This is a genomic window from Rhodococcus sp. B7740 (assembly GCF_000954115.1).
Classification (GTDB): Bacteria; Actinomycetota; Actinomycetes; order Mycobacteriales; family Mycobacteriaceae; genus Rhodococcoides.
Map to the genome: position 1 here is coordinate 1,611,749 of NZ_CP010797.1, position 57,211 is coordinate 1,668,959.

At 65.1% G+C, this 57,211-nt stretch carries 56 protein-coding genes, 1 tRNA gene, 1 other RNA gene and 1 pseudogene (2 of these 59 cut by a window edge); 16 read left to right on the forward strand and 43 right to left on the reverse strand.

Annotated elements, in window-relative coordinates; translation table 11 throughout:
• Positions 1-783, reverse strand: the 5' portion of a protein-coding gene (locus NY08_RS07395; RefSeq protein ID WP_032397739.1) for an electron transfer flavoprotein subunit alpha/FixB family protein. Its footprint begins 174 nt before the window's first position; only the first 783 of its 957 coding nucleotides appear in the window; its start codon is at positions 781-783; its stop codon lies off the left edge, out of view.
• 42 nt (positions 784-825) lie between these two features.
• Positions 826-1,626: an electron transfer flavoprotein subunit beta/FixA family protein gene (locus NY08_RS07400; protein WP_032397738.1), complete on the reverse strand. Its 801-nt coding sequence runs from the start codon at positions 1,624-1,626 to the stop codon at positions 826-828.
• 155 nt (positions 1,627-1,781) lie between these two features.
• Between NY08_RS07400 and NY08_RS07405 the strand changes: the two genes are divergently transcribed.
• Genes NY08_RS07405 through NY08_RS07415 form a run of 3 tightly spaced genes read left to right on the forward strand, consistent with a single transcriptional unit; the run spans position 1,782 to position 5,421 of the window.
• Positions 1,782-2,621 carry a class I SAM-dependent methyltransferase gene (locus tag NY08_RS07405; RefSeq protein WP_045195664.1) on the forward strand — a complete coding sequence of 280 codons (840 nt, stop codon included), beginning with the start codon at positions 1,782-1,784 and terminating at the stop codon, positions 2,619-2,621.
• A gap of 23 nt (positions 2,622-2,644) precedes the next feature.
• Entirely contained in the window at positions 2,645-4,177 is a 1,533-nt protein-coding gene (locus tag NY08_RS07410) for a 1,4-alpha-glucan branching protein domain-containing protein (RefSeq protein ID WP_045199921.1), read from the forward strand.
• Positions 4,174-5,421, forward strand: coding sequence for a glycosyltransferase family 4 protein (locus tag NY08_RS07415; RefSeq protein WP_045195666.1), 1,248 nt, complete (start codon positions 4,174-4,176; stop codon positions 5,419-5,421). The genes NY08_RS07410 and NY08_RS07415 overlap by 4 nt, the downstream gene beginning before the upstream one ends.
• An 11-nt stretch (positions 5,422-5,432) precedes the next feature.
• Here the strand turns inward: NY08_RS07415 and NY08_RS07420 are convergent, their stop codons facing one another.
• The gene (locus tag NY08_RS07420) at positions 5,433-6,194 is read right to left on the reverse strand and encodes an acyltransferase (protein WP_032397734.1); all 762 of its coding nucleotides are present in this window, start codon (positions 6,192-6,194) and stop codon (positions 5,433-5,435) included.
• 149 nt (positions 6,195-6,343) lie between these two features.
• On the opposite strand from NY08_RS07420, the gene NY08_RS07425 reads away from it, so the two are divergent.
• The gene (locus NY08_RS07425; protein ID WP_045195668.1) at positions 6,344-7,666 is read left to right on the forward strand and encodes an outer membrane protein assembly factor BamB family protein; all 1,323 of its coding nucleotides are present in this window, start codon (positions 6,344-6,346) and stop codon (positions 7,664-7,666) included.
• On the opposite strand, the gene NY08_RS07430 is transcribed toward NY08_RS07425, so the two are convergent.
• The 5 genes from NY08_RS07430 to NY08_RS07450 form a co-directional block, all read right to left on the reverse strand.
• The gene (locus NY08_RS07430) at positions 7,654-8,826 is read right to left on the reverse strand and encodes a THUMP-like domain-containing protein (RefSeq protein WP_045195670.1); all 1,173 of its coding nucleotides are present in this window, start codon (positions 8,824-8,826) and stop codon (positions 7,654-7,656) included. The two genes, NY08_RS07425 and NY08_RS07430, sit on opposite strands and share 13 nt — an antisense overlap.
• A 39-nt stretch (positions 8,827-8,865) precedes the next feature.
• On the reverse strand, positions 8,866-9,924 hold the full coding sequence (locus NY08_RS07435) for a class I SAM-dependent methyltransferase (protein WP_032397731.1): 1,059 nt from the start codon (positions 9,922-9,924) through the stop codon (positions 8,866-8,868).
• Positions 9,925-9,982: 58 nt separating this feature from the next.
• On the reverse strand, positions 9,983-10,762 hold the full coding sequence (locus NY08_RS07440; RefSeq protein ID WP_045195673.1) for an enoyl-CoA hydratase/isomerase family protein: 780 nt from the start codon (positions 10,760-10,762) through the stop codon (positions 9,983-9,985).
• A gap of 11 nt (positions 10,763-10,773) precedes the next feature.
• A complete protein-coding gene (locus NY08_RS07445) occupies positions 10,774-11,604 on the reverse strand; it encodes an NUDIX hydrolase (RefSeq protein ID WP_045195675.1) in 831 nt (276 codons plus the stop codon).
• Positions 11,605-11,668: 64 nt separating this feature from the next.
• Positions 11,669-12,511 carry an ABC transporter ATP-binding protein gene (locus NY08_RS07450; protein ID WP_032398336.1) on the reverse strand — a complete coding sequence of 281 codons (843 nt, stop codon included), beginning with the start codon at positions 12,509-12,511 and terminating at the stop codon, positions 11,669-11,671.
• 31 nt (positions 12,512-12,542) lie between these two features.
• Between NY08_RS07450 and glgX the strand changes: the two genes are divergently transcribed.
• Positions 12,543-14,708, forward strand: coding sequence for a glycogen debranching protein GlgX (gene glgX / locus NY08_RS07455; RefSeq protein ID WP_045195677.1), 2,166 nt, complete (start codon positions 12,543-12,545; stop codon positions 14,706-14,708).
• Between the two features lie 11 nt (positions 14,709-14,719).
• Here the strand turns inward: glgX and yczE are convergent.
• The 4 genes and pseudogenes from yczE to ctaD all read right to left on the reverse strand — a co-directional run.
• Positions 14,720-15,475: pseudogene (gene yczE, locus NY08_RS26405) on the reverse strand (membrane protein YczE); the annotation flags it as partial.
• A complete protein-coding gene (locus tag NY08_RS07465; protein ID WP_045199925.1) occupies positions 15,367-16,161 on the reverse strand; it encodes a peptidyl-tRNA hydrolase in 795 nt (264 codons plus the stop codon). The pseudogene yczE and the gene NY08_RS07465, both read right to left, overlap by 109 nt.
• Positions 16,162-16,187: 26 nt before the next feature.
• A complete protein-coding gene (gene serB / locus NY08_RS07470; protein ID WP_045199927.1) occupies positions 16,188-17,414 on the reverse strand; it encodes a phosphoserine phosphatase SerB in 1,227 nt (408 codons plus the stop codon).
• A gap of 144 nt (positions 17,415-17,558) precedes the next feature.
• Positions 17,559-19,349: an aa3-type cytochrome oxidase subunit I gene (gene ctaD / locus NY08_RS07475; protein ID WP_032397727.1), complete on the reverse strand. Its 1,791-nt coding sequence runs from the start codon at positions 19,347-19,349 to the stop codon at positions 17,559-17,561.
• A 347-nt stretch (positions 19,350-19,696) separates the two neighbouring features.
• On the opposite strand from ctaD, the gene NY08_RS07480 reads away from it, so the two are divergent.
• The 4 genes from NY08_RS07480 to NY08_RS07495 all read left to right on the forward strand — a co-directional run bounded on the left by NY08_RS07480 (position 19,697) and on the right by NY08_RS07495 (position 22,433).
• Positions 19,697-20,737 (forward strand): ABC transporter substrate-binding protein, encoded by a 1,041-nt coding sequence (locus NY08_RS07480; RefSeq protein WP_045199929.1) that lies wholly within the window; start codon positions 19,697-19,699, stop codon positions 20,735-20,737.
• A 4-nt stretch (positions 20,738-20,741) separates the two neighbouring features.
• Positions 20,742-21,215, forward strand: coding sequence for an NUDIX hydrolase (locus NY08_RS07485; RefSeq protein WP_032397726.1), 474 nt, complete (start codon positions 20,742-20,744; stop codon positions 21,213-21,215).
• 99 nt (positions 21,216-21,314) lie between these two features.
• Entirely contained in the window at positions 21,315-22,232 is a 918-nt protein-coding gene (locus NY08_RS07490) for an SPFH domain-containing protein (RefSeq protein WP_032397725.1), read from the forward strand.
• 3 nt (positions 22,233-22,235) lie between these two features.
• Positions 22,236-22,433, forward strand: a complete 198-nt coding sequence (locus NY08_RS07495; protein WP_032397724.1) for a hypothetical protein — start codon at positions 22,236-22,238, stop codon at positions 22,431-22,433.
• Between the two features lie 24 nt (positions 22,434-22,457).
• On the opposite strand, the gene nrdF is transcribed toward NY08_RS07495, so the two are convergent.
• The 7 genes from nrdF to NY08_RS07530 all read right to left on the reverse strand — a co-directional run bounded on the left by nrdF (position 22,458) and on the right by NY08_RS07530 (position 29,112).
• Positions 22,458-23,423 carry a class 1b ribonucleoside-diphosphate reductase subunit beta gene (gene nrdF / locus NY08_RS07500; protein ID WP_045195679.1) on the reverse strand — a complete coding sequence of 322 codons (966 nt, stop codon included), beginning with the start codon at positions 23,421-23,423 and terminating at the stop codon, positions 22,458-22,460.
• Between the two features lie 161 nt (positions 23,424-23,584).
• Positions 23,585-24,979: a DUF2252 domain-containing protein gene (locus NY08_RS07505; RefSeq protein WP_082073715.1), complete on the reverse strand. Its 1,395-nt coding sequence runs from the start codon at positions 24,977-24,979 to the stop codon at positions 23,585-23,587.
• 67 nt (positions 24,980-25,046) lie between these two features.
• The gene (gene nrdE / locus NY08_RS07510) at positions 25,047-27,212 is read right to left on the reverse strand and encodes a class 1b ribonucleoside-diphosphate reductase subunit alpha (RefSeq protein ID WP_045195681.1); all 2,166 of its coding nucleotides are present in this window, start codon (positions 27,210-27,212) and stop codon (positions 25,047-25,049) included.
• A 36-nt stretch (positions 27,213-27,248) separates the two neighbouring features.
• Positions 27,249-27,710, reverse strand: coding sequence for a class Ib ribonucleoside-diphosphate reductase assembly flavoprotein NrdI (gene nrdI, locus NY08_RS07515; RefSeq protein WP_032397722.1), 462 nt, complete (start codon positions 27,708-27,710; stop codon positions 27,249-27,251).
• 24 nt (positions 27,711-27,734) lie between these two features.
• Positions 27,735-27,968: a redoxin NrdH gene (locus tag NY08_RS07520; protein ID WP_032398330.1), complete on the reverse strand. Its 234-nt coding sequence runs from the start codon at positions 27,966-27,968 to the stop codon at positions 27,735-27,737.
• A gap of 411 nt (positions 27,969-28,379) precedes the next feature.
• Entirely contained in the window at positions 28,380-28,502 is a 123-nt protein-coding gene (gene ykgO / locus NY08_RS07525) for a type B 50S ribosomal protein L36 (RefSeq protein ID WP_037189801.1), read from the reverse strand.
• Between the two features lie 43 nt (positions 28,503-28,545).
• Entirely contained in the window at positions 28,546-29,112 is a 567-nt protein-coding gene (locus NY08_RS07530; protein WP_045195685.1) for an NAD(P)H-dependent oxidoreductase, read from the reverse strand.
• A gap of 104 nt (positions 29,113-29,216) precedes the next feature.
• On the opposite strand from NY08_RS07530, the gene NY08_RS07535 reads away from it, so the two are divergent.
• Positions 29,217-29,816, forward strand: a complete 600-nt coding sequence (locus tag NY08_RS07535; RefSeq protein ID WP_032397719.1) for a TetR/AcrR family transcriptional regulator — start codon at positions 29,217-29,219, stop codon at positions 29,814-29,816.
• Positions 29,817-29,825: 9 nt separating this feature from the next.
• On the opposite strand, the gene NY08_RS07540 is transcribed toward NY08_RS07535, so the two are convergent.
• Positions 29,826-30,608 (reverse strand): fructosamine kinase family protein, encoded by a 783-nt coding sequence (locus NY08_RS07540; protein ID WP_032397718.1) that lies wholly within the window; start codon positions 30,606-30,608, stop codon positions 29,826-29,828.
• 61 nt (positions 30,609-30,669) lie between these two features.
• Between NY08_RS07540 and nadE the strand changes: the two genes are divergently transcribed.
• Complete coding sequence (gene nadE / locus NY08_RS07545; RefSeq protein ID WP_032397717.1) at positions 30,670-31,515, forward strand: ammonia-dependent NAD(+) synthetase; 846 nt, start codon at positions 30,670-30,672, stop codon at positions 31,513-31,515.
• 47 nt (positions 31,516-31,562) lie between these two features.
• On the opposite strand, the gene NY08_RS07550 is transcribed toward nadE, so the two are convergent.
• Together NY08_RS07550 and moaA are read right to left on the reverse strand one after the other, a co-directional pair.
• Positions 31,563-31,817, reverse strand: a complete 255-nt coding sequence (locus NY08_RS07550) for a MoaD/ThiS family protein (protein ID WP_045195687.1) — start codon at positions 31,815-31,817, stop codon at positions 31,563-31,565.
• Positions 31,810-32,868 (reverse strand): GTP 3',8-cyclase MoaA, encoded by a 1,059-nt coding sequence (gene moaA, locus NY08_RS07555; RefSeq protein WP_045199932.1) that lies wholly within the window; start codon positions 32,866-32,868, stop codon positions 31,810-31,812. The genes NY08_RS07550 and moaA overlap by 8 nt, the downstream gene beginning before the upstream one ends.
• Positions 32,869-33,045: 177 nt before the next feature.
• On the opposite strand from moaA, the gene NY08_RS07560 reads away from it, so the two are divergent.
• The 3 genes from NY08_RS07560 to NY08_RS07570 are packed head-to-tail and all read left to right on the forward strand — an operon-like array spanning position 33,046 to position 35,640.
• Positions 33,046-34,236, forward strand: coding sequence for a molybdopterin molybdotransferase MoeA (locus NY08_RS07560; protein ID WP_045195689.1), 1,191 nt, complete (start codon positions 33,046-33,048; stop codon positions 34,234-34,236).
• Complete coding sequence (moaCB, locus tag NY08_RS07565; protein WP_082073998.1) at positions 34,233-35,234, forward strand: bifunctional molybdenum cofactor biosynthesis protein MoaC/MoaB; 1,002 nt, start codon at positions 34,233-34,235, stop codon at positions 35,232-35,234. Before NY08_RS07560 ends, moaCB begins: the two co-directional genes overlap by 4 nt.
• Positions 35,227-35,640 (forward strand): molybdenum cofactor biosynthesis protein MoaE, encoded by a 414-nt coding sequence (locus NY08_RS07570; RefSeq protein ID WP_032397713.1) that lies wholly within the window; start codon positions 35,227-35,229, stop codon positions 35,638-35,640. Before moaCB ends, NY08_RS07570 begins: the two co-directional genes overlap by 8 nt.
• Before the next feature lie 4 nt (positions 35,641-35,644).
• Here the strand turns inward: NY08_RS07570 and NY08_RS07575 are convergent, their stop codons facing one another.
• Complete coding sequence (locus NY08_RS07575) at positions 35,645-36,685, reverse strand: CobW family GTP-binding protein (RefSeq protein ID WP_032397712.1); 1,041 nt, start codon at positions 36,683-36,685, stop codon at positions 35,645-35,647.
• Positions 36,686-36,696: 11 nt separating this feature from the next.
• Positions 36,697-37,800, reverse strand: a complete 1,104-nt coding sequence (locus NY08_RS07580; protein ID WP_045199936.1) for an N-acetylmuramoyl-L-alanine amidase — start codon at positions 37,798-37,800, stop codon at positions 36,697-36,699.
• A 537-nt stretch (positions 37,801-38,337) separates the two neighbouring features.
• Here NY08_RS07580 and NY08_RS07590 point away from each other — a divergent pair.
• On the forward strand, positions 38,338-38,682 hold the full coding sequence (locus tag NY08_RS07590) for a histone-like nucleoid-structuring protein Lsr2 (protein WP_032398327.1): 345 nt from the start codon (positions 38,338-38,340) through the stop codon (positions 38,680-38,682).
• Positions 38,683-38,812: 130 nt separating this feature from the next.
• On the opposite strand, the gene NY08_RS07595 is transcribed toward NY08_RS07590, so the two are convergent.
• The 19 genes from NY08_RS07595 to prfB form a co-directional block, all read right to left on the reverse strand.
• Positions 38,813-38,885 (reverse strand) — tRNA-Ala (locus tag NY08_RS07595).
• A gap of 127 nt (positions 38,886-39,012) precedes the next feature.
• Positions 39,013-39,702: a DsbA family protein gene (locus tag NY08_RS07600; protein WP_082073999.1), complete on the reverse strand. Its 690-nt coding sequence runs from the start codon at positions 39,700-39,702 to the stop codon at positions 39,013-39,015.
• 67 nt (positions 39,703-39,769) lie between these two features.
• The gene (locus NY08_RS07605; protein WP_371828391.1) at positions 39,770-41,023 is read right to left on the reverse strand and encodes an MFS transporter; all 1,254 of its coding nucleotides are present in this window, start codon (positions 41,021-41,023) and stop codon (positions 39,770-39,772) included.
• Positions 41,020-42,660 carry a phosphoglucomutase (alpha-D-glucose-1,6-bisphosphate-dependent) gene (pgm, locus tag NY08_RS07610; RefSeq protein ID WP_045195695.1) on the reverse strand — a complete coding sequence of 547 codons (1,641 nt, stop codon included), beginning with the start codon at positions 42,658-42,660 and terminating at the stop codon, positions 41,020-41,022. The genes NY08_RS07605 and pgm overlap by 4 nt, the downstream gene beginning before the upstream one ends.
• Before the next feature lie 71 nt (positions 42,661-42,731).
• A complete protein-coding gene (locus NY08_RS07615; protein WP_045199938.1) occupies positions 42,732-43,532 on the reverse strand; it encodes a DUF1295 domain-containing protein in 801 nt (266 codons plus the stop codon).
• The gene (locus NY08_RS07620; protein WP_045195697.1) at positions 43,520-44,845 is read right to left on the reverse strand and encodes an SAM-dependent methyltransferase; all 1,326 of its coding nucleotides are present in this window, start codon (positions 44,843-44,845) and stop codon (positions 43,520-43,522) included. Before NY08_RS07620 ends, NY08_RS07615 begins: the two co-directional genes overlap by 13 nt.
• Complete coding sequence (locus NY08_RS07625; protein WP_082073716.1) at positions 44,842-46,155, reverse strand: SAM-dependent methyltransferase; 1,314 nt, start codon at positions 46,153-46,155, stop codon at positions 44,842-44,844. The genes NY08_RS07620 and NY08_RS07625 overlap by 4 nt, the downstream gene beginning before the upstream one ends.
• Complete coding sequence (locus tag NY08_RS07630; protein WP_082073717.1) at positions 46,152-46,931, reverse strand: DUF1365 domain-containing protein; 780 nt, start codon at positions 46,929-46,931, stop codon at positions 46,152-46,154. The genes NY08_RS07625 and NY08_RS07630 overlap by 4 nt, the downstream gene beginning before the upstream one ends.
• A complete protein-coding gene (locus NY08_RS07635; protein ID WP_442970837.1) occupies positions 46,922-48,211 on the reverse strand; it encodes an NAD(P)/FAD-dependent oxidoreductase in 1,290 nt (429 codons plus the stop codon). Before NY08_RS07635 ends, NY08_RS07630 begins: the two co-directional genes overlap by 10 nt.
• Complete coding sequence (locus NY08_RS07640) at positions 48,190-48,885, reverse strand: alpha/beta hydrolase family protein (RefSeq protein ID WP_045199944.1); 696 nt, start codon at positions 48,883-48,885, stop codon at positions 48,190-48,192. The genes NY08_RS07635 and NY08_RS07640 overlap by 22 nt, the downstream gene beginning before the upstream one ends.
• Positions 48,886-49,000: 115 nt before the next feature.
• Positions 49,001-49,371: a transfer-messenger RNA gene (ssrA, locus tag NY08_RS25470) on the reverse strand.
• Between the two features lie 65 nt (positions 49,372-49,436).
• A complete protein-coding gene (locus NY08_RS07645; protein ID WP_045195701.1) occupies positions 49,437-50,888 on the reverse strand; it encodes an SDR family NAD(P)-dependent oxidoreductase in 1,452 nt (483 codons plus the stop codon).
• A 31-nt stretch (positions 50,889-50,919) separates the two neighbouring features.
• A complete protein-coding gene (locus NY08_RS07650) occupies positions 50,920-51,774 on the reverse strand; it encodes a DMT family transporter (protein ID WP_032397705.1) in 855 nt (284 codons plus the stop codon).
• Positions 51,775-51,782: 8 nt separating this feature from the next.
• Positions 51,783-52,256: an SsrA-binding protein SmpB gene (smpB, locus tag NY08_RS07655; protein ID WP_032397704.1), complete on the reverse strand. Its 474-nt coding sequence runs from the start codon at positions 52,254-52,256 to the stop codon at positions 51,783-51,785.
• A gap of 83 nt (positions 52,257-52,339) precedes the next feature.
• Positions 52,340-53,245 (reverse strand): permease-like cell division protein FtsX, encoded by a 906-nt coding sequence (gene ftsX, locus NY08_RS07660; RefSeq protein ID WP_045195704.1) that lies wholly within the window; start codon positions 53,243-53,245, stop codon positions 52,340-52,342.
• Between the two features lie 66 nt (positions 53,246-53,311).
• A complete protein-coding gene (gene ftsE, locus NY08_RS07665) occupies positions 53,312-54,001 on the reverse strand; it encodes a cell division ATP-binding protein FtsE (protein WP_027496574.1) in 690 nt (229 codons plus the stop codon).
• An 86-nt stretch (positions 54,002-54,087) separates the two neighbouring features.
• The gene (locus tag NY08_RS07670) at positions 54,088-54,534 is read right to left on the reverse strand and encodes a hypothetical protein (protein WP_045195706.1); all 447 of its coding nucleotides are present in this window, start codon (positions 54,532-54,534) and stop codon (positions 54,088-54,090) included.
• Entirely contained in the window at positions 54,531-55,430 is a 900-nt protein-coding gene (locus tag NY08_RS07675; protein WP_032397701.1) for a mechanosensitive ion channel family protein, read from the reverse strand. The genes NY08_RS07670 and NY08_RS07675 overlap by 4 nt, the downstream gene beginning before the upstream one ends.
• Before the next feature lie 38 nt (positions 55,431-55,468).
• The gene (prfB, locus tag NY08_RS07680) at positions 55,469-56,581 is read right to left on the reverse strand and encodes a peptide chain release factor 2 (RefSeq protein WP_045199945.1); all 1,113 of its coding nucleotides are present in this window, start codon (positions 56,579-56,581) and stop codon (positions 55,469-55,471) included.
• A 224-nt stretch (positions 56,582-56,805) separates the two neighbouring features.
• On the opposite strand from prfB, the gene NY08_RS07685 reads away from it, so the two are divergent.
• A protein-coding gene (locus tag NY08_RS07685) for a beta-class carbonic anhydrase (protein WP_045195708.1) crosses the window boundary here: on the forward strand, positions 56,806-57,211 show its 5' portion. Its footprint extends 86 nt past the window's final position; only the first 406 of its 492 coding nucleotides appear in the window; the start codon lies at positions 56,806-56,808; its stop codon lies beyond the right edge, outside the window.

Below are 57,211 nucleotides of genomic sequence, written 5' to 3' on the forward strand. Positions count from 1 at the left end.
CAGTGCGACGTACAGCTGTGGGGAGACGGTCTTACCCGTCTGACCCACCTGGAACTGGCCCGGGTAGTAGCCGGAGTCGACAGCGGCGCGCGAAGCACCGACTGCGGCACCGAGCGAGTCGGCCAGCTCCTCGACGACGGAGAACTTGTCGGCACTGCCGACACCGCGTCCACCGGACACGACGACCGACGCCTCGGTGAGCTCCGGACGGTCGCCGCCGACGATCGGGTCACGCGAGGTGACCTTGACGGCCCCTTCTTCCTGCGCGGGGACCTCGACGGTTTCGCGGGTGCCCGCTCCGGCCTTCGGCTCGGCCTCGACTGCACCGGGGCGCAGCGAGATGACCGGAACGTCGCCGTTGGCCTTGGCCTCGACGGTGAACGCGCCACCGAAGATGGAGTAGACGGCACTGCCGTCGCCGTTCAGTGCGACGACGTCGTTGTGGTAGCCCGAGCCGAGGCGTGCTGCGAGTCGACCCGCAACTTCCTTGCCCTCGATCGTGGCTGCGGTGATGATCGCCGCAGGCGAGACCGACTCCGCAAGAGCCGACAGCACGTCGACCTTCGGGGTGACCAGGAATCCGTCGACCGCGTCGGATTCGGCGGCGTAGATCTTCTCGGCACCGGCTTCGGTCAGCGCGTCGGCGACCTTGTCGGTGGTGCCGACCGGGCCGGTGACGACCGCGGACGGCTCACCCAGCGCACGAGCGGCGGTGATCAGCTCGGTGCTGACCTTCTTCAGTGTTCCCTCGACGTGCTCCACGAGCACGAGTACTTCTGCCATGACTTGCTCCTCGTTTGTCTTCGATTGCTCGGTGGGGCGGGATCAGATGATCTTCTGGCCGACGAGGTAGGTGGCGATCTTGTCGCCGCCGTCGCCCTCGTCGGTGAGCCGCTCGCCTGCAGTCTTGGGAGGCTTGGGGGTGGACGACGTGACGGTCGTTCCCGCGTTGTCGACGCCGACGATGCCGTCCTCGACACCGATGTCGGCCAGCGTGATGGTCTGCACCGTCTTCTTCTTGGCGGCCATGATGCCCTTGAACGACGGGAAGCGCGGTTCGTTGATCTTCTCGGTGACGCTCACGATGGCGGGCAACGCGGCTTCGAGGCCGAAGATGCCTTCGTCGGTCTCCCGCTCGCCGGTGACCTTGCCGTCCGCGACGGTGAGCTTGCGCAGCTGCGTCAGGGCCGGGATCTGCAGGTATTCGGCGATGATCGCCGGAACGGCACCGGTGCGGCCGTCGGTGGCCTCGTTGCCTGCGATGATGAGATCGGCCGGCTCGTCGTTCTCGAATGCGACGTTGCCGAGCGCTGCGGCCAGCGCGTACCCGGTCTGGATCGCGTCGGAGCCGTGCAGGGTCGGGTCGTTGAGGTGCACTGCGCTGTCTGCACCCATCGACAGGGCCTTGCGGATGGCATCGGTGGCGCGATCGGGGCCTGCGGACAGAACCTTGACCTCACCGCCTTGGGCTTCCTTGATGAGCAGTGCCTCTTCGACGGCCCGCTCGTTGATCTCGTCGAGGACGGCGTCGGCAGCCTCGCGATCGAGGGTGTAGTCACCGTCGGTGAGCTTGCGCTCGGACCACGTGTCTGGAACCTGCTTGATCAAAACAACGATGTTCGTCATGGGTCTGCGTCGACCTCCTGGTCATGTTCTGCTGATCGTGAGTGTTCTAACGGTTCGTGCAGTTCTACGGTCTGGGACGAGGTTACCTCACCGTAGTTACCCGTGGGTAACATACCTCCCTGCCTGTCCGACCATACATCTGTACCCCGACTGTTATGGAGACCACGTTGGCTTACCTCCCCCGCGTCTCCACTAACCTTTCGTCGGTGAACGATTCATCGGCTCAGGCACCGGCACCGGCACCACTGCCCCTCACCGGGGAGCGCACCGTGCCCGGCATCGCCGAGGAGAACTACTGGTTCCGCCGCCACGAGGTGGTCTACCGCGCACTCGTCGAGCACTGCCGCGACCGAACGGTGCTGGAAGCGGGATCGGGAGAAGGCTACGGAGCCAACATGATTGCCGATGTCGCGACGACAGTCCTCGGTCTCGACTACGACAGGTCGGCCGCCGCGCACGTGCACGCCCGCTACCCGAGGGTGACGATGCTGCGCGGCAACCTCGACCGCCTCCCGGTCGCCGATTCCTCGATCGAGGTCGTCGTCAATTTCCAGGTGATCGAGCACCTCTGGGATCAGGGTGCGTTCCTCGCCGAGGTGCACCGGGTGCTCGCGCCCGGCGGCATTCTGTTGATCAGCACGCCCAACCGCATCACGTTCTCGCCCGGACGCGACACCCCGCTCAACCCGTTCCACACCCGCGAACTCGACGCGGCCGAACTCACCGAGCTTCTCGTGGACGCTCGGCTCGAGGTCGACGAACTCACCGGAGTCCGGCACGGACGCACGCTGGCCGCACTCGACGCCAAGCACGGCGGTTCGTTCATCGACGCACAGATCGAACGGGCCCTGGCCGGTGAGCCCTGGCCGGCCGAACTCACCGAGGACGTCGCGGCCATCTCGATCGAGGACTTCGACATCGCCGCCGACCGCATCGACGACAGCCTCGATCTGGTCGCCGTCGCCCGCAAGAGTTCGAGCGCGGTGATCGGGTGACATCCGGTGCCACCGTGCCGGGCATGTTCTCCCTCGTGCTGCACTCCCACCTGCCGTGGCTGGCCAATCACGGGCGCTGGCCCGTCGGCGAGGAATGGCTGTACCAGTCCTGGGCGGACTGCTATCTACCGATCACCGAGGCGCTCGAGCGGCTGGCCGAGGACGGCCACGGCAACGTGCTCTCGCTGGGGGTCACCCCGGTACTGGCCGCTCAACTCGACGATCCACACTGCCTGTCCGGAATGCACCACTGGCTCGGGAACTGGCAGCTCAGAGCCCACGAGGCGACAGACCGAGACCTGTCCGTTCGGGAACACCGAGGTTCTGCCGCCGCGCTCGATCGATTCGAGACCCGGTGGCGGCACGGCGGGTCCGCGGTCCTTCGACCGCTGATCGACACCGGAACCGTCGAACTGCTGGGCGGCCCGTTGGCGCACCCGTTCCAGCCGCTGCTCGATCCCCGACTGCGCGCCTTCTCGCTCCGAGAAGGACTGCTCGACGCCCACACCCGGTGGGGCACAACGCCACGAGGGATCTGGGCACCCGAATGCGGATTCACCCCGGGCATGGAAACCGAGTACGCCGCGGCCGGGGTCTCGCACTTCATGGTCGACGGTCCGGCAATGCGCGGAGACACCTCCCTCGGCAGGCCGGTGTGGGACTCCGACGTCGTCGCGTTCGGACGCGATCTCCCGGTCAGCTACCGCGTGTGGTCACCGAAGTCCGGCTATCCCGGCCACGGTTCCTATCGGGATTTCCACACCTACGATCACGCCACCGGTCTCAAACCGGCCCGGGTCACCGGCCGCTCGGTCGCGTCGAACGACAAGGCTCCCTACGACCCCGAACGGGCCGCAGCGACGGTGGACCGTCACGTCGCCGACTTCGTCGATGTGGTGCGCAGGCGGTTGATCTCCGAATCCGAGCGCATCGGACGCGACGCCCTGGTCGTCGCAGCATTCGACACCGAGCTGTTCGGGCACTGGTGGCACGAGGGCCCACAGTGGCTCGGCAAGCTCATGCGCGCGCTTCCCGCCGCAGGCATCACCGTCGGCACGCTGAACGACGCCCGCGAGCAGGGTTACGTCGGGGCGCCGCTCGAACTGCAGGATTCGTCGTGGGGATCGGGCAAGGACTGGCGCGTGTGGGCGGGCGACGACGTAGCCGATCTGGTCGCGCTCAATTCCGAGGTGTCCCGGGCCGCTCTCGACGCCGTCGATACCGCCCGAGACGCTCGGCGTCGCGCCGGTGGACCCGAACTACGCAATCGCGTCAACGATCAGATACTGCGTGAGACACTGATGGCCGTGGCCAGCGACTGGGCATTCATGGTCAGCAAGGATTCCGCCGCAGGCTACGCGCGGGAGCGGGCGCACGTCCATGCACATGCGCTGCGCGAGATCGCTGCCGCGGCCGCAGCTGGATCACCTGTCCGTGCAGACGAGTTGGCTCGGCAATGGAACCGCGCGGACGGACTGTTTCCTGCGTTGGATGCGCGCCGGCTGCCCGGTGCACACGGTGGCCGTGAGCGAGAAGGTGCAGGGGGGCGTCGATGAAAATCCTGATGGTGTCGTGGGAGTACCCACCCGTTGTGGTCGGCGGACTCGGCCGGCACGTGCACCACCTGGCAACCGGGTTGGTTCGATGCGGGCACGAGGTCGTGGTTCTGTCGCGTCGCCCCACCGGAACCGACGCCGCCTCCCACCCGACGTCTCACCACATCGAGGACGGGGTGCTCGTCGTCGCCGTCGCCGAGGACCCGGCCCACTTCGTCTTCGGGGAGGACATGCTCGCATGGACCCTCGCGATGGGGCACGCGATGGTGCGTGCCGGCGTCGCGCTGGGAAAGCCCGGTCTGGGTGACGGTTGGCAGCCCGACGTCGTTCATGCCCACGACTGGCTCGTCGCACACCCGGCGATCGCACTCGCCGAGTTCTACGACGTACCGCTCGTCTCGACCATCCACGCCACCGAGGCCGGACGCCACAGCGGGTGGATATCCGGGCGCGTCAACCGCCAGGTGCACTCCGTCGAGTGGTGGCTCGCCAACGATTCCGATGCGGTGATCGCCTGCTCGACATCGATGAAGGACGAGGTCACCACCCTGTTCGGAGTATCGGAGTCGTCGGTGAAGGTGATTCGCAACGGAATCGACCGCTCCACCTGGCACTTTCGGCGACGAGAGCCTCGATCCGAGCCGGCCAAGTTGCTCTACGTCGGCCGCCTCGAGTACGAGAAGGGCATCCAGGATGCCATCGCAGCTCTGCCCCGCATCCGACGGAGCCACCCGGGTACCACCCTGCACATCGCCGGCGAAGGAACACAGTTCGCCTGGTTGGCCGGGCTGGCGCGCACGCACCGGGTTGCCCGCGCTGTGTCGTTTCTGGGCAATCTCGACCACACCGAACTCCTCGGCTGGCTGCACGGAGCCGACGCCATCGTCCTGCCCAGTCGGTACGAACCTTTCGGCATCATCGCGCTGGAGGCCGCGGCCGCGGGCACCCCGCTGGTCGCGTCCACGGCAGGCGGTCTGGGTGAAGCGATCGTCGACGGCGTGACCGGCCTGTCCTTCGAGCCCGGCGACGTCGGCGGGCTGGCCGCTGCAGTGCGGCGCGTTCTCGACAATGCGGACGCCGCACAGGAGAGGGCCGTGGCCGCCCGCGAACGCCTCACCGTCGACTTCGACTGGAAGCGCGTCGCCGAGACGACCGCCCAGGTCTATCTGGAAGCCAAACGCAAAGTTCGGCATCCGTTGGCCCGACCGCACATCGTCGAGCGCGCTCTGCCCGGCCGTACCTGAGACCAGCAGGGTCAGTTCTCTCGTGCCGCCTCGGCCTGTCCGAGCGCCTTCTTGCGAGCGATATCCTCCAGCGCGGCAATGTATTTCGCGCGTTCGGCGGCACCGGCTTCCCAGGCGACCTTGCGATTGCGGACGACCTTGGCCGGGGCACCGACCGCGATGCTGTAATCCGGGATCTCACCCTTGACCACGGCATGGGCTCCTAGCACGCAGCCCCGACCGATCCGGGTCTCGCGCAGAATCGTCACCTTGGCCGCGATCCACGTGTCCGGCCCGATTCTCACCGGCCCCTTGACGATTCCCTGATCCTTGATCGGCATGTTCACATCGTCCATCCGATGATCGAAATCGCAGATGTAGCACCAGTCGGCCACCAGCGTCGACGCGCCGATCTCGATGTCGAGGTAGGTGTTGACGACGTTGTCCTTGCCGAAGACCACCTTGTCGCCGATCCGCAGCGAACCCTCGTGGCAGCGAATGGCATTGCCGTCGCCGATGTGTACCCAGCGCCCGATCTCGAGGCGCGAGAGCTCGGGAGTGGAGTGGATCTCGACGTTCTTGCCGAGAAACACCATGCCCTTGAGGATCACGTGCGGATTGGCCAGCTTGAACTTCGCGAGGCGGTAGTAGCGCACCAGGTACCACGGCGTGTACGCCTTGTTGGCGAGCACCCAGTCGAGGGACGCACGCGTGAGGAACCGCGCCTGGTCGGTGTCGCGTCGTCTCGACCCGCGCCAGCGTGTCCGCAGCGGCGCGTTCCACATACTCGTCATGGTGGTTCACCCTAGTTTCTCGTTCGCCCGCTCTCTGCCGCCACCCTCACGCGGGCTAGGGTTGTCTGTCGACCGTTGCTCGTCGGCGGAACGAACACAGACGCCCCGGCACCGTGTCGGGCACGGACTCGAGTCATGGGGAGCGATCGATGCGCGGCGTCAGGGCCAACGGTAGGACCGGCAGAAAGGTCACCGCTTTCGCAGCAGCGCTGGCGCTGGTGACCGTGAGCGGCTGTGGTACCGACACCTCGGCGATAGAGCCGCTCTCTCCCGATTCGTGGCCTGCAGCGCACGCGAATTCCCACAACAGCGCCACCACCGGGGTGTCGGTGTCGACCCCACTGTCCCTGGACTGGACGCGCCCCACCGGCGGCACGGTGACCTCCCCGGTGTCCATCGGATCGACCGGTCAGATGTTCGTCACGGCCGCCACCGAATCCGGTTGCAACCTCTTCTCGTTCGAGATCGACTCCGCCCGTAAACGCTGGTGCAATCGCGTCGGACCGTCCGTCGTCACTGCAACGCCGACGGTCGATTCGGCGATCAACGTCTACATCGGCGACGACGGCGGCATGAACTCGTACAACGACCACGGCCAACTACGTTGGCGCACACCGGTGTACGGAGTGCCCAAGTCCGCGCAGTTCCTCGGGGACGGCAGCGTGCTCTCGATCACCCAGATGGGGCAGGTCAGCGTTCTGGATTCGCAGAACGGGCAACTTCGAGTACCGATTCTCGATCTCGTTCCGACACCGAACTTCCTGACCGACCCGAATTCGGATTTTCTGCCGGTCGATACCGGACTCGACCGGTGCAGCTCGGGCGGATCCGAGTGCCCGGTACCCGCCGCACCCGCCGTCGACGCCGCGACCGGGTCGATCTACCTGACCCTGTGGCGTCCGGGTTCGATTGCACCGCAACTCGTTTCACTGCAGTACGAACGTGATGGCACGCCAGGGCTCGTCGAGCGTTGGTCCTCGGACCTGCTGCCCGCCGGGATCGCGTCCAGTCCGGTGCTGTCCCAGGACGGATCGACGGTCTACCTGGCCGATGTCGACGGCAGGCTGACCGCGTTCGACACCGCCGACGGGCGACAGAAGTGGACCGAGGGTACCGGCCTCGGCATCGGTGCCGCTCCGTCGATCGCCTCGGACGGCACGATCGTGCCGTCGGGCGGCGACGGCACTCTCGTCGGCTTGCGCGACAACGGAGATTCGGCCGAGCGAGTCTGGGTCCGCGACGACGTTCAACAGGCAGGCACGGCAGCTCAATCCGCCGACGGGCGCGGCCATACCGTCGTCCGTGAGGACGACGGACTGGCGCTGCTCACGTTCGACGCGGCCACCGGTGAGACGGTGGATGTGCAGCCCGTTCCCGACGTCGTCGGCACCACCGTCGGAACGTCGATCGGCCCGGACGGCCAGGTCGTCACCGCGAGCTACCTCGGCGAGATCTTCACCTACACGGGCTGACCGACAGCCCCCGGCGCGCAGACGAACGCCACCGCGGACCGATCGACTCGGGCGATCACCACCGACAGAGCCACGGATCCCCGAAGTTTGAGCTTGGGCCGCAGCAGCGCCGGATCCACGTCGACTCCGCGGACCAGAATTTCCACCGAGCCGCAGTCCATCCGATTCAGTTGTTGCCGAAGCACCTTCTCCGAGAACTTGGACTGCTCCAGAATCCGAAACCCGCGCACCCCGGCCGGGACCGTGTCGCCGGTCAGATACGCGATTCTCGGATCGAGTTGCCACAGACCGAATCTGGCACCGTAGTGCCGAACCAAACCGGCCCTGACCACCGCGCCGTCGGGATCGACGATGTAGCTGCCTGGGGGCCAAACCGGAATGTCGTCGGATTCCGAATCGGTGATCTCGAACACACCGCCGTCGGACCGAAGGACCGCAGCACGTCGCCGAACACCGTTCTCGCTCAACCCTTCCGACCAGAGGCACGCCTCTCGCACTCCCCCGTCCAGCGAGACCACCTCGACCTCACCCGCCCAGTCGACAGAGTCGAAATCCAGGCCGGGCGCACATTTGACGACCAGGTCTCGGCCTCGATAGGCGTCGAGCAGGTCCGGTAGCGGTGGTTGCAACGCTGCCGGGTCGTGGCGTCGCCGCCCACCCGCTCGGCGGCCGGGATCGGCGACGACGACGGTGTCACGCGTCGTCGGGGTCAGTGCGTCGGCGCGCAGTACGGTGGCGTCCGGGACGTTGTGTGCGGCCATCCGAAGCCGAATCGGGTCCAGATCGCTGCCCACCGCCAACTCCGCGGTGCCGATCAGGACCGACAGTTCGCTGCCGATCGAACACGTGACATCGTGCACCCGTCGTCCGGCTAGTCGAGCGGCCCGCCTGCGTGCGACGAGCGTCGGCGTTGCCTGCTGCACCGCCTCGTCGGTGACCCACCATCGGTCGGAGTCGAGTAGTTTCACCCGCGCCTTGCGGCGGACGGTCACGGTTTCGATCAGGGCACCCGCGTGGGGGGGGAATCGCTCCCGGATCGAGGAGATGTCTCGCACCGCTGTTCTCGTACCGAATTCGAGGCCGTCCGCAGCGTCGAGTGCCTCGATGCCGACCTCGCTGTGCATGAAATCGAGGTCGGCATCGGTGAAGTCATATCCCACGGCAGGCCCCGCCGTCGACCCCTGCGGCGTGACTGCCTGTCAATCGCGAGGTGCAGGCTTGGTGCCGGTGATCATCACGTTGTAGAACAGCCCGCGCGGCACCACGTGTTGCAGCACGTTCTCGTCGACCCAGCTCAGTGTCTTCCAACCACCGAAGGCGAACTTGGCCCAGTTCCACCCCAGCTTGCCCGCTGGCACTGCGGCCTCGAAGGTCCGCACCGGCCAGCCGAGGAGAGCGGCGGCGAACTCCTCGGTGTTGGCCTGCACGGACTCCGCACCGGCCGAGAGCGCGATGTGCTCGAGATCGGTCGGATCGAACGTGTGCAGGTCGACGACGGCTTCGAGTGCCGCTGCTCGCGAGGACTCGTCGAGCTCTTCCTGGGGCTTGCGCCAGCTCGCCAGGAACGGGAGCTTGGTTGCGCGGGTGGTCGCCTCCCACGTGATGCGTCCGAGCCAGCGTGCGTAGAAGTTGCCGACGGTGGTGGGTTCGCCCGCGAAGACGAAGCGACCGCCCGGCTTGAGCACCCGCAACACCTCACGCAGGGACTGTTCGACGTCCGGGATGTGGTGGAGGACGGCGTGCCCGACGACGAGATCGAACGTGTTGTCGTCGTACGGAATCGTCTCCGCGTCGGCGACGCGGCCGTCGACGTCCAGGCCGAGGTGCTCGGCGTTGCGAAGTGCGACCTTGACCATGCCGGGCGAGAGGTCGGTGACCGAGCCCTTCTCCGCTATCCCGGCCTGCATCAGGTTGAGCAGGAAGAATCCGGTACCGCAACCCAGTTCGAGCGCGCGGCCGTACGGCACGTCGGACTGTGCGGAGGCGTCGCCGGAGACGGCCTGATCGAACCTGCCGCGTGCGTAGTCGATGCATCGCTCGTCGTAGGAAATCGACCACTTGTCGTCGTAGGTCTCGGCTTCCCAATCGTGGTACAGCACCTGCGCCAGTTTGGTGTCCGAGCGTGCAGCCTCGACCTGCTCGGCAGTGGCGTGCGGATTCGGGGCGGGATCGACCTGGCGGTCATCGGACTCGGCCGAGGCCAGGGACGTCGAGTTCGAGAGCGAGCGATCGACACCGTCGTGGGGGCTTGCAGTCATCAGGCGAGCCTACTATCCGGTAGCTGTGGAACAACTCTTCTCCGGTCGGGCCGGTGCTTCACCGCCCGGTGAAGGTCGCTTTTCCAGGGCCGTCGGCCACGAACGACGTCATGCCGACGGTGCGATCCTCGGTGGCGAACAGGGCCGCGAACTGCTGGGCCTCGATTCGCAGACCGGTGGTGAGATCGACGTCGAGCCCCTGGTCGATCGACGCTTTGGCCGCTGCGAGCGCTCGCGATGCACCCGTGGTGAACTGCATGGCCCAGGTGCGGGCGGCGTTGTACACCTCGTCCGGTGCCACCACCTCGTCCACCAAGCCGATGCGCAGCGCTTCCTCGGCACCGACGAAGCGGCCGGTGAAGACCATGTCCTTGGCACGGCTCGGGCCGATCAACCGGGCCAGCCGTTGGGTGCCGCCGCCGCCGGGGATGACGCCGAGCAGCACCTCGGGGACACCGAATTTCGCGTTGTCGCCCGCGATCCGACGATCTGCTCCCAGCGCGACCTCGAGCCCACCACCGAGTGCGTATCCGGTCACCGCGGCAACGACGGGCTTGGGAACGGTGCTCAGCGAGCCGAGAGCGGACTGCAGATCCTCGGCGATGGCAGCCATCTCGGCCGCGGACAACGACACCATCTCCTTGATGTCGGCACCGGCCGCGAACACCTTCTCGCCGCCGTAGACGACGACGGCCTTGACCTCGGAATTCACGGTGGCCTCACGCGCCGCCGCGCGAATCTCCTCCTGCATCTGCCGGTTCAATGCGTTCATCGGTGGGCGATCCAGGCGGATGGTGCCGATACCGTCCGATACCTCGAGATTCACGAACTCAGCCATGGGCCGAAAGGCTACCGGGCCTCGTCCCGGCGATCGGACCAGGGATGTCGCGTTCCGGCGTAGTAGTCCTCGTCGCCGTCGAAGAGCACTCGTACGGTGCCGTCGTCTCGGGTCAGTACCGGCAGGACCGGGGTTACCTCGCGTTCGTGAGCAACGACGTCCGCGACCGTGTCGAACCGGGACAGCGCATCCAACTGGCTCCAGGTCGGCGGAAGCAGGATGGTGTTTCCGGAGCGCCAATCCGCCAGTGCATCACCGGTCGAGCGCCAGCTGACCGACGCCGCCTCGCTGGTTTCGCCGTCCGCATTCTGGCCCTCGGGCAGCACGGCGACGAAGAATCGGGTGTCGTACCGTCGCGCTTCACCGACCGGAGTGATCCAGTGCGACCAGGGCCGGAGCAGATCCGCTCGCAGGACGAGGTCGTGGGCGGTGAGAAATTCGGCGAACGAGATCTCACGGCGCTCCAGCCGACCGCGCTCCGCAGCGAACGGCGCGGTATCGGCGACGATCGACTCCGGCGTCGAGCCGGCCAACAGCACCCCGCACTCCTCGAACGTCTCACGCGCTGCAGCACACACCAGGGCCTGCGCCCTGCCCTCGTCGGTTGCGAAGCGCTCGGCCCACCACGACGGTGGCGGACCTGCCCAGCGGACGTCCGCTGCCGCGTCCGCAGGGTCGACGCCGCCACCGGGAAACACCGTCATCCCTCCCGCGAACGCCATGCCACCGACGCGTTCGAGCAGGAACACCTCGATGCCCGGCCGTGACAGACCGTCACGAATCAAGATGACGGTCGAGGCATCCCGCGCCTGCACGTGATCGGCAGCACCAGTCGAACTCATGGAAGGCAACGTACCGCTGCGCTGCGCAACGCCGTCGCTCGGTCCGCGCTATCGGCGGTGCGTGCTATCGGCGGTGCGCGCCGGCAGCGCGGGTTCGCCGCGCGAAGAACCGACCGTCGACGCGATCGAGCGTGATCGACTGGCTGAACGCCTCGGTCAGGTTCTCTGCGGTGATGACGTCGTCGACCAGTCCCTGTGCCACCACCCCGCCTTCCTTGAGCAACAACGCGTGACTGAATCCCGGCGGAATCTCTTCCACGTGGTGGGTGATCAGCACGGTGGCGGGGGCATCGGGATCGGCTGCGAGGTCGGTCAGGCGTGCCACCAGTTCCTCGCGTCCGCCGAGGTCGAGGCCCGCCGCCGGCTCGTCCAGCAAGAGCAGTTCGGGATCGGTCATCAGGGCACGGGCGATGAGAACACGCTTTCGTTCGCCTTCGGACAACGTGCCGTAGGTGCGGGTGGCGAGATGTTCGGCACCGAGGCTCTCAAGCATCTCGACTGCGCGCTCGGTGTCGACCGCGTCGTATTTCTCTCGCCAACGCCCCAGTACCGAGTAGCCCGCGGACACGACCAGATCGGACACGAGTTCGTCGGCCGGAATGCGCTGCGCCAGCGAGGAGGAGGACAAGCCGATCCGCGGTCGGAGTTCGGAGACGTCGACCCTGCCCATGACCTCTCCGAGAACGTGGGCGACACCGGACGTGGGATGGATCTCGGCGGCAGCGATACGCAGCAGAGACGTCTTTCCGGCACCGTTGGGGCCGAGCACGACCCACCGTTCGTCCAGTTCCACCTTCCAGGTGACGGGTCCCACCAGGGTCGCACCGCCCCGGCGGACGACTACGTCGGTGAAATCTACGAGCAGGTCGGGATCCGGTTCAGACACGACGCCTATCTTCTCGCACATCGACCGCGCATTCACGGCAGGATGTGCACGCGTGTCGCCCAATGACGATCTACCCAGCACTTCCCGCCGTACCTCGGACCGGGAATCCGGCGCGAACCCACCCGGATCACCGTTCCCGCTGGGTGCCACTGCACTGTCGACTGGCACTCAATTTGCAGTCCATGCGCCCGAGGCCGATGGAGTCGAGGTGTGTCTGGTCGATCCGGACGGCGGTGAACGACGGGTGGAACTGACCACCCGCACGTTCGGAGTTCGACATGCCTTCGTGCCGGGAGTTCGACCCGGTGACCGATACGGGTTCCGCGCCCACGGGAGGTGGGATCCGCACTCCGGACGACGGTTCAACGGCGCGAAGATTCTGCTCGATCCCGCAGCACGCCAGGTGTCCGGAACCTTCGGCGACCCATCGGCACTGCTCGCCTACGAGGACGATCCGTTCGGGGCACCCAGTTCTCGAGACTCGTTCGGACACCTCCCGCTCGGCGTCGTCTGCGCGGCCGCAGATCGCGTGGGCCGTCCCGCGCGCCCCGATGTGCCCTGGGACCGAACCGTTCTCTACGAGCTACACGTGGGCTCGTTCACGGCCCGCAATCCCGCTGTGCCCGAGCATCTTCGCGGTACGTACCTCGGGCTCGCCGAGCCGGCGGTACTCGAACACCTCGCTCGCATCGGCATCACGTCGGTCGAATTGTTGCCCGTACACACCACATTCACCGAACCGGGCGTCCGCGCCCGGGGTATGCGAAACCACTGGGGGTACTCGACGGGTGCGTACTTCGCCCCGGATCCGCGCTTCGCCGCTGTTCCCGGTGCCGAGGTGGACGAGTTTCGCACCATGGTCGACGCGCTGCACGCTGCCGGGATCGAGGTGATCCTCGACGTCGTCTACAACCACACGTGCGAATCCGCGGTCGACGGTCCCTCGATCAGTTGGCGTGGGCTCGATGCGCCCGGCTACTACCTGCTGGACGGACGTGGATCGGACGTCGATCTGACCGGCTGCGGCAACACTCTCGATTCCGCTTCGCCTGCGGTGGTGCGGATGGCGTGCGACAGCCTTCGGTACTGGGTCGAGGACATGGGTGTGGACGGGTTCCGATTCGACCTGGCCAGCACCCTCGGTCGACCCGGTGGTTGGCGATTCGATTCTCGCGCACCGTTGTTGACCGCCGTTGCCACCGACCCGGTCCTGGCTCGGGTCAAATTGATCGCCGAGCCGTGGGACGCCACCGGTGCCGGCTATCAGGTCGGCAACTTCGGAGTGGCGTGGTCGGAATGGAACGATCGCTACCGCGACACGGTGCGACGCTTCTGGGCGGGCCAGCACGGTGTCCGCGAATTGGCCTCGCGCCTGGCCGGTTCGGAAGACCTCTTCGCAGGCAACGGACGCCTGCCGTGGGCGTCGATCAACTTCGTCACCGCGCACGACGGGTTCACCGCCCGAGATCTGGTGTCGTACGAGCGGAAGCACAACGAGGCCAACGGCGAAGAGAACAGGGACGGCACCGACAACAACTCGTCGGTCAACCACGGCATCGAGGGTCCGAGCGAGGACCCGTCGGTCGTCGAGGCCCGGGGACGCCATGTTCGGGCGCTACTGGCAACCCTGACGCTCTCCACCGGTACGCCGATGCTGCTCGCCGGCGACGAACTGGGACACACCCAGGGAGGCAACAACAATGCGTACTGCGTCGCCGAGAACGCTCCGGCGGCAGAGAGCTGGGCCATCGACTGGGACGGCGCGGATCAGAACATGATTCGCTTCGTAGGTCGACTGCTCCGCGTCCGAGCGAGCGCGCCGACCCTTCGTCAGCAGGAGTTCTTCACCGGCCGCGCGACACCGACCGGCCGACCCGATCTGGTCTGGTTCGATTCCGCCGGAATCGAATTCGACACGGACCGATGGAACGACGACTCGGTGCGCACCATTCAGGCCTGGGTGGACGGTTCCGACGTCCGCTCCTACGCCTCCGACGGTGGGCAGGTCGACGACGCGAGCTCGCTCCTCGTGCTCCATTCCGGTGGCCCCGCCGAGATCACTCTGGCGTGCCCGAGTTGGTCGGCGTCGCGGTTCGTTCCGGTCCTCGATTCCTCGTGCGCGGACGGGGTGCCCGCGGATACCACTGCGCTGGAACCGGGTTCGACGATATCGGTGACCGGATCGACTGTCCTGGTACTGCGCAGCGCAGGCAGGTGAGTCATGAACAGTTGCACGAGCGGACCGACTCCGAGCGCATAGAGAACCGTCCCGACGCCGAGCGTCCCGCCGAGCAACCAACCGGTGAGTACCACCGACAGCTCGATTCCGGTGCGGGTCAGGCGAATCGACCATCCGGTCCTGGCCACCAGACCGGTCATCAGTCCGTCTCGTGGCCCCGGGCCCATCCCGGCACCGATGTACAGCGCGGTTGCGAACGCGTTGAGCACGATGCCCGACACCATGGCAACGGTCCTGATCGGGAGTCCGTCGAGATGCGGCAACACCGCGGACGTCGCGTCCACGGCAACGGCGATCACCACGACGTTGCTCACGGTACCCAGGCCCGGACGTTGCCGCAGCGGGATCCACATCAGCAGTACGGCCACTCCGGTGATCGCGGTGATGGTTCCGAAACTCAGCGACAGGTGACGTTCGAGACCCTGGTGCAAGACGTCCCACGGGTTGACGCCCAGTCCACCCGCGATCATCGACGACATCGACGCCCCGTACAGCCACAGCCCCACGTAGAGGGCAGCCAACCGAGAGGGAAGCCGGCGACCGGCGACGACACGACGTGGTGAGGTGAACATGCCTCCAGTCTCGGGGCTACTGGATATGTTCGGCATAGCCAGTTGTGCGACAGTGGACCCCAGCTCTAGAGAACGGCGATCACCGTCGTCGAACCGGGTGCCACTTCGGTGAAGCCGGCATCCCGCACTGCGACGGCGCGCCCGGCGCGAACCTCGCCCAGCGCACGCGTCCATTGGTCCGGGTTCGCGGATCGGACCGAACATGCGTAGCCGGCCGCGGCCCACTCGCGGCATTCTTCGGTGCCCATCGCACCCGCGAGCAACATCGACGCGTGCCCCACCTGAGCGGCCGCCTTGCCCACCGTCATGGACAGGGAAGCGTCGATCCACAGCACAGGGCCCGCCGAGACCGCAGGCTCGTCCTCGGCCGCCACGTCGGTCCCACCGATCTGCAGCCGCTTGATCCGCGGGTCCAGGACTCCGACCCGGCCCGGCACGAAGGCGCGGGCCGACGCTCCCCCGACGTCGACCGTCACACCCGGAACGTCCTGCGCTGCGAGCCAGTGTGCACCGCGTGCCCGTCGAGCGACTTTTCGGATCCGAGCCGACGTCCATTCGGTGAAGGCCTCGTTCCACGACGCGCCGGCGCCCACCCGTGGGTCCAGGCACAGCGACACGGTTGCTCGGGCAGCCGCCTCGAGCAACTCGCTACGCCGGGGCGGATCGGATTTGGGGATGTGCAGCACCAACGGCATGGCCAGCACCTGTGACGGATCGGCCGGGTCCTCGGCTCCGCCGTATCCACGAGCGAGTTCGGCGTGGCGCGAGGCGAACGTGTTGTCCGGTGAGAATTCCTCGGCCGCCGCCTCGGCACCGCCCAGGTCGTCCGGTCCGGCGTCGGTCACCGGACCGTCGGTCATGTCGTCGCCGGTCATGGGATCGCAGATCATGGGATCGGGACGCGGCGGACTCCCCCGTCGACCGCGTCCGCAGCTTCGATCTCGTTGCGGGTGACACCGAGTATGAACAGAACCGCGTCCAGATACGGATGCGAGATGGCCGTGTCGGCGATCTCTCGCAACGCCGGCTTGGCGTTGAAGGCGACCCCGAGGCCCGCGGCCGTCAGCATGTCGATGTCGTTCGCTCCGTCGCCGACGGCGACTGTCTGCTCCATCGGCACTCCCGACTGTGCCGCGAACTCGCGCAGTGCCGTCGCCTTCGCAGCACGATCGACCACTTCTCCGATCACCCGGCCGGTGAGCTTGCCGTCGACGATCTCGAGGGTGTTGGCCTTGACGTAGTCGAGTTCGAGTTCGTGTGCGAGTCCCTCGATGACCTGTCGGAATCCTCCGGATACGACGCCGCAGGCGAATCCGAGACGACGGAGGGTACGAATGGTGGTCCTGGCCCCCGCCGTCAGCTCCAGGCTCTCGCCCACTTCGTCGATGACGGATTCGTCCAGCCCTGCCAACGCGGCAACTCGCTGTTCGAGCGACTCCGCGAAGTCGATCTCACCGCGCATGGCAGCTTCGGTGACCGCACGAACTTCGTCCTCTCGCCCGGCACGGGCAGCCAACATTTCGATGACCTCACCCTGGACGAGCGTCGAGTCGACGTCGAACACGATCAGTCGCTTGGATCGCCGTGCGATCCCGCCGCGCTGCACGGCGATGTCGACGCCGATGCCGGCTGCGATTCCCGCAAGGCCGGCACGCAATTGCACATCGGCATCCGGCGAGGTGTCGGTTGCGGTCACCTGAAGTTCGAGGCCCGTGACGGGATAGTCGGCGATTCCGCGAATGGCGTCGATGTTCGCTCCCTGGCGGGCAAGCTCACGGGAGATGGTGCTGAAGGCACGAGCGGTCACGGGTCGGCCCAGAACGACGACGACGTGGGTGGCCAGGCTCTGCCCGCCGTTGCGCGCGGTGTCGATCTCGACATCGACGTGCACGCCGACCGTCGCCATCGCGTCCTCCAGCTCCTCCTGGAGCGCTTCGGGGTCACGGGGGCAGGACAGGAGAACGCCCAGAGTCAGCCTGCCGCGAATGACAACCTGCTCGACGTCGAGCAGGCTGACGTTGTGCCGTGACAGTGCCGCGAACAGCACCGATGTGACGCCCGGCTTATCGGGTCCCGTCACCGTCACCAGCACTGCGGTGTCGCTCGAAGTCACCGGATCTCCCTTTCGCACACGGCCAGCGGCCGGATAGGTCTTCGTGTCACCCGTGGTGGACGAGCAAGCCCGAACACGCCACGAGATTGTCGCAAGCGAAGAGCCCCACCCGGTAGCCGGGAGGGGCTCTCGCTGTGCTGTGGACTACTTGGGGTCCGGGTCTCCGGATCCTTCGTGATCGCTGGTGGCGATCGGAGCCCGGCGGGCCTGTTCGAGGACGGCGGTGGTCTTACCACCGTGCGCTCCCGGCCCGACGTGCGCTTCCGCGCGCATCCGTTCGACCATGTGCGGGTAGTGCAACTCGAACGCCGGACGCTCGGAACGGATCCGAGGCAGTTCGGTGAAGTTGTGTCGCGGCGGCGGGCACGAGGTGGCCCACTCCAACGAGTTTCCGTAGCCCCACGGATCGTCGACCGTGACGACCTCGCCGTATCGGTAGGACTTGAACACGTTCCACACGAACGGCAGTGTCGAGGCACCCAGGATGAAGGCACCGATCGTGGAGATGACGTTCAACTCGGTGAACCCGTCCGAGGGCAGGTAATCGGCGTAGCGACGCGGCATGCCCTCGTTTCCGAGCCAGTGCTGCACCAGGAACGTGGCGTGGAATCCGAAGAACGTCAGCCAGAAGTGCCACTTGCCCAGCGCCTCGTCCATCATCCGGCCCGTCATCTTCGGGAACCAGAAGTAGATGCCGGCGTACGTTGCGAACACCACGGTGCCGAACACCACGTAGTGGAAGTGGGCGACCACGAAGTACGTGTCGGTGACCTGGAAGTCGATGGGCGGCGACGCCAGCAGAACACCGGTGAGTCCGCCGAAGACGAAGGTGATCAGGAACCCGATCGAGAACAGCATCGGCGTTTCCAGTGTCACCTGGCCTCGCCACATCGTGCCGACCCAGTTGAAGATCTTCACACCCGTCGGCACCGCGATCAGGAACGTCATGAAGGAGAAGAACGGCAGCAACACCGCGCCCGTGGCGTACATGTGGTGCGCCCACACCGCGATGGAGAGGGCGGCGATGGCAATAGTCGCGTAGATCAGACCCGAGTAGCCGAAGATCGGCTTACGCGAGAAGACGGGGAACACCTCGGAGACGATTCCGAAGAACGGCAGCGCGATGATGTACACCTCGGGGTGACCGAAGAACCAGAACAGGTGCTGCCACAACAGCACTCCGCCGGTCGCCGGGTCGAACAGATGCGCCCCCAGATGTCGGTCGGCCGCCAGCCCGAGCAACGCAGCCGTCAGCAGGGGGAATGCCAGCAGGATCAGGATGGACGTCACCAGGATGTTCCAGGTGAAGATCGGCATGCGGAACATCGTCATGCCGGGAGCACGCAGGCAGATCACGGTGGTGATCATGTTGACGCCACCGAGGATGGTGCCGAGACCGCCGACGGCCAGGCCCATGATCCACAGGTCCGCACCGACGCCGGGCGAGTGCAGAGCCGAGGTGAGCGGGGTGTACGCGGTCCACCCGAAGTCGGCAGCACCGCCGGGGGTGATGAATCCGGCCGTGGCGATCAACGCACCGAACAGGTAGAGCCAGTACGAGAACGCGTTCAACCGCGGGAACGCGACGTCGGGAGCGCCGATCTGCAGCGGAAGGATGTAGTTGGCGAATCCGAAGACGATCGGCGTCGCGTAGAGCAACAGCATGATGGTGCCGTGCATGGTGAAGAGCTGGTTGTACTGCTCGTTGGACAGGAACTGCATTCCCGGAATGGCCAACTCGGCGCGCATCAGCAGCGCCATGAGTCCACCGATCAGGAAGAACGCGAACGATGTCGCGATGTACATGATTCCCAACACCTTGGGATCGGTGGTCGTCACCGCTTTGTGCAGGAACGACCCCTTCGGTCCCGTCCGCGGCGGGAACGGCCGAGCAGCATCCACCGCGGGAGCGGGCCTAGGCGCTAGGGCAGTCACAGATCCTCCTGATTGCGCGTCGGACCTCGAACCACGAGGCGACGTCATCTAGTCGTGCGCTCCTCGAATCGTAGACCGTCGGACCGACACTTGCCGAACCGGTCCTACCGTGTGTCGTATTGGCCCCGATCGAGCACGCCCACATCGCGCGATCTGCCTGCGCTGTCGGCCTTTCGGACGCATTCGACAACGCTTCGATCGTCGCCGATTCCGGACGCTCGACGGCGTCCGTTCGAGTGTTCTGCGACGGCCGCCTTCCGATACTGTGTGAGACCACCCGACCCGTCGAAGGAAGTCCCGCGTTGCCACTCCACCCACGACTCCCCCGTTCGTGTGCACCGCGCAGGATGGGCGCCGTCGCCGCCGTGTGCCTTGCCGCCACCATGGCGCTGGTCGGCTGCTCCGATTCCGAAGCGCAGGACGACGCATCCACCATCATCCGCACCACCACGAACATCGCCGGTGCCGGAGTGGTCGGGAACAATCGGGACACCGTGGGACTGTGCCCCGCGCTCGCACCACTCGACCCGACCGGAATCGAGGGTGACACCCGACCCGTGGGACATGCCGAGGGGATCAGCGCCATTCCGGCCGACCCGCAGCGCATCGTCGTGCTCGACGCCGCAGGCCTCGACGCGAGCTGCGCGGTCGGAATCTGGGAGCGGGTCGTCGGAGCGGCCACGATCGACCCCGATTTCCGCGGTGACGGCGATCAACCGCTGTATCTGGGCACCGGATTGGCGTCCGTCCCGTCCGTCGGCCCGGTGGGTGCACCCGCCATCGATGCCATCGCCGCCCTCGATCCCGACCTGATCCTGGGTGCCGATTCTCTCGGATCGAACACCTACGACGACCTGACGGCCATCGCCCCGACCGTCTTCACGGCGACCGGACAGGGGTGGAAGGACACGTTCCTGCAGTCCGCGGCTGCGCTCGGTCGCGGCCAGGCAGGATTCGAGGCACTCGCGTCGTTCACCGCGGATGCCGAGCGGGTCGGTCGCGAGATCGACGCCACCCAGACCCAGGCGTCCGTCGTTCGATTCGACGCGGACTCCATCGAAGTGGACGGTCCGAACTCCTTTGCCGGCCAGGTGCTCACCGAAGTGGGGGTCGCGCGACCGCAGAGCCAGCGCGACGCCGATTTCTCGGTCGAGGCGAACGATCTCTCGCCGGTGGAGGGAGACATCGTCTACGTGCGATTCGCAGGCCCCGACGGCGAGACGTACGGCCGCGAGGTGATGGACAGCGACGCGTGGCACGATCTGGGCTCGGTCACCGACGGTCGAGTGTTCGCGGTGAACGACACGGTGTGGTCCGGCAGTGGGGTCGTCGCGGCTCGGGCGATTCTGGCCGATCTGTCCGCGTCGCTGAACGCCTACGTTTCCTGACGCGATGCCCATTCCCGAATTCGTGCAGGCGCTGCGCAGCGTCGTCGGCACGTCGCCGCTGTGGTTGTCCGGTGTCAGCGCGGTCGTCCTCGACGACGACCGGCGTGTGCTGCTGACTCTGCGCGCGGACAACAACACATGGGCCGTGGTCTCCGGAATCCTCGAGCCCGGCGAGGAACCTGCTCCGGCCGCCCTGCGTGAGATCGGGGAGGAGACCGGCGTCGACGCCACGATCGTGCGACTGACGAGTGTCGACGTGACGGAGCCGATCACGTACCCCAACGGCGACGTCGCGCAGTATCTCGACATCACGTTTCTTGCTCGGTACACCGGCGGCATTCCTCACGTGGCCGACGACGAGAATCTCGACGTCGCCTGGTTCGCACTCGACGCGCTCCCGGAAAACCTCACGGCCACTTCCCGATTGCGAATCGAGAAGGCCATCGCCGATGAGCCGTCGGCGTGGTTCCGGCGCTGACTCCCCCGCCGAACGACGGTGAGCGGTTCCCAAGATCTCCGTGCCCGTCGATGCTTAATGTGATATCACTTTAGTATCACCATCGAGAGGGAGGTTCTCATGTCCGCACCTGCAACCGTCGCCGAGAAGCCGACGGGTACCCCGACCACCACCATCGCCGAGCGCCCGGGTTGGGATCTGCCCGGCTGGTCGATGCTCGGCATCGGTCTCGCGCTGTTCCTCGGCGGAATCGCCGCGTTCGCGCTCGGACTCGTGTTCACCGTCGTCGCGCTGGTCGTGACCGGAGTCGTCCTGTTCGTCCTCTCCTTGCCCGCACTCATGGGCCTGACGCTGGTGCAGCCGAATCAGGCTCGCGTTCTTCAGCTTCTCGGGAGTTCGTACAGCGGCACCCTGCGGACGCCGGGGCTGCGTTGGACCAATCCGTTGACCTACCGCCGGGCCATCTCGACGCGAATCCGCAACCACGAGACCGGCCAATCGAAGGTCAACGACGCCGACGGCAATCCGATCGAGATCTCCGCCATCGTCGTCTGGCAGGTTGCCGACACCGCACTGGCATCGTTCCAGGTCGACGATTACGAGGAGTTCGTCGCCGTCCAGACCGAGTCGGCCGTCCGCCACATCGCCGGCAGCTATCCGTACGACGCCGAAGGACGAATGTCGTTGCGGGAGAACGCCGACGAGATCACCGCTGCCATGTCGGAGGAGGTGCACGCACGAGTGCGTTCGGCCGGTGTCGAGGTGATCGAAACACGAATCAACCGGCTGGCCTATGCCCCGGAGATCGCCCAGGCCATGCTGCGACGTCAGCAGGCCGGGGCGGTCATCGCGGCCCGTCAGCAGATCGTCGAAGGTGCTGTCGGAATGGTGGAGATGGCGCTCGGGAAGCTGGAGGAGAAGCACGTCGTCGAGCTCGACGAGGAGCGCAAGGCCACGATGGTGTCGAATCTGCTCGTGGTGCTGTGCAGCGACCGCGACACGCAACCTGTCGTCAACACGGGATCGCTGTATCAGTGAGCCATGGCCGTCGAACGTAAGAAGATTCTGCTGCGGTTGGACCCAACGGTGCACGACGCCCTCGCCCGTTGGGCCTCCGACGATCTCCGGAGCACCAACGCTCAGATCGAGTTCCTACTGCGTCGAGCATTGAGCGAGCAGGGCCGAATGCCGAAGGATGCACAGGACATTCGCGCGCCGGGACGCCCACCGAAAGAGTGAGCGGCCCGACACGCGAACGAATCTCTAGAAGTCCCAGTCCTCGTCTTCGGTGTTGACGGCCTTGCCGATGACGTACGAGGAACCCGAGCCGGAGAAGAAGTCGTGGTTCTCGTCGGCGTTGGGTGAGAGGGCCGACAGGATCGCCGGGTTGACGTCCGTCTCGTCCTTGGGGAACAGGCCCTCGTAGCCGAGATTGTTCAGTGCCTTGTTGGCGTTGTACCGCAGGAACTTCTTGACGTCCTCGGTCAGGCCGATCTCGTCGTAGAGGTCCTGGGTGTACTCGACCTCGTTGTCGTACAACTCGAACAGCAACTCGAACGTGTAGTTCTTGAGTTCCTCGCGCTGCGCCTCGCCGACCTTCTCGAGACCCTTCTGGTACTTGTAGCCGATGTAGTACCCGTGCACGGCCTCGTCGCGGATGATCAGACGGATCAGGTCCGCGGTGTTGGTGAGCTTGGCCCGCGAGGACCAGTACATCGGCAAGTAGAAGCCGGAGTAGAACAGGAACGACTCCAGCAGCGTCGACGCCACCTTGCGCTTGAGCGGATCGTCACCGTGGTAGAAGTTCAGGACGATCTCGGCTTTGCGCTGGAGGTTGACGTTCTCCTCGGACCAGCGGAATGCATCGTCGATGTCGCGGGTGGAGCTGAGGGTGGAGAAGATGGAGCTGTAGCTCTTGGCGTGCACCGACTCCATGAACGCGATGTTGGTGTACACCGCTTCCTCGTGGGGAGTGATGGCGTCCGGGATGAGGCTGACAGCGCCGACGGTGCCCTGGATGGTGTCGAGCAGTGTCAACCCGGTGAACACACGCATCGTCAACTGCTTCTCGACGGCGGTCAACGTTGCCCACGACGGGATGTCGTTGGACACCGGCACCTTCTCGGGCAGCCAGAAATTACTGGTGAGGCGCTCCCACACTTCGGAGTCCTTGTCGTCCTGGACCCGATTCCAGTTGATCGCGGAGACGCGATCGATGAGCTTTACCATGGGTGCCTACCTACAGGTCGATGAGCGAGAGACGGGGACGGAGCTACGTGAAAAGCCGCTGATACGAACACTACCCGTTGTGTCCGACAAGTCCGGTAGGCACTACAAAGTGTGCCGGGAGTGTTGCCCGCAGGGATGACCTCTACGGCTGCTTCGGTCGCTCACCACCCCACCGAGCACGGGACGGTTCCGGCCTCGACGGCAGCGACCAACTGCGCGTGATCACGCTCGTTCTGATCGGCGTAGGCATGGGCGAACCTCACCATCGCCCGACCGACGTTGTCTCCGCGGCCGAGGTAGTCGGCGATCGCCTCCGCGTCACCACTGCGGGCATGCGCTCGCGCGAGAACTTCACCGCATGCGGTGGCGAATTCGGTGAGGTACGGCCCGATGATCTCGCCGTCGGGAATGACCTTCATGTCACGGAACTGCCGAACGTAGAAGTTCATGGTCCCCACTGCCGTCCATCCCACGAACATGTCGGTCGCGCTCTGCAGCATTCGCTGCCCGTTGACCACGCGGGCGCCGTGATTGTCGTACCGGCTCGGTTCGAGAAACTGCTCGAACACCGACGGCCCTGCCTGCTTGATCTGCAGGAAGAACGGATCCTTCGTGCGACGTTCTTCGAGCAGCGCCAGATACACCCGCATTCCGACGCTCCCGACGCCGACCACCTGCCGCACGACGTCGAGAACCCGGAACCTGGTCAGCAGACTCCAGATGTGGTCGTCGACCGACTCGCTGTAACCGGCGATCACCGCCTGCACCAGCTCGATCTGGGAATCACCGACGTGAGTGCGAAAAGGTGCGTCCTCGCGAATCCTTCGACGACCGTCCCTCGTCTCGGTGAACTTGCGGGACGCCCCACGGCTGGTACGACGCTCGGCTTTCGTTTCGATGAGTTTCTCGGCGTGTCGAGCGATGCCCGACGAGAAGTGACCGAGCAGACCGGCGACGTCGATGCGGTCGTACCAGATGTCGATCTCCGGCGTGCTCGCGTATGTCCTCATCTTTCGGCAGTACGCAGCCGTCATCGCCGATACCGCCCGATCGGAGCGTCGCGCATCGACCCCGTTCTCCCGCCCGAGAACCACGAGAGAGGTCGCCAGCCGTTTGAGGTCCCACTCGAACGGGCCGGGCAGCGTTTCGTCGAAGTCGCGGAGGTCGAAGTACAGGTTCCGTTCGGGAGTGGCCCACAATCCGAAATTCAACACGTGGGCATCGCCACACAGCTGGACCTCGACGCCGGTGTGCGGAGTCGACGCGAGGTCGGCTGCCATCACGGCCGCGGCACCGCGGAAGTAGGTCCACGGCGATGCGGACATTCTCGCGTATCGGATCGGTAGCAGCTCCGGCACCCGAATGATGTTCTGCGCGAGCACCGAGTCGAGCGCATCGTGACCACGCGAGACCGGATTCCATTCGCCCAATCCGCTGCGGGGTACGCGCCGACGGGCGTGTCGACCACGCGAGAATTGCTCGGAAGGACGTGCATCCTTCCGAGCAATCTTCACGTCGATATCGGATTCGACCTCGTCGTCCGCCTCGGTGTCCATGCCCGATTATGCTCCGCAGCGGACCGCGAGATCGCGGTATTCGCCACAGGACTACCGACCGAGCCGGCTACAGCATGCAGGACACGCAACCCTCCACCTCGGTGCCTTCGAGAGCCAACTGGCGCAGACGAATGTAGTACAGCGTCTTGATGCCCTTGCGCCATGCGTAGATCTGCGCGCGGTTGATGTCGCGAGTGGTGGCGGTGTCCTTGAAGAACAGCGTCAACGACAGACCCTGATCGACGTGTTGCGTTGCGGCAGCGTAGGTGTCGATGATCTTCTCGTATCCGATCTCGTAGGCATCCTGATAGAAATCCAGGTTGTCGTTGTCGAGATACGGAGCCGGGTAGTAGACGCGACCGATCTTGCCTTCCTTGCGAATCTCGATCTTCGACGCCACCGGGTGAATCGACGAGGTGGAGTTGTTGATGTACGAGATCGAGCCGGTCGGCGGGACGGCCTGCAGGTTCTGGTTGTAGATGCCGTGCTCCTGCACGGACGCCTTCAACGTCGTCCAATCCGCCTGGGTGGGAACCGATACACCCGAGTCGGCGAACAACTTCGCGACCTTGGGCGTGGCCGGCTCCCAGACCTGGTCGGTGTACTTGTCGAAGAATTCACCCGACGCGTACTTGGACTCGGGGAAACCCTTGAAGTACTGACCGCGATCCTTCGCCAGCTGATTCGACGCCTGAAGCGCGTGGAACAGCACGGTGTAGAAGTAGATGTTCGTGAAATCGATTCCCTCGGTCGAGCCGTAGTGAATCCGCTCGCGCGCCAGGTAGCCGTGCAGATTCATCTGCCCGAGGCCGATCGCGTGGGAATCGTTGTTGCCCTGCTCGATCGACGGCACGGAGAAGATGTGCGTCTGATCGGACACCGCAGTGAGGCCACGAATGGCCACGGCGATGGTCTTACCGAAGTCGGGCGAGTCCATCGTCTTGGCGATGTTCAGCGAACCCAGGTTGCACGAGATGTCCTTGCCCACATGGCTGTACGAGAGATCGTCGTTGAACGTCGACGGCGTCGAGACCTGCAGGATCTCCGAGCACAGGTTGGAGTGAGTGATCTTGCCCTTGACCGGGTTCGCACGATTGACGGTGTCCTCGTACATGATGTACGGGTAGCCGGACTCGAACTGCAGCTCGGCCAGAGTCTGGAAGAACTCGCGAGACTTGATCTTGGTCTTGCGGATCCGCTTGTCGTCGACCATCTCGTAGTACTTCTCCGACACGTTGATGTCGGCGAAGGGCACACCGTAGATGCGCTCGACGTCGTACGGCGAGAACAGGTACATGTCCTCGTTCTTCTTCGCCAGCTCGAACGTGATGTCCGGGATGACGATTCCGAGCGAGAGCGTCTTGATGCGGATCTTCTCGTCCGCATTCTCACGCTTGGTGTCCAGGAACTTGTAGACGTCGGGATGGTGTGCGTGCAGGTACACCGCGCCTGCGCCCTGACGTGCACCGAGCTGGTTGGCGTACGAGAACGAGTCCTCGAGCAGCTTCATGATCGGAATGACACCCGAGGACTGGTTCTCGATGCGCTTGATGGGCGCGCCGGCCTCACGAATATTGCTCAGCAGCAACGCAACTCCGCCGCCGCGCTTGGACAGCTGCAGGGCGGAGTTGATGGAGCGGCCGATGGACTCCATGTTGTCCTCGATGCGCAGCAGGAAGCAGGACACGGGCTCGCCGCGCTGCTTCTTGCCGGAGTTGAGGAAGGTCGGCGTCGCGGGCTGGAAGCGGCCGGCGATGATTTCGTCGACCAGATCGGTGGCCAGAGCCTCGTCGCCGGCGGCCAGCGTCAACGCCACCATGCACACCCGGTCCTCGAAACGCTCGAGGTAACGCTTGCCGTCGAACGTCTTGAGCGTGTACGAGGTGTAGTACTTGAACGCCCCGAGGAACGTGGGGAACCGAAACTTCTTCGAGTACGCGTGGTTGATCAGGAACTTGACGAACTCGCGAGAGTACTGATCCAGAACCTCGGGCTCGTAGTAGTTCTCCTCGACGAGGTAGTCCAGCTTCTCGTCCAGATCGTGGAAGAACACGGTGTTCTGATTGACGTGCTGCAGGAAGTACTGATTGGCAGCCTCGCGATCCTTCTCGAACTGGATCTCACCGTTGGGGCCGTACAGATTGAGCATCGCGTTGAGCGCGTGGTAATCCATGTCGCCGTCGCCGCGGACGGTGGTGGGTACGGGTGCTGCGTCGGTGATGGTCGGTGCCACGGCGATGCTCCTACTGGGTATGTGGGGTGTGGTGCTCTAGTGCGTGTGGGCGGCGCGTCGGACTTCACGTTCCCAGAAGTCCTCCAGCCCCTCGCGGACCCGCACTACGTCCTCGGGGGTGCCCATCAATTCGAATCGGTACAGATACGGAACTGCGCACTTCTGCGAAATGACATCTCCCGCAAAGCAGAACGAGTCACCGAAGTTCGTGTTTCCGGCAGCGATGACAGCTCGGATCAACGAACGGTTGTGCTCGTCGTTGAGAAACTTGATCACTCGCTTGGGGACGTAGTTGGTGTCACGGCCGGCGTACGTGGTCCCTCCCCCGTACGTCGGCACGATGAGTACGTAGGGAGAGTCGACACGAAAGGTGCCGTTCGGATCACGCAGAGGGATTCGTGTCGCGGGAATGTCCAGCTTCGAGACGAAGCGATGGGTGTTCTCGGACGCGCTGGAGAAGTAGACCAGTGAGTGGGAGGACTGCGGTTGCGAACTCACCGCTCACTCACTCTCTCGTACTGTTCAAGCAGCGTTCGCTGCGAGGGTCTTGATGCGATCCGGACGGAAGCCGGACCAGTGATCGTCGCCCGCGACGACAACCGGAGCCTGCAGGTAACCGAGTGCCATGACGTAGTCACGTGCTTCGGGATCCTGCGAGATGTCGATCACGGAGTACTCGATACCGGCTTTGTCGAGGGCGCGGTAGGTGGCATTGCACTGAACGCAGGCGGGCTTGGTGTAAACGGTGATGCTCATGGTGTCCCTCTTTCCGTTGTCGCCATCGGGTGCACCGACGCGACCGATGTGCTCTGCGTGTGGCACCGAGAACATCTCCCGCTCAGGGCGACTTCGACCTGCTCGAACCCGTTTGTGCACGTTCTTCGAGTTGTGGCCTCTCGGTCGGTCAAACACTACACCTAGTGTCCGACATCTGCCTAGAACACGAGATGTTGCGAACAACATCCGTGGTATTCGCTGGTCACGGCGTTGTCGAGCCACGAGAATCGACCCATATCGGCGTGTCGCACGTCACACCCCCAACGTGTTGTCCATCACAACGAAAGTCGGCCCGAACCATGACATGTGCCGACGACCGCCGACACTCCCGGACACGACGAAGGACCCCCGGATGTCTCCGAGGGTCCTTCGCGGTCGATCACGCGATCGTCAACGCTGGCGCGCTTTGAACCGCGGCTCTTTCTTGTTGATCACGAACACCGTGCCACGGCGCCGAACGACCTGTGCGCCGGGCTTGTTCTTGAGCGATTTCAACGAGTTTCTCACCTTCATGCAACCAGTCTACATGAAAACGATTATCGAAACCGTGACAGGGTCACGCACTCACGAGATCGTCGGCGGCCTTCACCAGTTCGGCGACGACGTGCCCGATCTCGCCGGAGACCTCGACGTTCTCGCGCGGGTGGGCCGAGCCGAACTTGTCGATGGTTCCACCGATGGAGAGCTGGACGTCCTCGAGGACGGTTCCGCCTGCGATGCGCACGGCCTTGCTGGTGTCCTCGTGCGCCCACTTGGCTCCGTTGCCGCTGGGCGACGCGCTGATCACGACGACCGGCTTGCCCACCATGGCACCCGCACCGTACGGGCGCGAGAGCCAGTCGATGGCATTCTTCAGCACGGCCGGGATGGTGCCGTTGTATTCGGGCGTGACCAACAACAACGCCGTAGCCTTCTCGGCAGCGGCCCGCAGAGCGAGAGCGGCTGCAGGTGCCGATCCCTCGACATCGATGTCCTCGTTGTAGAAGGGGACATCTCCGAGACCGTCGTACACCACTACCTCTGCACCGGCGGGAGCCACTGTGACAGCAGTCTCGGCGATTCGCTTGTTCACCGACTCGGCGCGCAGGCTTCCGACGAGAACGAGTACATGAGCGTCTGACATGAGGTTATTCCTTCGCAAGTTCGGTTGACGTGATCGTCGGATCAATTCCTACCATGCAAACGGACCGTGGTCCATTTATGTTCCCGGCAAGGTAGGCTTCCACTGTGACCGGCCCGATGCTGCCCATAGCGGGCGAGGAATCCGAACGGTGCGACGCAGCGCGCAACCGTCGCCTGCTCCTCGACGCCGCAACCGATCTGGTGGCGACCGTCGGAGCCGATGCCATCACCATGGACGCCGTGGCGAGCAAGGCCGGAGTGGGCAAGGGCACAGTGTTCCGTCGCTTCGGGAACCGGGCCGGGCTGATGCGCGCGCTGCTCGACCACACCGAGAAGAAACTGCAGCACTCGTTCATGTTCGGCGAACCCCCGCTGGGTCCGGGTGCCGACCCCATCGATCGTCTCGTCGCCTTCGGCCGAGCTCGACTCGAATTCGTCAACGTCCAGGGGGAAGTGCTGCGCGCTGCGGAGAGCGCCGACGACGCGCGGTACTCCGCCCCGGCGCACATGGTCAACTTCACCCACGTCCTATCGCTGCTCCGCGCAGCCGAGGTGGACGGGGATCTCGAATTGCTCGCGTACTGGCTGCTCACTCCGCTCGAAGCCACGCTGGTACTCCACCAGTACCGAGATCTGGGGATGCCGATGGATCGCCTGGCCGACGGCTGGGAAGATCTGGTACGCCGAGCAACTCGCACTCGGTAGATCCTTCGCTCACAGCCCGACGACCGCCGCAGCCGCCGCGTGCAGCGCCGTGCCGTAGGAACGGCCGTGACCGGCAGCATGAACCGCGAGTGGATGCAGCTGATGCACAGCCGTGCGCTCGCGCCACCCGGATCGCAGCGGCCGTACCGTCTCGTAGCCGCCGACGACGGCGTCGAGGTGGGCGCAACCGAACAGCGCCAACATCGCCAGATCGGTCTCGCGGTGCCCACCGTGCGCCGCCGGGTCGATGAGCACCACTCCCGCGTCGGTCCAGAACACGTTGCCGTTCCAGAGATCACCGTGAATACGGCTCGGCGGCTCTGCATCGTCGAAATCGCCGTCCGCGATACGTCGGCACGCCGACTCGACGATCGCCGCCTCCCCGGGCGTCACAGTGCCCGCGTCCTGCGCGATCGAAAGAAACGGCAACACTCGTTCTGCGGCGTAGAACGCTCCCCATGAGGTGTGCACTGTGCTGGTCATGGGCCGAGCACCGATGAACAGCTGACCCGAGAAGGCGACGCCGTCGGCATCCACCGGTGGCGCACCGAACCCGGCGGCTCCGGCGGAATGCATCGCGGCCAGAGCGCGGCCGAATCGTTCGGCTGCGCCCGGCGTGGGGCGGGCCGCAATCAGCCGTTCGAGTTCGATGTACGTCCGGCCGTGCCCGAGGACTCCGACGACAGGGGCCGCCGCGTCGCCGAGCCACCGAAGCCCGGCGGCCTCGGCCGCGAAGAAATCGGGATGCGCGTGCGGGTTTCGCTTGACGAAGGTGTCGGAGGATCCACTCACGTCCGTCGACACTACGCACGGCGCGAAGCACCACACCGGCACCCGTCATTAGGATGACGTGATGGGACACATCAACTCGGAATTGCGCTCGGGGATCATGCGCGAGCTGGCCGTGCAGTCGACCATCGACCCGATCACGGAGGTCCGCAGGCGCGTGGACTTCCTGAAGGACTACCTGACGTCGACCCCGGCCTCGGGCTTCGTACTCGGCATCAGTGGCGGTCAGGACAGCACGCTCACCGGCAAGCTCGCCCAACAAGCAGCGACGGAGCTCCGAGCCGACGGACACGAGGCCGAGTTCGTCGCCGTTCGACTCCCCTACGGCGTGCAGGCCGACGAGGACGACGCATCGATCGCGCTGAAATTCATCGATCCCGACCGCACGGTGACGGTGAACATCAAGGCCGCTGCCGACGCCGCAGCGGCCGCGACGGCGGAGGCACTCGGTGGTACCGAAATTCGAGATTTCGTCCGCGGCAACATCAAGGCGCGCCAGCGCATGGTCGCGCAGTACGCCCTTGCCGGCGAACTCGGTTACGTCGTCGTCGGCACCGACCACGCCGCCGAGGCGATCACCGGGTTCTTCACCAAATTCGGTGACGGCGGGGTCGATCTGACTCCGCTCACCGGGTTGAGCAAACGTCAGGGTGCAGCGCTGCTACGCGAATTGGGAGCCCCAGAGAGCACCTGGCGCAAGATTCCCACCGCCGATCTCGAAGACGATCGACCCGCGCTACCCGACGAGGAAGCGCTGGGCGTGACGTACGAACAGATCGACGACTACCTCGAGGGCAAGGACGTCACCGAGGAGATCGCCGACAAGCTGGAGACGATGTTCCTCGCCACTCGGCACAAGCGCACGGTGCCCGTGACGCCGTTCGACGATTGGTGGAAAAGGAGCAGCTGAATCCTGCGCCGCCACCTGTCGGTGGCGGCGCAGCGAACCGCGTGCGCTCAGCCGCCTGCGAAGGGTGGCAGTACGTCGACCCTGCCGCCGATCACGCGCCCGAGATCGCGGGTGAGATCGTCTCCGACCAGGTAAGCCGACACCCTGAGTATCGGCTCCATCGGCGCGCCGTGCCGGGATAGGATCAGCTCCCGCAGATCTGCGAGAGTGGCTCCGAGCGGCACGGTCAGGTACTCGGACTCGCAGTGCGACGCGTCGACCGCTGCAGCGAAGTACCGCACCTCCACCTGGGTCTCACCCACCGATGGCTCCCATGCTGCGGGTGGGAGGTACGAAGCCGTCGGCGTCGATGCCGTGACCCGCCCACTTGTTCCACATCGCCCCACGCCACACGGCTGCCAGTTCGTCGTCGGTGGCACCGCCGCGCAGAGCTGCCCGCAGATCGGTTTCGTCGTCGCTGAACAGACAGGACCGAATCGTTCCCTCTGCAGTCACTCTGGTGCGGTCGCAATCACCGCAGAACGAGCGGGTCACCGACGCGATGATGCCGACGGTGGCGTCGGTACCGTCGACACTCCATTCCTCGGCCGGGGCGGAGGGATCGACGCGCCCCACCTCACGCAGGTCGAACTCGGTGGACAGTTCGTCGAGCAGGGTCTGAGCATCGATCATGTTCGCGCGGGCCCACTCGTGGTCGGCGTCGAGCGGCATCTGCTCGATGAAGCGCAGAGCAACGCCTTCGTCGAGGCACCAGCGCAGCAGATCGACGGCACCCGACAGGGTGTCGCGCATCAGAACGGCGTTGACCTTGACCGGCCCGATCCCGGCACGCTGCGCTGCCCTGATTCCGGCGAGCACCGACGGCAGCCGATCTCGTCGGGTCAAGCGCGCGAAATCCTCGCGGTCGACCGAATCCAAAGAGACGTTCACTCGGGTCAACCCGGCGTCCGCCAACGACTGTGCCCGATGTTCGAGACCGACGGCGTTGGTGGTCATCGACAGCGGCACACCGTCCGCGACGTCGGCGCACAGCCGCAGAATCTCGTCGAGATCGCGGCGCATCAACGGCTCGCCTCCGGTGAAGCGCACGTCCCGAATACCGAGCAGGCGTACCGACACCGAGACCACTCGGGCAATCTCGGCGGGTGTCAGCAGCGCCGCAGCCGGGATCGCCGGAAGGCCTTCCTCTGGCATGCAGTAGGTGCAGCGCAACGAGCACTTCTCGGTGATCGAGACGCGCAGGTCGCGGGCCACTCGGCCGAAACGATCGATCAGATGCGGCACGTCCGGCCGGTCGGACACGGAGTTCGCACTGCCTGCAGCCGAACCCGTGGTGGTACCGAACCCGGGAATGCCCAGCGAGGTGACACTGTCCACCGTCACCTCGTACCTCGTCTCCGTCGAAAATCACGTCTGTCGTAGATGTGTCTACCCATTATGCCGCAGCCCACACCGAGTCGACGGACCGGCGTGCTTAGGATTGGCACCCATGACGGTTGAGCACACGCACGCGATCACTGGATCCGCACGGTGACCGCTGTATCGGTCCAGGAACACGCCGCCGCGGTCGACACTCTGCTCGCGGCGCTGACCACGAGAACAGCTCAGCGAATTGCTCTCGACAACGCGCTGGGACGCGTCTCGTTCGAGGACGTACGGTCCCCGGTCGATCTGCCCCTGTTCCGCAACTCGCAGATGGACGGCTACGCCGTGGATTCGCGATCCGTGTCCACCACCCCAGTGACGCTTCCGGTCTCGACGATCATCGCCGCAGGCCCGACGGAATCGGCAGTTCTCGCCTCGGGCAGTGCCGCCAAGATCATGACCGGTGCCCCCATTCCGGACGGAGCGGACGCCATCGTCCCCGTCGAAGACACCTCCGTGACGGCGGAAGGTTCGGTGACGATCCACAAGAGCCGCGCAGCAGGTGAATTCGTACGCGAACAGGGAAGCGACGTGCGGGTCGGAACAGTCCTCGTCGAGTCGGGCCGAGTGCTCGAACCCCGCCACATCTCCGTTCTCGCTGCCGTCGGCTTCGGTGAGCTCGACGTCCGCTCACGTCCTCGTGTGGCCGTCGTGACCACCGGTGCCGAGCTGGTCGACGCCGGCTCGACGCTGACGCCCGGTCAGATCTACGACTCGAACGGGATCACCCTCGCCGCACACCTACGCGCCAGCGGTGCCGAGGTGGTCTCCGTCGCGCGCAGCTCCGACGAGCCGACCCGCTTCCGCGAGATCCTCGACGCGGCAGCGGAATCGGCGGAGCTGATCATCACGTCCGGCGGAGTGTCGATGGGCGACTTCGAAGTGGTCAAGGACGTGCTCCAGCCGCTCGGCGGCAATTTCGGATCGGTTCGCATGCAGCCGGGCGGACCGCAGGGCATGACGCTGTTCGACGGTGTTCCCGTGCTCAGCTTTCCCGGCAATCCCGTCAGTACCGTCGTCTCGTACATCATGTTCGCGCGCAACATCGTTCGGCGAGCGGCCGGCCTGCCTCCGGTGCTCTCGACCACTGCGGCCCTGCACGAATCGATCGTGTCACCGCCCGGTAGACGACAGTTGCTCCGTGGCCGAATGCGCGAGGACGGTCGGGTGGAGCTCGTCGCCGGCCCCGGCTCGCACCTGGTCGCCGCACTGGCATGGGCCGATGTGTTGATCGACATCGATTCCGAGACAACCGAACTCGCTGCAGGATCCGACGTGGAGGTGTGGCCGCTGTGACCACCGATGCCCAGCTGTCTCATCTCGACGATCAGGGCCGCGCCCGCATGGTCGATGTGGCGCACAAGAAGGAAACCTCGCGCACGGCCGTCGCCGCCGGTGAGTTCGTCACCACTGCCGAGGTCATCGCCCTCGTACGCGCGGACGACATGCCCAAAGCCGACGTCCTCGCCACCGCCCGCATCGCCGGCATCTCGGCAGCGAAGCGGACATCGGACCTGATTCCGCTGTGTCATCAGCTCGCCCTCTCCTCGGTGAAGATCTCGTTCGGGTTCACCGAGTCGTCCATCACGGTCGAGGCCACCGCCCGCACCACCGGACGCACCGGGGTGGAGATGGAAGCACTGACCGCGGTCGCCGTCGCGGGCCTGACCCTGCACGACATGGTCAAGGCCGTCGATCCCGGTGCCACCATGAACGGCGTCCGGTTGCTCACGAAAGACGGCGGCAAACACGGGCATTGGCAACGGGACGGTGCAGAGGGCGCAGACGAGACTGCGGGTGATCCCGTGTTCGAGTCCGCACGGTCCGCAGTGGTTCTGGTGGCCTCCACCGGCGGCGCGCGCGGAACTCGACCGGACACCACCGGCCCCGCCATCGCCACCTGGTTGACCGATCGAGGCTTCGCCGTGCGAGGCCCACTGGTCTACGCCGATGCCGACATCGCGGCCGGACTGCACGACGCCCTGCGCGGCGAACCGTCGTTGATCGTCAGCACGGGCGGAACCGGGGTGTCCCCCACCGACGCGACCCCGGAGGCGACGGCCGCACTCCTGGACATCGACATGCCGGGGATCGCGGATGCGATCCGCACCCGCGGAACATCCGCGACGCCTCATGCGGTGCTCAGCCGCGGTGTCTCGGGTCTGATCGGACGCACGCTCGTCGTCAACCTGCCGGGCTCACCGGGCGGTGTGAAGGACGGACTCTCCGTCCTCGACCCGCTCCTCGACCATGTACTGGCACAGATCGCCGGAGGAGGCCCCCACGATGAGTGAACTCGTCGCACGAATTTCCAGTGAACCGTTGAGTACCGCCGAAGTCGAAGCAGCGGTACAGGATTCGCGGCACGGAGCGGTCGTGCTGTTCAGCGGAATCGTTCGTGACCACGACGGCGGACATGCCGTGGAGACCCTGGAGTACCGCGCACACCCCGACGCGGAACGCTTCCTGAGCCGATGCTGCTCGGAGGTATCGGCAGAGACCGGATTGGCGGTCGCCGCAGTGCACCGCGTAGGCGATCTCCGGGTCGGCGACCTCGCACTCGTCGCTGCCGTCGGCTCGGCTCATCGCGCCGAGGCATTCGAAGCCTGCGCGCGACTCGTCGAGCGCATCAAGGCCGAGGTCCCGATCTGGAAGCGTCAGGGATTCGAGGGCGGACGCACCGAGTGGGTCGGGCTCTAGCGAGCTAACCGGTCTCGAGGTAGCGATGGACCGGAAGCATGGCAGAGGCGTCGTCGGGGTCGTCCGGTCCTCGCACACACGCGCGCAACCGCTGCTCGACGGCCGAGGCATCGAGATCGCTACCGATCAGCACCAGTGAGGTCTGCACGGGCTCACCCCTCGACCACGACGCGGCCTCGAATCGAATGTGTCGACCCACCGTGTGCACGACGAACTTCTGGGTGTGGCCGGCGATGCCGAAGTGTACGAATCCCTTGATGCGGTAGAGGTTTCCGGAAGGATTCTCCAGGAACTCGATCAGTCGCCGGGGTTCGACGGGATCCGTACTGACGAACTCGGTGTGCGAGTACTGCGCGTGCAGGTGACGATCGTGGTCGTGATCGTGGTTCTCCCGAAGTAGTTCGTCGAACGACAGCTGCACCGCCATTGCCGAATCCACCGACCGATCCTCGCGCCGATCGAACAGCAGCAGCGGGTCGACGCGACCGAAGGCAACGGGTACGACGGGCACATCTGCGACGACGGCCTGCACCGTCGAGCGCACCGCGGAGCGTTCGGACTCGGTCACCGCATCGGACTTGTTCAGCACCACCAGATCGGCCAGTTGCAGGTGCTGGTCGATCTCGGGATGCCGCGCACGCGTCTGCGGGAACTCGACCGCGTCGACGACCCCGACGAGCCCGCCGTAGACGATGAATTCGTTCTCGCTACCGCGGACCATCCTGATGAGGTTTCTGGGTTCGGCCAGACCGCTGGCCTCGACAACGATCACGTCGATGGCGGACCGGCGGTGTGCGAGGACATCGAACATCGCGTCCATATCGCTGATGTCGACGGCGCAACAGATACAGCCGTTGCCGAGGGAAACCATCGAATCGACCTGGCCGGCCACGAGCATCGAATCGATGTTGATCGCCCCGAAGTCGTTGACCACAACACCTATTCGGATGCCGGAATCGTTGCGCAGCAGGTGGTTCAGGAGGGTGGTCTTACCTGCGCCGAGAAAGCCGGCCACTATCACCACCGGAATTCGTCGACGCGCCACGGCGTCCGAGACTACCGGTCGGCGAGAATCTGCTTCAGCAGGCCTTGCGCGAACGTGGACACACTGCTCACGTTGCCCGGGGTCGCCAGTCCTTCCAGGCCGTCGACGCCGAACGAGTCGACGTACGGGGACACACTCTCGAGCAACCGGGACAACGCGCTGCGTCCCTCGGCCGTGGGGCCAACGCCGCCGGGTGCCGTTGCGGCGGTGCCGGTCGTCGCAGTCGGGTCAGGGGTAGCGGGCGTCGTGGTGGCGGTAGCCGCCGGCGTGGTGGCGGCAGACGCCGGCGTGGTAGCGGCAGTTGCTGACGGGGACGGGGTTTCGGCCCCGAGAAGGTAGTCGATGATTCCCGTCGAGATGGCGATCGCATGCTTCAGCTGACCGTCCGAGCTCTCGAGAAGAGCTGCGTCGTCGGGGTTCGATCCGTTGCCCATCTCGACGAACACGAGGGGCACCGTGGTCAGTGCGGGCCCGGCGACATCGGATCGCTCCTGTATCCCGTTCTCGACTCCCGCATAGTTGGCAGGCTCGAATCCGGCCCGCACATAGGAGTCCCGCATCAGCGTCGATGCCGAGCGTCCGCCCTCGGACTGGGCAGCGTCGGCAGCCGCGTTCGGAATCGGCAGCGTGGGCACGATCAGATGGAAACCGTGCTTGTCGGCATCGGTCGTCGTACTCGTGGAGTCCGCGTGGATACTCACGGCCACGTCGGCCCCGGACTCGCCGGCCGCCCGCGCCCTGTCGTCGACGCATCCGCCCCATCCGGTGTCGTCTGCTCGACTCGTCTTCACCGTCGCACCCAGACTCTCCAGGCTCGATCGAACGAGTTCGCTCACTTTCCAGTTGATGGTGTGCTCGGGCACGCCGTCCAGGGTGGTCATGCCGGTGGTCTGACAATCCTTGGTGCCGCCGCGCCCGTCGTTCACCTGCCGCTGCAGATTCTCCGAATGTGCGGTGCCCTGGTGGCCCGGATCGAGGAACACCGTCTTTCCGGACAGTTCCGTACTCGCGGCAGGTGCCGCGTCTGCCGGCGTCGCACTGGCCGGTACGGACGCGAGTACCCCGGCACCGAGAATTCCGGCGCACATCAGCGCCGTCAGTGCCGACCTGGTCATCGGTGCAGATTTCATATGGTCTGGCGCAACGGTGGTACTCGCTGCGCAACTCCCCTTTCGGCCCCTCGGACACCGCTGATCCGAACGGGTCACCGCATCACGGGACTCCACACGTCACAACAGACACTTGCGCATCAAGTGAAGCAGATATCGCGATCGACGAGTATCGAGCGATCTTTCGTTAGTAAAACGATTGCGTTTCGTGACCGATTCGTAGCCCGAGGCCACGGATCCAGAGTGGTACCGGCAGATCGTCGCTCGATCGCACTCGAACCGACCCAATGGATGGCACTACCAATTCGAACCGGACGGTTCGTCTTTCTCTCGGATAACGACGAACACCGATCGCCGAGAGAATGCCACGGACAATCACCTCGTCGGTTTCGGAGAAGATGCGAGCCGATATCTGTGGGAATTCTGCGAAACGCGTAACAATCCCACGACCCGCATGGATGAACACAATGTTCAGCCGTATAGTCGCATCAGTTCGATCTGGACATCCCCGCATCATCCCCTGCATCATTGGAGAGCTTCAGCATGGCCAGAAAAGTCTATGTGCAACTTGTCGATGACATCGACGAAAAACCGATCGAATCCGGTGGCGAACACATAACCTATTCGGTCAACGGAGTCAGCTACGAAATCGACCTGAGCGACAAGAACGCGAAGGAATTTCACCGCAAACTCGACTATTACATCGAGCACTCCACCAAGGTCGGTGGAAAGCGAACGAAGAAGTCGAGCGCCCCCGCAACCGGTGCCAAGCGCGACGCCAATCAGACCAAGGCCATCAGAGAATGGGCCAAGGCGAACGGCCACAACATCTCGGCCCGCGGCAGAATCCCCGCCGAGGTCGAGCAAGCATTCGACGCCGCTCACTGAGCTGACGACAGCCGAGTCGGCATCCCGGCACGACGCCCGGATGCCGACTCGGCGGTCGGTGTCACCGAAACACGAAAAGCGTCGCCCTAGGGCGACGCTTTTCTGATTCTCGGTGGAGCTTGTCTCTCGGTGGAGCTAAGGGGACTCGAACCCCTGACCCCCACACTGCCAGTGTGGTGCGCTACCAGCTGCGCCATAGCCCCGAGTTACTGCGTGCTCCCGCTCATGCGGTTGCTCGAACGAAGTTACACCATCGGTCGCAGCAGCAACAAATCACCTGGTGCAGCCGGTACCGAATCCTCGACGACCGGCCGCACGAACGCCCCGAGATCAGTTGATCGACGCCAGCCATTCCGAGTCACCGAGCGCATCGACAACCTGACCGTCGACGAGGACTCCTGGTGTTCCGCGGGCACCCGACGCCGCCAGCGCATCCCGTCCTGTGTTCGCATCCGCCACTGCCGTCTCGCGCTGCGCACCGTCGGAGATGCAGTCCGTCGCCAGATCGCTCGCTCCTGCGGATCGAGCGAGTTCTGCGAGTTCGGCATCGGTCCGGTCGGAGTCGCTGCCTTCTTCGGGGCGAAATTCCGGGTCGAACAGCCCGGCATGAAATGCGGAGTAGACCCGCGCGTTCTCCGTCGCTGCCACGCAGTGCGACGCCGCAACGGCACGCGTCGAATAGTCACCGGACGCCGATTGTGGATCCAGGAAATTGACCAGGTGGTAATTCACCGAGACGACGCCGTCGTCGATTTTCTGAGCCAACTCCTGGCCGTGTTTCACTTCGAGGTCGCCGCAGAACGGGCACATCGGATCCTCGAAGACATCGATGACTCGCTGCGCTTCCGGACGCGACAGCTGAACCACCCCGTCACCCGGCAACGACAATTCGACCGCCGGATTCTTGACCGTTCCGTAGCCGTCGTTGCGTGGAGCGTCGCTTCCGCTCTGCCACATGATCGCCACCCCGATGACGACCACAACTACGACGAATGCGATGCCGCCCAATACGTAGGTCATCGTGTTCGAGGTTGCCTCGGGTGTGTGTTTCGTACTGGATGTCTTCTTCTGGCTCACACAGCGAATACTACGGTTGCGTCGGTCGGGTGCGCTCGCGCCCGAGCGTGTCCGGAACTCGCGACCACCACAGTCCTGCCAGGAGAAGCAGCGCGCCCGTCACGGCGAATGCCGGACCGAACGAGACCTGTTCGACGATCATTCCAGCGACGATCGGACCGATGACCGCGCCGACATCGGATGCCATCTGGAACGCGGCCAGCACGGGCCCACCGCGCGCCTTCGAGCCGATCACGTCCGCAACCGAGGCCTGCTGGGCGGGGCTCATCAGACCCGATCCGATTCCGGCGATCAGCGACACCACGAGAAACAGCACGGGATCGTGGACGTACCCCATCACGACGGTTCCCAGCCCGCACACCGCCAGCCCACCCACCATGAACGGCTTGCGTCCGCGCACGTCGGACAGGCGGCCTGCACTGGTGAGCACCAGGGCATTTCCCACTGCGAACACGGTCAGCGCGATACCGACGAACACCTCGGATCGCTGCATCGCCTCGACGACGAACAACGGCACCAAGGCCACTCGAACACCGAACACTGCCCACCCGTTGGCGAAATTCGACGCCAACGCAGCCCGATACGACGGGATCCGCAGCGCGGCGAGCAACGACATCGTGGGTGGTGCCGAGCCTTTCTCCGGCTTGACGAGGTCGGAGTTGCCCAGGGTGAAGTACACGACGGCCGCCGCGATCACGAGCGCTACGGCATAGATCACGAACGGCACCCGCAGCCCGAATCCGACGAGAGCGCCGCCGACGAGCGGACCGCCGATGGTTCCCAGCAGGAACGCGGTCGCATAGAGGCCGGAGATGCGGCCCCGACTGGTCGCAGGGCTGATCCTGATCAGCAATCCCAGTGCCGACACCGAGAACATCGTCGAGCCGATGCCGCCGAGTCCTCGAAACACCAACAGCTGCCAGTACGTCTGAGCCAGCGCGCAGGCACCGGTGGACACCGCAACGATGAGTAGTCCGATCAGGTACACGGGCCGCTCGCCGAGCCGCTGCACCAGAGCACCACTGGCGGGCGCGAACAGCAACCGCATGAGAGCGAACGCACTGATGACCGCCGACGCCGCCGTGTATCCGACGCCGAATTCCCGGGCGAACTGCGGCAGAGCGGGCGCGACGATACCGAATCCGAGCGCGATGACGAACGCCGCCGATACCAGTACCCAGATCTCCGGTGGGAGCTTGCCTCCGGGTCTGAATGCGGGCTCGGGAGCCGAACTGTCGTGGTCGGATGGAGGTGAGTCGGTCACGAGCTCTCGAGTGCGGAGGACACCAGCTCACGTGCGGCGGCTTGAACCCGGGCCAGATGGTCCTCGCCCTGGAACGACTCCGCGTAGATCTTGTACACGTCCTCGGTTCCGGACGGGCGCGCAGCGAACCAGGCGCTCTCCGTCGTCACTTTCAGGCCACCGAGGGCCGCTCCGTTGCCGGGAGCCTCGGTCAGCGTTGCCGTGATCGGTTCGCCCGCCAGCTCGGTGGCGGTGATCTGATCGGGCGACAGCTCGGCGAGAACGGCCTTCTGCTCGCGGGTGGCAGGTGCATCGACGCGGGCATACGTCGGATCGCCGAACTTCGCGGTGAACTCGGCGTAGCGCTGCGACGGCGTGGATCCGGTGACAGCGGTGATCTCGGATGCCAGCAAAGCCAGCACGATTCCGTCCTTGTCGGTGGTCCAGACGCGGCCGTTGTGTCGGAGGAACGACGCTCCGGCGCTCTCCTCACCGCCGAATCCGAGCTCGCCTGCGAGCAGACCGGGGACGAACCATTTGAAACCGACCGGCACCTCGAGCAGACGACGGCCGAGACCCGAGACGACCCGGTCGATCATCGACGAGCTCACCAACGTCTTGCCCACTGCCGCCGTGGGCGACCAATCGGGTCGGTGGGTGAACAGGTATTCGATGGCGACGGCGAGAAAGTGATTGGGGTTGAGCAGGCCACCGTCGGGAGTGACGATGCCGTGTCGATCGGAGTCGGCATCGTTGCCCGTCGAGATGTCGAACCGATCGCGGGCAGCGATGAGCGAGGCCATCGCGTTCGGCGACGAGCAGTCCATCCTGATCTTGCCGTCGGTATCGAGAGTCATGAAGCGGAATGTGCCGTCCACCAACGGGTTCACCACGGTCAGGTCGAGATTGTGCCGCTCGGCGATGGCATCCCAGTAATCGACACTCGCTCCACCCAACGGATCTGCTCCGATGCGCACTCCGGCCGCGCGGATCGCGTCGAGATCGAGCACGTTCGGTAGGTCGTCCACGTAGGTGCCGAGGAAGTCGTAGCGAGAGACGCTCCCCGCGAACGCCTGGGCCAGGGTCACCCGCTTGATGCCCGAAATGCCATCGCGCAGAAGCTCGTTGGCGCGAGCGGCAATGACCGATGTGGCATCGCTGTCGGCCGGACCACCGTGCGGAGGGTTGTACTTGAATCCGCCGTCCCGCGGCGGATTGTGCGAGGGAGTCACCACGATGCCGTCGGCCTTCGCCGACGGGCCGGACTCGTTGTGGCGAAGAATTGCGTGGCTGATGGCGGGGGTGGGCGTGTACCGATCGCCCGAATCGACCAGTACGTCGACACCGTTGGCAGCCAACACTTCCAACGCCGTCGTCCAGGCGGGTTCGGACAGAGCGTGAGTGTCCCGACCGATGAACAGCGGGCCGGTGATGCCCTGTGCGGACCGGTACTCCACGATCGCCTGCGTCGTCGCCACGATGTGCGCCTCGTTGAACGCCGAGTCCAGACTGGACCCTCGATGTCCGGAGGTGCCGAACACCACCTGCTGACTCGGTTCCGACACATCGGGAACCCGCGAGTAGTACGCGGTCACGAGCTGCGAAAGATCCACCAGATCCTCCGGCAGTGCAGTGGTTCCAGCTCTCTCGTGCGCCACGATGCGCCTCCTCGTTGATCGACGAAACCGAACTTCTCGACCAACCCTAGCGCCGCCCCCGCACCCGTGAGCTACTTGCTGTGCTGCTTCGGTGGCCGCGGGAGGAAATAGCTCGTTCGCTGCTGGTATTCGCGATACCCCGGTCGCTTCTCCATGCTGCGCTCGAGCAACCGTGCACCGGTGGCGAACACCAGGAAGTATGTCATCGCGATGGGCGAGAGAAGCGTGAACACCCCGGGCCACGCCGACGCCGAGACGAGGAACAGTCCCCACCAGACCGCCGAGTCGCCGAAGTAGTTGGGGTGCCGCGTCCAGGCCCAAAGACCCCGGTCCATGATCCGGCCCTTGTTCGAGGAGTCGGCCTTGAAGGCTTTCAACTGCGCATCGCCCACTGCCTCGAACGTCCATCCGAGAATCCAGACCAGTACTCCGAGCACGACGACCGGCAGAACGGATCCGTGTGCGACAGCGGATACCTGCAGCGGCAGGGACACGAACCACAATGCAACCGCCTGCGTCAGGTAGATCTTCCGCAGGGCGTACAGGGTTTCGTTACCGGGGGCCTTGGCGAGCATCTCGGTGTAGCGCGGATCTTCGCCGTGCCCGCGCGAGCGTCGAAAGACGTGCACGGCAAGGCGAAGCCCCCACACACCGACCAGGACGAGCAGTAGTAGGCGACGCCACAGTTCACCTGTTCCGGTCGCAGCCGAGATCGAGGCGATCAGAACGAATCCGCCGCCCCACGTCACGTCCACGACGTTGTGGCGTCCGATACGCGCCCCGATGAGGGCGGTGACGATCATCAGGACAGCGGTACCGCCGAGGCTCGCCAGCGATACGGTCAGGAAGTCGGACCAGTTCACCGCGGGCACACCCACACCGGTCGAACCGGTTCCATCTCGGACGGTCCGCTCCCGGACCGGACCGCCAGAATCTGATCGACGCCCATCCTGTTGTCCCGGAACGCCATTCCACCGCCGATCAGGTACAGCCGCCACACGCGAGCGACCTCCTCCCCGACCATCGCCACCACGTCGTCGAAGCGTGCCTCGAAGCGCTCGGTCCAGACGTCGACGGTCCGCACGTAATGCTCCCGGAGGGCGTGGACGTCGCGAACCTCCAGTCCGGCCTCCTCGATCATCGCGACGGTCCGCCCGACCGGGCGCATGTACATGTCCGGCGCGATGAACGATTCGATGAATGCTCCGCCGCCGGGGTTGTCGCCTTCCCTCCGCGACATCTGTTGGATCAGCACGCGGCCGCCGGGCTTGACGTTGGTATGCAGGGCGGCGGTGTAGGTCGGGTAATTGGCCTCCCCCACATGCTCACCCATCTCGATCGACGCCACCGCGTCGAAGGGCCCGTCCGGAATCTCTCGATAATCCTGGATTCGGATCTCGACGCGGTCCTGCAGTCCTCGGTCGGCGATGCGCTTGTCGATGAAGGCCTTCTGCTCCCGGGAGATCGTCACTCCGACGACCTTCGCCCCGTACTCCTGTGCCGCGTGCAGGCTCAGGGATCCCCAGCCGCAACCGACGTCGAGAAAGCGTTGCCCTACGCGCTTGTCGAGGCCGATCTTTCGACATACGAGGTCGAGTTTGTCGCGCTGAGCGTCGTCGAGGGTGTAATCCGGCGAATCCGAGGTCCAGTAAGCCGACGAGTACGCCATGTGCGAATCGAGGACCAACTCGTAGAAGTCGTTCGACAGGTCGTAGTGGTGACTGATCGCAGCGCGGTCGCGGAGCACCGAGTGCAGCCGCCCCTTCACCGAGGCCTGCGACACGGGCGGCGGCAGCGGACGGCCGAACACCCCGAGATCCTTGGCCAGTTTCGCCAACCGTAGTAGCGAGGCCGGCCCCGGACGGATCGCCGAGAGTCGACGCTCACGCACCACACCCCAGACGTGATCGAGAGCCGCGGCGAGATCGCCGTCGACGTCCAACTCGCCGGTGACGTATGCCTGCGCAGCACCGAGTTCACCGGGGCTCCACAGCAATCGCCGAAGAGCGCTCGGACTGCGCAACAGCACCCTCGGTGCCGAGGCATCGCCTGCAACGGACCCGTCCCACGCCTGCAGCCGAACGGGAAGCGGACCACCCACCAGGGGTTCCACCAACTCGGCAATTCGATGCGCGACGCCGACTCGTCGATCGGTCCGGTCCACGGAGAGTGTCGAGGTGGTCATCGGTTGTCCCTTCGGTCGAGCACGATCTGTTGAACATCGAGGTACCCGGATCGAAACCCGGCCTCCGAGTAGCACAGGTAGAAGTGCCACATCCGTGCGAACACCTCGTCGAAACCGAGCTGCTCTGCCTCGCTGCGGTATTCGCGGAAACGCCTGTCCCACAGCGCTAGGGTTCGCGCATAGTGATCACCCATGGACAGTCGCTCCCGTACCCGAAGCGAGGTGCTCTGCTCGGTGACCTCTTCGATGGCTCGCACCGACGGCAGGAACCCGCCGGGAAAGATGTACTTGTGTACCCAGGTGTACGTGTTTCGAGTAGCCAGCATTCGGTCGTGCGGCATCGTGATGGCCTGCAGGGCAACTCGCCCACCCGGCGCGAGCAACGAGTCGATCGTCTCGAAATACGTTGCCCAGTACTGATGCCCGACGGCCTCGATCATCTCGACCGACACGATCGCGTCGTACTCGCCGTCGACCAAGCGGTAGTCGAGAAGATCGATCCGAATTCTGTCCGCGTAACCGGCAGCGGCACAGCGCTTACGCGCCAGCTCCTGCTGTTCGGTCGACAGTGTCACCGACCGTACTGTCGCACCACGAGCCGCCGCACGAATGGCCAGCTCGCCCCATCCTGTGCCGATCTCGAGCACTCTGGTTCCTTCTCCGACGCCCGCGCGGTCGAGTAGCCGATCGATCTTGCGGCGCTGAGCGTCGGCGAGCTCCGCACTGTCGTCTCCGCTTCCCGATTCGGAGAACAGCGCACTCGAGTAGGTCATCGTCTCGTCGAGGAAGAGCTCGAAGAGATCGTTCGACAAGTCGTAGTGGCGCGAGATGTTCGATCGCGTGTTCTTGGTCGTATTACGCTCGCTCCGTGGGGGTTTCGGGATGTACAACCCCCGGAGCCGCTGCAGCGACTTGGGAATCAGCGACGCCATTCGCCGGGCGAAGACCTCGAGCACAGCAGTGAGGTCCTCGGCATCCCAGTCACCGGCCATGTATGCCTCACCGAATCCGATGAGTCCGCTGTCCCCGACCCGTGCGGCGAAGTTGTGTGGCCGATGGACGGTCATCAACGGTGCCTCGGCCGAACCGGCACCGATCACCTCGCCGTCGGGCATCGCGACCCGAACCTGCAGGCGTGCCACCGCACGGCGAAAGAGAAAGTCGGCCACGGGTGCGGCCACCGCAACCTTTGCACCACCGGGAACATGGGCGATCTGGGGCCAGACCTGCGGATCGACCAGCGGGCTCGGACCACCGATGGAACCACCGACCGGGTTCGACACCGAATTGGATTTCGACACAGTAGTCATCTGTTGGCCCCTTGCTTCTGGGATCTTCGTGCCCCGGGAGGGGCAGGTTTCTGCACGATCTTCAGCCCCCGCGCCCAGAGCCGAATCCCTTGCCATCGGATCTGTACCACCACCCGTAGCGGCGCAATCGGGATCTCGACTGCAGTGCGAAGAATCGACTGCGTCGTCACTTCTCGTCGGCGGCCGTCGACGGTCGCCACGAACGGGGGCTGACCGGCACGTTCGAGGACGATCGAGAGCCGAAGCGCGGCGTCCGGCTCGGGTAGCAGCATGGAGTATTCGCCGTCGACGTCGTTGAACGGAGAGACGTAGAACTCCTTGGTCGTACGGGCCGCGCCGCGATGATCGGTGTGCACCAGGTACCGGTATCGCTCACCGTAGGTGTTGTGCACCTCGGCGACGACGCAGCGGAGCTCTCCGTCGTTGTCGTGACACCAGTACACACTCAGTGGGTTGAAGGTGTGACCGAACACCCGTGCGCTCGCCAACATCGTGATCCGTCCGCCGCCGAGATCGATACCGTTCTCCGCCAGGAACGCATCGACGTTCTGGCGAAGACTGGCGTCGGGGTCACCGAGGTGGTCCCGGGAGTCGAACGAGGCCAGTGGTCGCAGTATCCGGGGCAACTCGGGAAGCGCGTCGAGGTCGACGAACCAGCTGTAGCTCCGGTACGAGAACGTGTTTCGAATCGGCGCGCGCCGAACGTGGTCGATTCGAGTGCGATACAGAGCCGCCCCGTGCGCGCGGGTGGCCGGCAGAAGAGACGTCAGAGCCACGTGGCACCCACCCGTTGCGCGGCCCGCGCACCCGAGAGCGCACCGTCCTCGTGAAATCCCCAGCCGTGGTAGGCACCGGCGAATGCCACGGTGTCGGTGTCCAATTCGGGAAGTCGACGCTGCGCTGCAACCGATTCCGGCGTGTACTGCGGGTGTTCGTAGGTCATCTCGTCCAGCACCCGACCCGGGTCGATACGATCCGCTCCACCGAGGGTGACCAGCATTCTGCGATCGGTCTCCCCCAGGCGTTGCAACCTGGTCAGGTCGTAGCTGACCAGCACCCGGTCGGGTTTGGCCGCGCACGACGGGAGGTGATAGTTCCACGACGCTCGCGCCCTCGTGTTCTTCGGCAGTACCGACGAATCTGTGTGCAGTTGCGTGTGATTGGTCGAGTACGGCATCGCTCCCAGGATGCTGTGCTCGAGCGCAGTCGGTTCTGCGAGCATCTTCAGCGCGGCACCGGGGTGTACCGCGATCACGGCAGCGTCGAACGTACGCAGGTCGTCGCGGGCGTCTCGGATCTGCACGCAGTCCTCGGACCTGTAGACCGCGTGCACGGGGGTATCGAGCAACACCTCGTCGATGTGCCGAGCAACCCGGCGAACGTATTCGATGGATCCACCGGTGACGGTGCGCCAGGTGGGAGAGCCGGTGACGGTGAGCATCCCGTGGTGCCGAAGAAAGGTGAAAAGGTAGCGAGCCGGGTACGCGAGAGCAGTGTCCGGATTGCAGGACCACACCGCGGACACCAGCGGCGTCATGAAGTGTGCTTCGAAGTACGCCGAGAACGAGTGCTCTGCGAGAAACTGCGCGAGAGTCGTCTCGGACTCCACCGGTTCGGAACTGTCCAGCAGTTCGTTGGCCAGGCGATGAAAACGCTTGACGTCGAGCAGCATCGAGACGAATCGCGGCTTGAACACCGCTGTGCGTTGCGCGAGGATTCCGCGCATGCCCTGGCCGCCCGAGTATTCGAGGCCGCACCCGTCGCACCGCACGGACATGCTCATGTCCGAATCCTGAGTAGGCACCTCGAGCTCGTCGAACAGTCGAAGCAGCGTCGGATACGTCCGGTCGTTGTGCACGATGAACCCGGTGTCGACGCCGATGCGGCCATCGGGTCCGTCCACGTAGTGGGTGTCCGCATGGCCGCCGAGACGGGAGTCCGCCTCGTACAACGTCACCGACGACGTCGACGAGAGCGCGTACGCCGCCGTCAGACCGGCAACACCGCTCCCCACCACCGCGACCCGGCGCCGCGTCACGATTGCCTGCCCATGCAGTCGGCCGGCGCATCGGCAGCGATACCGAGAACGAAGTCGCGCGTTGCCCTGGACCAGACCCGCGGATTGCGCAGCATGAAATGCCCACCCGGCACCGAGAGGTAGCGAGCGTCCACCCCGCGCGCCGCCGCACGTTCGGTCGCCCGGCGGGACGTTCGAGGATCGGTCCACCTGTCGGCAGTTCCGTGCATCACGAGCAGCTTCCTACCCGGTTCGAACGCATCGACCTCCGTGCCCTCCGGCCACCACGGAGCCAGGGCCACGACACCCACGATCTTCTGGGTCGTTCCTGCCGGCTCCACTCCTGGGATGGAAGGATCGTCGACCAGTGCAGCGGCGGTGCGGCCACCCATCGAATGGCCGACGACCACCACGTGAACGTCCGGGTACTCGGCGTGAATTCGGTTCAGCGCCCATCGGGCATCCTCGACCGGAGACCGTTCGGGCGCGTTCCAGCCCCGGAACCGGTACTGCAACTGCTGCACCGATATGCCGCGTGTACGGCCGACGCGCCGAAGCATCCAGGTGAACGTCCACATGCGCAGACCGGCCAGGTGCCACGGCCGACTGCGGGCCCGACTCACGTCTTTCCCGCCGCCGAGGACCAGCACGACCAGTGACGGCGCGCGCACCGGCCTGCCGGTATGCAGAACTGGAGTGGGCTCGTTGCTCATGACCACTATTCGACACCGCGGTCGCTTCGGGTTGGATGAGTTCGACCGAGTCGATTGTGACCTGGCCGACAAAGAAGAAGACCGGACCGAGAGTGTCTCTCGGCCCGGTCTTCGTCGGTGGAGCTGCCGGGAATCGAACCCGGGTCCTCTGCTGCATTGCCAGGGCTTCTCCGTGTGCAGTCCGCTATGCCTCTACTTGGATCTCCCGATCTCGCGAACAAGTCAGGATGACGATCCCAGCCACTGTTTGATGTTCCTCATCATCCCGCGGCCGGATGAATCGGTGAGCCCTCTAGCTGATGCCAGTACCCGGGCCGAGGGCAAGCCCGGACTGACAGACACGCAGTCGCTACTTAGGCAGCGAGTGCGTAGTCGCGCTGATTGGAATCGGCGCTTATAAGGTTGCGATGACGCTTACGGTGGTCTCTCGCCTGCACCGACACGCTTCCCCTGACTCAACATACAAAGTCGAAACCGTTCAGCCCCGTATGTTCCCGAACACCGTGTCCGGGCTGTTCAGTGTAACGCCTCCCCCGGACACATTCATTCCATTAACGGCCGACTCGGCGATCCGCAGAATTCGAGGCAGCGTCGGCGTCGACTCGTTGCACCACCGTGCGCAGCATCCGACGGGCCATCACCAGGCGTACGGGCAGCGAGGCGTACCAGACCGCCCGGCCGGCCAGTCCACGAGGGAAGAACACCAACCGCTGCTCGATCGTCGGCTGCTTCGCAGTTCCCCCGACCGTCAGGTCCAGCCAGGCCTCGCCGGGAAGTCGTGTGGAGGACTTGAGCCGCGTGGTGTGCTCGGTGCCCGACGCGGATGCGTCGGGTCCGGTGACGTCGCGATGCCAGCCGGTGAGAACGTCGGCATCGGCCAATCGTTCGAGTGCAGGCCTGATCGCGGTCGACTGCGCTACACTGCGGGCGACCCGGGTGTCGGTGTAGACGACCTCGCCTGCCCAGGTCGGATCCGAAGGCAACGGATCCGACGGTGCCGCGGTACCGGTGGCATCTGTCCACCGAGTCTCCACCTCGCCGTCGTCGATCTTGCGCAGCGCTAATCTCACGGAATCGCGGTAACCGGTCAGGCCGTCCTCCGGGCGCGGGACCACGGCATCGATGTCCATCTCGTGACCGATGGCGTCGTATTGCAGTGATTCGATGAGCGGCATCGCCAGCCCGCGCGGAATGGGAGTCACCAGCCCGATCCAGTGGCCGGCCAGTCGCGGAGTCAACACCGGGAGCACGATGATCCGACGCTGCCGCAGACCCGCGACGTCGGCATAGATGTTCATCATCTCGCCGTACTGCATGACATCGGGACCGCCGATGTCGAACGTCCTGGATTCGGTGATGGGCGCACTCGCGGCCCCGATCAGGTAGTGCAACACGTCCCGCACAGCGATGGGCTGGATGCGATTGTGTACCCACCGCGGTGTGGTCATCACCGGAAGCCGATTGGTGAGGTGCCGGATCATCTCGAACGACGCCGAGCCGGATCCGATCACGACACCGGCCTGCAGAACGATCGTCGGGACTCCCGAGTCGATAAGAATGCGTCCCACCTCGGCACGCGACTTCAGGTGCGGCGAGAGTTCACCGGTCGGCGGATGCAACCCGCCGAGGTAGACGATGCGCCCCACACCGCATTCCGCCGCCACGGCCGCGACGTTCTCGGCGCTGTCGCGTTCGGTGTCGGCGAAATCCGAGTGCCCTGCGGTGCCCATCGAGTGCACCAGGTAGTACATGACGTCGACTCCGCTGAGCGCTTCCTTCAACGATTCCCGATCGCTCAGATCGCCCTGCACGATCTCGACATCGGTCGCCCACGGCACGGAGTCGAGCTTGGCGGGCGTGCGTGCCAGCACGCGGACCGTGTACCCCTCGTCGAGCAGTCGCGGGGCCAGCCGACCGCCCAGATATCCCGTGGCACCGGTGACGAGGACGCGCGGCGACTTCTCGGGCGCGGCGGTGTCGGAGGCAGAGTCGAAAGCTGTCATAACCGGAGTCATTACCCCCGGTCGGTGCGGTTCAACCAGAGAGCGCGATCATCGCGATCGCACCGAGCGCCAACGCCATTCCGATCTTCTGCAACATTCCCACTCGCTCGCCGAGCATCACCATCGCCAGCAGTACCGTCGCCGCCGGATACAGCGACGCGATGACACTGACCAAGGAGAGCAGACCACCCTGATAGGCGTAGATCATCGCCGCGTTGGCGACCACGTCGAGCACGCTGACGAAGGCCGCCAGTTTGAGCACGCTGCCGTGCGGCGGTGCGAAGTGGCCGGAAGCGAGGGCCACGATCCAGACCACCGCGGTCGCGGACGCGCGCGATGCCGCCAGCGGCCACAGCCCGCTGCCGTCGCCGATCCGGTGCAGAAAGATGAACGCGAAAGCGAACGTCACCCCCGAACCGACCGTCAACCAGGCGACCGTTCGGGTGAACTTCATCTCGCGTCCGCCGGCCACCTCGCCGGTCACCTCGTCCGGAGATTCTCTGCTCACCAGCACCACGGCCACCAGTGCTACGGCAATACCGACGAACGCGATGATTCCGGGACGCTCCCCCATGGACAGCCCCACCAGGACCGGGATCCCGGCGACCAGCACGGCGGTGACCGGTGAGACCACGGCCATCGGCCCGGCAGCGAGGGCCAGGTAGAACCACCACACCGCAACGCCACCGGCGACACCCGATGCCAGCCCCCAGAGCATCGCCGGGAGCTCGATCGTGCCGCCGACGAACGGTGCGACGAGCAGCACGATCACCAGCGACAGGGGGTACGACACGATGACCACCCGGAGGGCGGCGACTCGGCGGGATGCGACTCCGCCGACGAAATCGCTCACTCCGTAGCCGACGGCGGCTACCAGGGCGAGCAGTACAGCGGTCAGCGCATTCCCTTCACGCGACGACCGAGCTCGCGAGTGACCTCGCGTTCGGCGGTGCGCTTGGCCAGCGACTGTCTCTTGTCGTAGTCCTGCTTGCCCTTGGCCAGTGCCAGCTCGACCTTGACCTTGCCGTCGGAGAAATACATCGACAACGGCACCAGCGTCAGGTTTCCCTCTTTGACCTTGCTTGCCAGGCGATCGATCTCGCGGCGATGAAGGAGCAGTTTGCGGTTTCGCCGCGGCGCGTGATTGGTCCAGCTCCCGAGCGTGTATTCGGCGATGTGCAGCCCGCGCAGCCAGATTTCACCGTCGTCGACGGTCGCGAAGGCGTCGACCAGTGAGGCCTTACCGTCGCGCAGACTCTTGACCTCGGTACCGACGAGGGCGACTCCGGCCTCAAGGACGTCGAGTATGGAGTAGTTGTGCCGCGCCTTGCGATTGGTCGCGATGGCCTTGCGGCCCTTCTCTCTCACTGCAGGGCCCTTTCTCGAGCATGCGCCGCGTGGATCGGTTCCACGGGCAACCGCTCCAGCATAGAACCGAACGGCAACCGAATTTATTCGCGCACGTACAACCGCAGAGTGATGTACGCCGTCACCGCAGCCATGCCCACTCCCACCAGTGCGAGGAACGGCGAGACGAGCAGAACGTCACTGTTCGATATTCGGGCCAGAATGTTGGCCTGATACACATCCGACAGAACGTCGTCGATGAACATGTTCTTCGCGGTGAACAGGCCGGCGATCGCGAGCGCCGAGCCGATCAACGCCGCCACCACCGCCTCCAGGAGGAAGGGCAACTGCGTGTACCACCGAGTGGCACCGACCAACCGCATGATGCCCACCTCGGTTCGCCTGGTGAACGCAGCGATCTGAACCATGTTGGCGATCAACAGGATTGCCGCGATCGCCTGCACCGTGGCGATGGCGAAAGCCGCGTTGCGCACGCCGTTGAGCACACTGAACAGACGCTCGACGAGATCGCGCTGATTGAGAACGCTCTGCACGCCCGGTCGATTCTCGAAGTTGTCGTTGATGACCCCGAACCGTTCGGGATCGCTCAGACGCACCTTGAACGACGCGGGAAAGCTGTCGGCACTGACCAGTTCGGCCAACTCCGGCTGATCCTTGAACACGCGTTCGGTGGCGTCCTTCACCGCATCCTCACGATTGAGGTACTGCACCGAGACCACCGACGGAGTGTTCTCGAGATCCGATCGCAGGGTGGCACAGGTCTCCTGCGCACAATCGGCGTCGCTCGCCGAGATGTCGTCGGTGAGGAAGATCTGCACCTCCACCCGATCGAGGAAGATCTGCTGAGTCTTCCCCGCCATCTGGACCACGAGCAGGCCACCGCCGAACAGGCCCAGAGAAATTGCGGTCGTCAAGATCATGGCGATCGTCATGGTGATGTTGCGGCGAAGTCCGGTGAAGACCTCGCTGAAGATGAAACTTGCGCGCATCGCGGAATCCGAGCCCTTCGATTCGTTCGGTCGTGACGTCTGTGCGGTCCTGAGTCGGCGGCGGCGTCAGCGACCGACGCCGTAGACCCCGCGGGCCTCGTCACGAACGACTCGTCCGTTGTCGAGTTCGACGACGCGTCGGCGCATCGAGTCGACGATGTGGTTGTCGTGGGTGGCCATCAGCACCGTGGTTCCGGTGCGGTTGATGCGCTCGAGCAGCAGCATGATGTCCTGGCTGGTGTCCGGATCGAGGTTTCCGGTCGGCTCGTCCGCGAGCAGCACGAGTGGACGATTGACGAACGCGCGAGCGATCGCCACCCGCTGCTGTTCTCCACCGGACAACTCGTTGGGCAGACGATCCGACTTACCGCCGAGTCCGACCAGGTCGAGAACTTCGGGAACGGTGCGCTTGATCATCGAGCGCGGCTTGCCGATCACTTCGAGAGCGAACGCCACGTTCTCCACCACCGTCTTCTGCTGCAACAGGCGGAAGTCCTGGAACACGCAGCCCATGCTCTGCCGCAGCCGGGGGACGCGTCGGGCCGCCAGTCGGTTGACGTGGAAATCGGCGACGTGGATGTCGCCGGAGGTGGGCGTCTCCTCCTTGAGGAGCAGCCGCATGAACGTCGATTTGCCCGAACCGGACGGACCGATCAGGAACACGAACTCACCCTTGTCGATGGAGACCGTCACCTTGTCCAGGGCAGGCCTGGTGGAGGTCTTGTAAGACTTGGAGACATTCGAGGTGCTGATCACGGGTCGCCAGTGTAGTCCTTACCGTCCGGTAACCGCCGGAACCGAGGGAGCACCGCGGCGAGTCCCGAGAGACGGTAAAGGATGCCTCAGCGAGACGACGTCGGCGCAGGCTGGCTGGGTATCAGCGACTGAATCACCGGTGGCAGCGGGACACCGAACGGCGCGGTGGTCGTCGACGGCAGGGTCGTCGTGGTCGCCGGCTGCCCTGATTCGTCGACGCTTCCCGATCCGTCGGGATCGGTGGTGGCAGTCGGAGTGGGTGTGACGGTGGTACTCGAATAGGTCGGTTCCACGGTTTGCGGCTGGGTGTAGGGGGTGAGTTCGCCCGGGTCCACGGCAACCGGGCCCTGGATACGTTCACTGTCCCTCTCGGCGATCTCTGCACTGACCTGGCCGTACCACAGACCGGTGAGCACGAAGCAGATCCCGAACGCGACTGTGGACGTGCGGACGCGGCCGTTGATCTTGGCCGGAATGCGCCACTGTCGCCAGTTCCGCTGCGGCCGTTCGGTTCCGGTATCGGGCGTATTCATCGATCCTCCGTCCGATCTCGTCCCGACGCTTCCGGCGCGACCCCGGCCGTACTGACGTCGGGAGCAACGCTGATGCCCTCGGGTCGCAGCGCGGCGGCCACTCGGACTCGAAGTTCTCGTCCTACCTGGAACTGCTTACCCGGCAATGTTCGCGCAACGAGGCGGACGTTGACCTGTCCCACCTCGATGCTCTCCACACCCATCACGGTCGGTTCGTCGAGCAACAGCGGACGCAACCGAGCGTCTGCGAACGCGTCGCGGCCGACCGATCGGAGCAGCGCGTTCACCTGGGTGAGATCGGCGGTGCTCGGCACGGGAACGTCGACGACGGCGCGCGCCCAATCCTTCGACAGGTTGATCGCCTTGACGATCTGCCCGTTCGGCACGGTGATGACCTCACCGTCGACGCTGCGGACCCGGGTGACGCGCAGTGTCACGTCCTCGACCGTGCCCTCGGCGTCCTCGGCAGAACCGTTGACGGCGATCTGCACGACGTCACCGAATCCGTACTGACGTTCGGTGATGATGAAGAACCCGGCCAGAATGTCCTGGACCACGCGCTGAGCACCGAAGCCGAGCGCTGCGCCGATGACCGTCGCGGGTGCCACGAGCCCGCCGACGCCGAATCCGAAGCGACGCAGCACTTCGATGGTGACGAGGATGTAGATGAGGGTGACCACGACCCAGGTGATGACCTGGGCCAGCGCGTGCCGATGCTTGGCGGCCTCGGACCGCACGAGCGCATCGCTGTGCTGGTAGTTCTGATCGATTCGGGCAGTGATGCGGGACCCGGTCCAGGTGACGAACCGCGCGGCCAGCATTCCGCCCAGGATGTAGAGCACGATCCCGAGGGCGTTCAGCTTCAGGTCGAGCGTCGGGTTCAGCCAGCTGGTCATCGGAACGACGGAGCGGATCCTGCGCAATGGCCGGTCATCTACTGCTCCCCTCGCATTCGCCAACGAATTCCCGATTCCAGGAATCCGTCTATGTCCCCGTCGAGAACTGTAGACGGATTGTTGACTTCGTACTCGGTACGCAGATCCTTGACCATCTGGTACGGGTGCAGAACGTACGAGCGCATCTGGTTACCCCAGGAGCTACCGCCGTCACCCTTGAGCGCATCCATCTCGGCACGCTCTTCCTTGCGCTTGACCTCGAGCAGCTTGGCCTGCAGCACCCGCATGGCCGAGACCTTGTTCTGAAGCTGAGACTTCTCGTTCTGGCAGGTCACCACGATCCCCGTCGGGATGTGCGTCAACCGAACGGCGGAGTCGGTGGTGTTGACCGACTGCCCACCCGGACCGGACGAGCGGTACACGTCCACGCGAATGTCGTTCTCCGGGATCTCGATGTGGTCTGTGGTCTCGACGACCGGAAGCACCTCCGCCTCCGCGAACGAGGTCTGGCGACGACCCTGGTTGTCGAACGGGCTGATCCGCACCAGCCGATGCGTCCCCTGTTCCACCGACAACGTGCCGTACGTGTACGGAGCCTTGACCGCGAACGTCGCGCTCTTGATACCGGCCTCTTCGGCGTAGGACGTGTCGTAGACCTCGACGCCGTAGCCGTGCTTCTCGGCCCAGCGGATGTACATACGCATGAGCATCTCGGCCCAGTCGGCCGCGTCGATTCCGCCTGCACCGGAACGGATGTTGACCAGTGCGTCGCGTGCGTCGTACTCACCGGAGAGCAGGGTCCGCACTTCCATGGCTGCGATGTCCTCCCGGAGCGCGGCGCGTTCGGCGTCGGCATCGGCGGTGGCGGATTCGGCTGCCTCGCCTTCTTCACCCTCGGCGAGCTCGTACAGAACCGGCATGTCCTCGAGGCGCTGCCTGAGTTCTTCGACGCGGCGAAGCTCGGCCTGCGCATGGGACAGCTGGCTGGTCACCTGCTGCGCGTGTTCCTGGTCGTTCCACAGGTCCGGCGACGCCGCCTGATGCTCGAGTTCATCGATGCGTCGCCGCAGTTCCTCGACGTCGAGCACCGACTCGACGGTGGACAGAGTGGTGTCGAGCTCGGCCAGGTCTGCAGAAACGTCGGGATGCACGAGAGTCAAGGTTACCGGCACGCGAACCCGAACCCGACCGCCCCCGATTCCCCCGGCCCCCGCGAGCCGAACTGACACCCACGTCGAGGGTTCGAACCGCGCAGATTTCAACTCTCGTCAGGCCATCGGTGGACTGTTAGCTTTCGGCTCATCGACATATTCGCATCTCGACATGCCTGCCACCGCCCGGTGCCGGCCACACCCGCAGTACACAGGAGCGTCGCATGACCGTCACCGACCAGTACCTCGAGAACAACAAGGCGTACGCCGCGACGTTCGACGGTCCCCTGCCGTTGCCGCCGTCGAAGCACGTGGCAGTGGTGGCGTGCATGGACGCCCGACTCGACGTCTACCGCATCCTCGGTCTCCACGACGGCGAAGCACACGTGATCCGCAATGCGGGCGGTGTCATCACCGACGACGAGATTCGCTCACTGGCCATCAGTCAGCGTCTACTCGGCACGAAAGAGATCATCCTGATCCATCACACCGACTGCGGCATGCTCACCTTCACCGACGACGAGTTCAAGAAAGACCTACAGGACGAGAAGGGCCTCAAGCCACACTGGGCTGCCGAGTCGTTCACCGACTTGGACCGCGATGTTCGCCAGTCGCTCGCTCGCATCGAGC

Bases quoted from the DNA above. Each gene is read 5' to 3' on its own strand.
- NY08_RS07625 (WP_082073716.1), bottom strand. From the start codon at position 46,155: ATGACTACTGTGTCGAAATCCAATTCGGTGTCGAACCCGGTCGGTGGT.
- NY08_RS07590 (WP_032398327.1), top strand. From the start codon at position 38,338: ATGGCCAGAAAAGTCTATGTGCAACTTGTCGATGACATCGACGAAAAA.
- NY08_RS07465 (WP_045199925.1), bottom strand. From the start codon at position 16,161: ATGACCGACGGTCCGGTGACCGACGCCGGACCGGACGACCTGGGCGGT.
- NY08_RS07405 (WP_045195664.1), top strand. From the start codon at position 1,782: ATGGAGACCACGTTGGCTTACCTCCCCCGCGTCTCCACTAACCTTTCG.
- NY08_RS07400 (WP_032397738.1), bottom strand. From the start codon at position 1,626: ATGACGAACATCGTTGTTTTGATCAAGCAGGTTCCAGACACGTGGTCC.
- NY08_RS07675 (WP_032397701.1), bottom strand. From the start codon at position 55,430: ATGACCAGCTGGCTGAACCCGACGCTCGACCTGAAGCTGAACGCCCTC.
- NY08_RS07485 (WP_032397726.1), top strand. From the start codon at position 20,742: ATGCCCATTCCCGAATTCGTGCAGGCGCTGCGCAGCGTCGTCGGCACG.
- NY08_RS07440 (WP_045195673.1), bottom strand. From the start codon at position 10,762: ATGGCTGAGTTCGTGAATCTCGAGGTATCGGACGGTATCGGCACCATC.
- NY08_RS07420 (WP_032397734.1), bottom strand. From the start codon at position 6,194: ATGACGAGTATGTGGAACGCGCCGCTGCGGACACGCTGGCGCGGGTCG.
- NY08_RS07570 (WP_032397713.1), top strand. From the start codon at position 35,227: ATGAGTGAACTCGTCGCACGAATTTCCAGTGAACCGTTGAGTACCGCC.
- NY08_RS07530 (WP_045195685.1), bottom strand. From the start codon at position 29,112: ATGTCAGACGCTCATGTACTCGTTCTCGTCGGAAGCCTGCGCGCCGAG.
- NY08_RS07425 (WP_045195668.1), top strand. From the start codon at position 6,344: ATGCGCGGCGTCAGGGCCAACGGTAGGACCGGCAGAAAGGTCACCGCT.
- nrdF (WP_045195679.1), bottom strand. From the start codon at position 23,423: ATGGTAAAGCTCATCGATCGCGTCTCCGCGATCAACTGGAATCGGGTC.
- NY08_RS07670 (WP_045195706.1), bottom strand. From the start codon at position 54,534: ATGAATACGCCCGATACCGGAACCGAACGGCCGCAGCGGAACTGGCGA.
- NY08_RS07505 (WP_082073715.1), bottom strand. From the start codon at position 24,979: ATGGACACCGAGGCGGACGACGAGGTCGAATCCGATATCGACGTGAAG.
- NY08_RS07450 (WP_032398336.1), bottom strand. From the start codon at position 12,511: ATGTGCGAGAAGATAGGCGTCGTGTCTGAACCGGATCCCGACCTGCTC.
- NY08_RS07645 (WP_045195701.1), bottom strand. From the start codon at position 50,888: ATGACAGCTTTCGACTCTGCCTCCGACACCGCCGCGCCCGAGAAGTCG.
- NY08_RS07445 (WP_045195675.1), bottom strand. From the start codon at position 11,604: ATGAGTTCGACTGGTGCTGCCGATCACGTGCAGGCGCGGGATGCCTCG.
- NY08_RS07640 (WP_045199944.1), bottom strand. From the start codon at position 48,885: ATGAGCAACGAGCCCACTCCAGTTCTGCATACCGGCAGGCCGGTGCGC.
- NY08_RS07480 (WP_045199929.1), top strand. From the start codon at position 19,697: ATGGGCGCCGTCGCCGCCGTGTGCCTTGCCGCCACCATGGCGCTGGTC.
- ftsX (WP_045195704.1), bottom strand. From the start codon at position 53,245: ATGCGCGCAAGTTTCATCTTCAGCGAGGTCTTCACCGGACTTCGCCGC.
- NY08_RS07600 (WP_082073999.1), bottom strand. From the start codon at position 39,702: ATGACCTACGTATTGGGCGGCATCGCATTCGTCGTAGTTGTGGTCGTC.
- ykgO (WP_037189801.1), bottom strand. From the start codon at position 28,502: ATGAAGGTGAGAAACTCGTTGAAATCGCTCAAGAACAAGCCCGGCGCA.
- NY08_RS07520 (WP_032398330.1), bottom strand. From the start codon at position 27,968: ATGAGCATCACCGTTTACACCAAGCCCGCCTGCGTTCAGTGCAATGCC.
- NY08_RS07580 (WP_045199936.1), bottom strand. From the start codon at position 37,800: ATGACCAGGTCGGCACTGACGGCGCTGATGTGCGCCGGAATTCTCGGT.
- nadE (WP_032397717.1), top strand. From the start codon at position 30,670: ATGGGACACATCAACTCGGAATTGCGCTCGGGGATCATGCGCGAGCTG.
- NY08_RS07620 (WP_045195697.1), bottom strand. From the start codon at position 44,845: ATGACCACCTCGACACTCTCCGTGGACCGGACCGATCGACGAGTCGGC.
- NY08_RS07410 (WP_045199921.1), top strand. From the start codon at position 2,645: ATGTTCTCCCTCGTGCTGCACTCCCACCTGCCGTGGCTGGCCAATCAC.
- NY08_RS07435 (WP_032397731.1), bottom strand. From the start codon at position 9,924: ATGACTGCAAGCCCCCACGACGGTGTCGATCGCTCGCTCTCGAACTCG.
- NY08_RS07415 (WP_045195666.1), top strand. From the start codon at position 4,174: ATGAAAATCCTGATGGTGTCGTGGGAGTACCCACCCGTTGTGGTCGGC.
- NY08_RS07490 (WP_032397725.1), top strand. From the start codon at position 21,315: ATGTCCGCACCTGCAACCGTCGCCGAGAAGCCGACGGGTACCCCGACC.
- NY08_RS07495 (WP_032397724.1), top strand. From the start codon at position 22,236: ATGGCCGTCGAACGTAAGAAGATTCTGCTGCGGTTGGACCCAACGGTG.